52 protein-coding genes and 1 riboswitch (1 of these 53 running past the window's edge) are annotated in these 57,404 nt (G+C 60.6%); of the genes, 12 read left to right on the top strand and 40 right to left on the bottom strand.

What is annotated here, in order from left to right; all coding sequences use genetic code 11:
• From JQ587_RS25840 to JQ587_RS25805, 8 genes are all read right to left on the bottom strand, one after another.
• Positions 1-278, bottom strand: the start of a protein-coding gene (locus tag JQ587_RS25840) for a dihydroorotase (RefSeq protein ID WP_212427172.1). The gene continues 1,069 nt to the left of window position 1, outside the view; only the first 278 of its 1,347 coding nucleotides appear in the window; the start codon lies at positions 276-278; the stop codon falls past the left edge of the window.
• Positions 275-1,165: a dipicolinate synthase subunit DpsA gene (locus tag JQ587_RS25835; protein WP_212427171.1), complete on the bottom strand. Its 891-nt coding sequence runs from the start codon at positions 1,163-1,165 to the stop codon at positions 275-277. The genes JQ587_RS25840 and JQ587_RS25835 overlap by 4 nt, the downstream gene beginning before the upstream one ends.
• Entirely contained in the window at positions 1,162-2,250 is a 1,089-nt protein-coding gene (locus tag JQ587_RS25830; RefSeq protein ID WP_212427170.1) for an NAD/NADP octopine/nopaline dehydrogenase family protein, read from the bottom strand. The genes JQ587_RS25835 and JQ587_RS25830 overlap by 4 nt, the downstream gene beginning before the upstream one ends.
• A gap of 142 nt (positions 2,251-2,392) precedes the next feature.
• A complete protein-coding gene (locus tag JQ587_RS25825; RefSeq protein ID WP_212427169.1) occupies positions 2,393-3,676 on the bottom strand; it encodes a D-amino acid dehydrogenase in 1,284 nt (427 codons plus the stop codon).
• A gap of 147 nt (positions 3,677-3,823) precedes the next feature.
• A riboswitch (glycine riboswitch) is annotated at positions 3,824-3,926 on the bottom strand.
• A gap of 51 nt (positions 3,927-3,977) precedes the next feature.
• A complete protein-coding gene (locus tag JQ587_RS25820; protein ID WP_212427168.1) occupies positions 3,978-5,417 on the bottom strand; it encodes an amidohydrolase family protein in 1,440 nt (479 codons plus the stop codon).
• Between the two features lie 127 nt (positions 5,418-5,544).
• On the bottom strand, positions 5,545-6,723 hold the full coding sequence (locus tag JQ587_RS25815; protein ID WP_212427167.1) for a M24 family metallopeptidase: 1,179 nt from the start codon (positions 6,721-6,723) through the stop codon (positions 5,545-5,547).
• A 38-nt stretch (positions 6,724-6,761) separates the two neighbouring features.
• Complete coding sequence (locus JQ587_RS25810) at positions 6,762-7,922, bottom strand: mandelate racemase/muconate lactonizing enzyme family protein (RefSeq protein WP_212427166.1); 1,161 nt, start codon at positions 7,920-7,922, stop codon at positions 6,762-6,764.
• A 71-nt stretch (positions 7,923-7,993) separates the two neighbouring features.
• Positions 7,994-8,374 (bottom strand): hypothetical protein, encoded by a 381-nt coding sequence (locus JQ587_RS25805; RefSeq protein WP_212427165.1) that lies wholly within the window; start codon positions 8,372-8,374, stop codon positions 7,994-7,996.
• 219 nt (positions 8,375-8,593) lie between these two features.
• On the opposite strand from JQ587_RS25805, the gene JQ587_RS25800 reads away from it, so the two are divergent.
• Complete coding sequence (locus JQ587_RS25800) at positions 8,594-9,613, top strand: aromatic ring-hydroxylating oxygenase subunit alpha (protein WP_212427164.1); 1,020 nt, start codon at positions 8,594-8,596, stop codon at positions 9,611-9,613.
• A 186-nt stretch (positions 9,614-9,799) separates the two neighbouring features.
• On the opposite strand, the gene JQ587_RS25795 is transcribed toward JQ587_RS25800, so the two are convergent.
• Positions 9,800-10,744, bottom strand: a complete 945-nt coding sequence (locus tag JQ587_RS25795; RefSeq protein WP_212427163.1) for a PDR/VanB family oxidoreductase — start codon at positions 10,742-10,744, stop codon at positions 9,800-9,802.
• Positions 10,745-10,926: 182 nt separating this feature from the next.
• Positions 10,927-11,904, bottom strand: a complete 978-nt coding sequence (locus JQ587_RS25790) for an ABC transporter substrate-binding protein (protein WP_212427162.1) — start codon at positions 11,902-11,904, stop codon at positions 10,927-10,929.
• A gap of 242 nt (positions 11,905-12,146) precedes the next feature.
• Between JQ587_RS25790 and JQ587_RS25785 the strand changes: the two genes are divergently transcribed.
• Complete coding sequence (locus tag JQ587_RS25785) at positions 12,147-13,037, top strand: LysR family transcriptional regulator (protein WP_212427161.1); 891 nt, start codon at positions 12,147-12,149, stop codon at positions 13,035-13,037.
• A gap of 221 nt (positions 13,038-13,258) precedes the next feature.
• Here JQ587_RS25785 and JQ587_RS25780 read toward each other — a convergent pair whose 3' ends face one another.
• The 5 genes from JQ587_RS25780 to JQ587_RS25760 all read right to left on the bottom strand — a co-directional run bounded on the left by JQ587_RS25780 (position 13,259) and on the right by JQ587_RS25760 (position 20,345).
• On the bottom strand, positions 13,259-14,125 hold the full coding sequence (locus JQ587_RS25780; protein ID WP_212427160.1) for an alpha/beta fold hydrolase: 867 nt from the start codon (positions 14,123-14,125) through the stop codon (positions 13,259-13,261).
• A gap of 829 nt (positions 14,126-14,954) precedes the next feature.
• The gene (locus tag JQ587_RS25775) at positions 14,955-16,448 is read right to left on the bottom strand and encodes a porin (protein ID WP_212427159.1); all 1,494 of its coding nucleotides are present in this window, start codon (positions 16,446-16,448) and stop codon (positions 14,955-14,957) included.
• Between the two features lie 293 nt (positions 16,449-16,741).
• Positions 16,742-17,773 (bottom strand): LysR family transcriptional regulator, encoded by a 1,032-nt coding sequence (locus JQ587_RS25770; RefSeq protein WP_212427158.1) that lies wholly within the window; start codon positions 17,771-17,773, stop codon positions 16,742-16,744.
• Positions 17,774-17,897: 124 nt separating this feature from the next.
• Positions 17,898-19,286, bottom strand: coding sequence for an MFS transporter (locus JQ587_RS25765; RefSeq protein ID WP_212427265.1), 1,389 nt, complete (start codon positions 19,284-19,286; stop codon positions 17,898-17,900).
• Positions 19,287-19,403: 117 nt separating this feature from the next.
• Positions 19,404-20,345 (bottom strand): dihydrodipicolinate synthase family protein, encoded by a 942-nt coding sequence (locus tag JQ587_RS25760; protein ID WP_212427157.1) that lies wholly within the window; start codon positions 20,343-20,345, stop codon positions 19,404-19,406.
• A gap of 173 nt (positions 20,346-20,518) precedes the next feature.
• Here JQ587_RS25760 and JQ587_RS25755 point away from each other — a divergent pair, with 173 nt between their 5' ends.
• Complete coding sequence (locus tag JQ587_RS25755) at positions 20,519-21,565, top strand: LacI family DNA-binding transcriptional regulator (RefSeq protein ID WP_212427156.1); 1,047 nt, start codon at positions 20,519-20,521, stop codon at positions 21,563-21,565.
• Between the two features lie 183 nt (positions 21,566-21,748).
• Here the strand turns inward: JQ587_RS25755 and JQ587_RS25750 are convergent, their stop codons facing one another.
• From JQ587_RS25750 to JQ587_RS25730, 5 genes are read right to left on the bottom strand one after another with little or no spacing between them, the layout of a single operon-like run.
• The gene (locus JQ587_RS25750; RefSeq protein ID WP_212427155.1) at positions 21,749-22,408 is read right to left on the bottom strand and encodes a cupin domain-containing protein; all 660 of its coding nucleotides are present in this window, start codon (positions 22,406-22,408) and stop codon (positions 21,749-21,751) included.
• Positions 22,395-23,435 (bottom strand): zinc-binding dehydrogenase, encoded by a 1,041-nt coding sequence (locus tag JQ587_RS25745; RefSeq protein WP_212427154.1) that lies wholly within the window; start codon positions 23,433-23,435, stop codon positions 22,395-22,397. The genes JQ587_RS25750 and JQ587_RS25745 overlap by 14 nt, the downstream gene beginning before the upstream one ends.
• A 26-nt stretch (positions 23,436-23,461) precedes the next feature.
• On the bottom strand, positions 23,462-23,629 hold the full coding sequence (locus JQ587_RS25740; RefSeq protein ID WP_212427153.1) for a hypothetical protein: 168 nt from the start codon (positions 23,627-23,629) through the stop codon (positions 23,462-23,464).
• Between the two features lie 33 nt (positions 23,630-23,662).
• Positions 23,663-24,889, bottom strand: coding sequence for an MFS transporter (locus tag JQ587_RS25735; RefSeq protein ID WP_212427152.1), 1,227 nt, complete (start codon positions 24,887-24,889; stop codon positions 23,663-23,665).
• The gene (locus tag JQ587_RS25730; RefSeq protein ID WP_212427151.1) at positions 24,890-26,209 is read right to left on the bottom strand and encodes a tetratricopeptide repeat protein; all 1,320 of its coding nucleotides are present in this window, start codon (positions 26,207-26,209) and stop codon (positions 24,890-24,892) included. It abuts the gene before it with no gap.
• Between the two features lie 129 nt (positions 26,210-26,338).
• On the opposite strand from JQ587_RS25730, the gene JQ587_RS25725 reads away from it, so the two are divergent.
• The gene (locus tag JQ587_RS25725) at positions 26,339-27,127 is read left to right on the top strand and encodes an AraC family transcriptional regulator (RefSeq protein ID WP_212427150.1); all 789 of its coding nucleotides are present in this window, start codon (positions 26,339-26,341) and stop codon (positions 27,125-27,127) included.
• Between the two features lie 211 nt (positions 27,128-27,338).
• Here the strand turns inward: JQ587_RS25725 and JQ587_RS25720 are convergent, their stop codons facing one another.
• Positions 27,339-28,616 carry an FAD-dependent oxidoreductase gene (locus tag JQ587_RS25720; RefSeq protein WP_212427149.1) on the bottom strand — a complete coding sequence of 426 codons (1,278 nt, stop codon included), beginning with the start codon at positions 28,614-28,616 and terminating at the stop codon, positions 27,339-27,341.
• A 49-nt stretch (positions 28,617-28,665) separates the two neighbouring features.
• Complete coding sequence (locus JQ587_RS25715; protein ID WP_212427148.1) at positions 28,666-30,015, bottom strand: MFS transporter; 1,350 nt, start codon at positions 30,013-30,015, stop codon at positions 28,666-28,668.
• Between the two features lie 287 nt (positions 30,016-30,302).
• Between JQ587_RS25715 and JQ587_RS25710 the strand changes: the two genes are divergently transcribed.
• Positions 30,303-31,193, top strand: a complete 891-nt coding sequence (locus JQ587_RS25710; RefSeq protein WP_212427147.1) for a LysR family transcriptional regulator — start codon at positions 30,303-30,305, stop codon at positions 31,191-31,193.
• Between the two features lie 99 nt (positions 31,194-31,292).
• Here JQ587_RS25710 and JQ587_RS25705 read toward each other — a convergent pair whose 3' ends face one another.
• Positions 31,293-32,225 carry a GntR family transcriptional regulator gene (locus JQ587_RS25705; RefSeq protein WP_249149410.1) on the bottom strand — a complete coding sequence of 311 codons (933 nt, stop codon included), beginning with the start codon at positions 32,223-32,225 and terminating at the stop codon, positions 31,293-31,295.
• Positions 32,226-32,471: 246 nt separating this feature from the next.
• On the opposite strand from JQ587_RS25705, the gene JQ587_RS25700 reads away from it, so the two are divergent.
• From JQ587_RS25700 to JQ587_RS25680, 5 genes are read left to right on the top strand one after another with little or no spacing between them, the layout of a single operon-like run.
• The gene (locus JQ587_RS25700; RefSeq protein ID WP_212427146.1) at positions 32,472-33,470 is read left to right on the top strand and encodes an amidohydrolase family protein; all 999 of its coding nucleotides are present in this window, start codon (positions 32,472-32,474) and stop codon (positions 33,468-33,470) included.
• Positions 33,471-33,517: 47 nt separating this feature from the next.
• The gene (locus tag JQ587_RS25695) at positions 33,518-34,873 is read left to right on the top strand and encodes a 2-hydroxycarboxylate transporter family protein (protein ID WP_249154520.1); all 1,356 of its coding nucleotides are present in this window, start codon (positions 33,518-33,520) and stop codon (positions 34,871-34,873) included.
• Positions 34,874-34,897: 24 nt separating this feature from the next.
• Positions 34,898-35,983 carry an isocitrate/isopropylmalate dehydrogenase family protein gene (locus JQ587_RS25690; protein ID WP_212427145.1) on the top strand — a complete coding sequence of 362 codons (1,086 nt, stop codon included), beginning with the start codon at positions 34,898-34,900 and terminating at the stop codon, positions 35,981-35,983.
• A gap of 25 nt (positions 35,984-36,008) precedes the next feature.
• On the top strand, positions 36,009-37,385 hold the full coding sequence (locus tag JQ587_RS25685) for an NAD-dependent succinate-semialdehyde dehydrogenase (protein ID WP_212427144.1): 1,377 nt from the start codon (positions 36,009-36,011) through the stop codon (positions 37,383-37,385).
• 26 nt (positions 37,386-37,411) lie between these two features.
• Positions 37,412-37,837: a cupin domain-containing protein gene (locus JQ587_RS25680; RefSeq protein WP_212427143.1), complete on the top strand. Its 426-nt coding sequence runs from the start codon at positions 37,412-37,414 to the stop codon at positions 37,835-37,837.
• 323 nt (positions 37,838-38,160) lie between these two features.
• On the opposite strand, the gene JQ587_RS25675 is transcribed toward JQ587_RS25680, so the two are convergent.
• From JQ587_RS25675 to JQ587_RS25650, 6 genes are all read right to left on the bottom strand, one after another.
• Positions 38,161-38,787, bottom strand: coding sequence for a GAF domain-containing protein (locus JQ587_RS25675; protein WP_212427142.1), 627 nt, complete (start codon positions 38,785-38,787; stop codon positions 38,161-38,163).
• A gap of 91 nt (positions 38,788-38,878) precedes the next feature.
• On the bottom strand, positions 38,879-39,742 hold the full coding sequence (locus tag JQ587_RS25670; RefSeq protein ID WP_212427141.1) for an ABC transporter permease: 864 nt from the start codon (positions 39,740-39,742) through the stop codon (positions 38,879-38,881).
• Positions 39,743-39,744: 2 nt separating this feature from the next.
• Complete coding sequence (locus tag JQ587_RS25665) at positions 39,745-40,785, bottom strand: extracellular solute-binding protein (protein ID WP_212427140.1); 1,041 nt, start codon at positions 40,783-40,785, stop codon at positions 39,745-39,747.
• Positions 40,786-40,790: 5 nt separating this feature from the next.
• Entirely contained in the window at positions 40,791-41,861 is a 1,071-nt protein-coding gene (locus JQ587_RS25660; RefSeq protein ID WP_212427139.1) for an ABC transporter ATP-binding protein, read from the bottom strand.
• Entirely contained in the window at positions 41,861-42,676 is an 816-nt protein-coding gene (locus JQ587_RS25655) for an ABC transporter permease (protein ID WP_212427262.1), read from the bottom strand. Before JQ587_RS25655 ends, JQ587_RS25660 begins: the two co-directional genes overlap by 1 nt.
• A 41-nt stretch (positions 42,677-42,717) precedes the next feature.
• Entirely contained in the window at positions 42,718-43,908 is a 1,191-nt protein-coding gene (locus tag JQ587_RS25650; RefSeq protein WP_212427138.1) for a M24 family metallopeptidase, read from the bottom strand.
• 444 nt (positions 43,909-44,352) lie between these two features.
• Between JQ587_RS25650 and JQ587_RS25645 the strand changes: the two genes are divergently transcribed.
• On the top strand, positions 44,353-45,561 hold the full coding sequence (locus JQ587_RS25645) for a M24 family metallopeptidase (RefSeq protein ID WP_249154528.1): 1,209 nt from the start codon (positions 44,353-44,355) through the stop codon (positions 45,559-45,561).
• Here JQ587_RS25645 and JQ587_RS25640 read toward each other — a convergent pair.
• Both JQ587_RS25640 and JQ587_RS25635 read right to left on the bottom strand, forming a co-directional pair.
• The gene (locus tag JQ587_RS25640) at positions 45,554-46,432 is read right to left on the bottom strand and encodes a helix-turn-helix domain-containing protein (protein WP_212427136.1); all 879 of its coding nucleotides are present in this window, start codon (positions 46,430-46,432) and stop codon (positions 45,554-45,556) included. The genes JQ587_RS25645 and JQ587_RS25640 overlap by 8 nt on opposite strands.
• A gap of 634 nt (positions 46,433-47,066) precedes the next feature.
• Positions 47,067-47,729, bottom strand: a complete 663-nt coding sequence (locus tag JQ587_RS25635) for a TetR/AcrR family transcriptional regulator (RefSeq protein ID WP_212427135.1) — start codon at positions 47,727-47,729, stop codon at positions 47,067-47,069.
• A 107-nt stretch (positions 47,730-47,836) separates the two neighbouring features.
• On the opposite strand from JQ587_RS25635, the gene JQ587_RS25630 reads away from it, so the two are divergent.
• The gene (locus JQ587_RS25630; protein WP_212427134.1) at positions 47,837-48,586 is read left to right on the top strand and encodes an SDR family oxidoreductase; all 750 of its coding nucleotides are present in this window, start codon (positions 47,837-47,839) and stop codon (positions 48,584-48,586) included.
• A gap of 254 nt (positions 48,587-48,840) precedes the next feature.
• Here JQ587_RS25630 and JQ587_RS25625 read toward each other — a convergent pair whose 3' ends face one another.
• From JQ587_RS25625 to JQ587_RS25585, 9 genes are all read right to left on the bottom strand, one after another.
• A complete protein-coding gene (locus JQ587_RS25625; protein WP_212427133.1) occupies positions 48,841-49,617 on the bottom strand; it encodes an enoyl-CoA hydratase-related protein in 777 nt (258 codons plus the stop codon).
• Positions 49,618-49,751: 134 nt separating this feature from the next.
• Positions 49,752-50,423 (bottom strand): nitroreductase, encoded by a 672-nt coding sequence (locus JQ587_RS25620; RefSeq protein WP_212427132.1) that lies wholly within the window; start codon positions 50,421-50,423, stop codon positions 49,752-49,754.
• Positions 50,424-50,458: 35 nt separating this feature from the next.
• Positions 50,459-51,436 (bottom strand): NADPH:quinone oxidoreductase family protein, encoded by a 978-nt coding sequence (locus tag JQ587_RS25615; RefSeq protein ID WP_212427131.1) that lies wholly within the window; start codon positions 51,434-51,436, stop codon positions 50,459-50,461.
• 71 nt (positions 51,437-51,507) lie between these two features.
• Complete coding sequence (locus JQ587_RS25610; protein ID WP_249154518.1) at positions 51,508-52,653, bottom strand: acyl-CoA dehydrogenase family protein; 1,146 nt, start codon at positions 52,651-52,653, stop codon at positions 51,508-51,510.
• 212 nt (positions 52,654-52,865) lie between these two features.
• Positions 52,866-54,077: an ABC transporter substrate-binding protein gene (locus JQ587_RS25605; RefSeq protein ID WP_212427130.1), complete on the bottom strand. Its 1,212-nt coding sequence runs from the start codon at positions 54,075-54,077 to the stop codon at positions 52,866-52,868.
• Between the two features lie 22 nt (positions 54,078-54,099).
• On the bottom strand, positions 54,100-55,119 hold the full coding sequence (locus JQ587_RS25600) for a branched-chain amino acid ABC transporter permease (protein ID WP_212427129.1): 1,020 nt from the start codon (positions 55,117-55,119) through the stop codon (positions 54,100-54,102).
• 2 nt (positions 55,120-55,121) lie between these two features.
• A complete protein-coding gene (locus tag JQ587_RS25595; protein WP_212298423.1) occupies positions 55,122-56,000 on the bottom strand; it encodes a branched-chain amino acid ABC transporter permease in 879 nt (292 codons plus the stop codon).
• 13 nt (positions 56,001-56,013) lie between these two features.
• The gene (locus tag JQ587_RS25590) at positions 56,014-56,727 is read right to left on the bottom strand and encodes an ABC transporter ATP-binding protein (RefSeq protein WP_212298422.1); all 714 of its coding nucleotides are present in this window, start codon (positions 56,725-56,727) and stop codon (positions 56,014-56,016) included.
• Positions 56,724-57,404: ABC transporter ATP-binding protein (locus tag JQ587_RS25585; protein WP_212427128.1), on the bottom strand; the 681-nt coding region annotated here is incomplete at its 5' end. The genes JQ587_RS25585 and JQ587_RS25590, both read right to left, overlap by 4 nt.

Genomic DNA, 57,404 nt, shown 5'->3' with positions numbered 1-57,404 from the left:
ATATAGAGCAGCGCCGTGGTCACGCCGCCGGATGCCGCGGCTGCCGTCTCGGTCCGCATATCCTCGGCGAACGGAAACTTCACGCCGAGGTGACAGTGCGGATCGATCAAGCCCGGCATCAACACCCGTCCCTCGGCATCGATCGTGCGCTTTGCGTCCGGGAGAGCGTCGTCCGATCCTGTCAGCGCGATTTTCCCATCGACTACCGCAACGCCGCCACGGAACTCTCCGTCGTGGCGCACGACCCGCGCATTCTTGATGACCAGGTCCGCTTTCATGATTTTCGCTCCAGTATGTTCTCTATGCGCCGACTGATGCCGGTCCACTGACTCCGACCGACGGTGATCGGGGCACGCGCACCCATGCCGCGCGCCCAGACCGCCTTCAGCCCAAGCTCGGCAGCCGCATCCCGATCGATGGTTCCCGGAGGTGCTGCGACATCGACCAGCAGCGCGTGCTTCGGCAACAGAACCAGCTGGTCGCGCTCGAGCAGTCGCTTCGGAACGCTGCCGATGAGGATGTCGGTGCCGGGCAGGATTGCCGGCAACTGCTCGAGCGTCAGCACATCGGCGCCCGCTGCGTAGGCGGCCGCGCGCTGGACCGGGTTGCGCGCCGCGACATGAACACGGGCCCCGAGGCCGACCAGCGTCTTCGTCAACAGCGAGCCGATCGTGCCTTGGCCGACCAGGCAGACATTGGATTTGTGGATGGTGATCTGCGTATTCTCGATGATCACCTTCAATACGCCCTCGACGATCGCCGGGCCGCGCAGCAGCATCAGGTCGACATCCCACTCGTATTCATGCAACGTAATGCCGAGGGCTTCGCAGTGAGTCTTGAGGTTGCGGTCGGCCCAACCGAGTATGATGTTGGCGGATGGTCTCATGCCGGCCAGCATCTCGCGCGTCGGAATGATCCTTTCGGGGCACTTCGGCGCAAACAGCGCGCCTTCCGCGCTGATGCCTGGAATCGGAAAGAGCGCGATGTCAGCCCCCTTCAGCGCGTCGGCTGCGTCGGTAGCATGATAGACGCCCTCGATGCCCTCATCGGGCCATGGAAAGCCGTACGCACGAACGACGGCACCAGCCCTCACGGCACAACGGGCAATCTCCTGTTCGCGTGCGTCGCCGGCGACTATGGCGATTACTGTGTTGTGCCAGGTCATGATGCCCTCACCTTCTCGATGAGCTGATCCCTGGACATGCCGGAGATGCCCATCGCTTCTGCGGTCCGCCCACCGATCCGATAGTCTGTTCCGACAACGGTCTGCGCGAGCCGATAGAGCGAAGCCGCCACCGGCACATCTACGTCTGCGATCCGCGCAAATTCGAGGAATGGGAGGAGGCCATGCCCGAAGTCCTCCTTATAGTAGCGGGACGCGAGCGAGTCTGGCCCCCTGATACGGCGATTGGCCTCGCCGCCGGCAATCGCTGCGCGGTAATCGGTAACGTCGACCACATCGGCTTCCACCGTACCGAGCAGCTTCATCTCCTCGATCAAGTTCGGCAATTGATGCCCGAAGGCACGGGCGACCGCCAGCCGCTCATCATCCAGTTGCCGCATCACCCGGGCGACGCCGGGCGTCATTGCGTCGACGTAGAAGGTGAAGTCACCACCGGTCGCTTCCACCCAGGCGGCGGCCAGCACTGCGCCCGGTGGGTGCAGGACCATGTTGACGTTGGAGAGATCGGAGGCGATGACGTCAGCAACGGGTGTAACGCCCGCATAGAGCTTTGCAGCCACCTCCAAAGCCTGTGCGCCGCCCTTGAGAGCCGCAGCCTTCAGCTGCTTCGCTCGACCGCTGATGCTGACACCATCGGGACGGTACTTGCGCGCGACATAGGTGAGCGTTGAGAACTCTGCTACCGGAGGCACCGCGCGGCCTGTGCGCGAATAGGTTTCGGCGAACTCCAACGCTCCGCCGGTGTGGCCGGGATTGAGCACGACCGGCCTGCTCGACGGCCAGCCAGCCTTGGCGAGTGCATTAGCTATGGCCGCGTGCGAGAACGTCGGCAGCGCAACCACCGCCACATCCGCTCCCGCTATGGCCGATTTCAGATCAGTCGTAATCAGGACAGGCTTGGCGATTCCCTCGCCGAGCTTTCCGTCAAACGCCACGCCTCCGAGCTTGAGATGCGGCTCGAGCGTTTCGGCGGAACGCCCCCAGAAGTGGACGGAGTGGCCCGCCAGGACCAACTCCGCAACCGATGCTGCGCCGCCCGCGCCCGCCCCGAGTACTGCAACCTTCATTCTGTCCTCCGCAGATCCAAGGGCAAACGCATCTGAATAATTTGATCACAGATTATGATCACAAATGCTGTTGTCAAGCCGAACGAGCACTTCCTTGCGAAAGAGGGCTATGCGATGGCGCATAGGCTCATGCCTGCATCGCTTATGCCATTCGATCGGCTTCCAAATGGAAGCGTTCCGCACGGTTTGCAGTCAATTCGCCGGCGACGCACTCGGCAACCATCTCCGCAGTTGCGGCCGAAAGTGTCCAACCCAGATGGCCGTGGCCGGTGTTGTAGAAAACCCCAGGCATCCTGCCCTTTCCGACCCGCGGCATCATATTGGGCATCATCGGACGCAATCCCGCCCAAGGCACCACCCTGTTGGTATCAACGGACGGGAACAGCGCCCGTGTCCAGTCGACCAGCGGCTTGATGCGGTCCTGGCGTATGTCGCGATTCATGCCGTTGAGCTCCGCCGTGCCCGCGACGCGGAAGCGATCGGCGCCCAGTCGGCTGGTGACGATCTTGGCGCCGTCATCGAGCAGGCTGACCCAGGGAGCCGCCTTCCTGCTCTGCTCGTCGTCAAGATGCACGGTGATAGAATAGCCCTTCACCGGATAGATGTTCAGGCGATCGCCGAGCATCGCCGCAAAGTTGCGGCTCGCCGAACCTGCGCATATGACGACCCCATCGGCCTCGATGATCTGATCGACCCGCCCTTGGTCGCCGGAAGGCGCGTCATGCGAGTATTCGATGCAATGGACACCGTCCCGGTCGATCCGCCTCACTGTGGCGTCAAAGATGAAGCGGGCGCCTCGCCGCTCGCATACCTTGGCCAAACCGTAGGTGAACTTATGGATGTCGCCGGTGGAATCCGACGGGGTGTAGAAGCCGCCAAAGAAATTGCCATGCAGGGCTGGCTCGATCGACTTCACCTCCGCGGCGGTGACTGGGCGACGATCCAGCCCTCCGTCCACCAGAATTGCATTGACCTTCAGTGCCTGCTGGAAGCTCGCCTTGTCTCGATAGATGTGCAGGATACCGCGACGCTCGTGATCGAAGTCGATGCCCTCGCGCTCGGCAATCGCGAACAGATGCTCGCGCGCAGCAATGGCGAGCCGCACGGTCTCAATTGTATTGTTGCGATAGCTTCCGATGTTGAGGACGAATTCGCCAAGCCAGGCATATTTGTGCCAGGTGGGCGCAGGATTCATCAGGAGCGGCGCATCGCGCCTCAGCATCCACTTCACTCCCTTGAAAACCGTCGACCAGCTATTCCAGACCTCGGCATTGCTTGCCGAAAGCTGGCCGCCGTTGGCGAACGAGGTCTCCATTCCGGCATACCGCTGCCGGTCGATCACCGTGACGGAATAGCCGCGATTGAGAAGGGAATAGGCAGTGGTGACGCCGGTGATACCAGCGCCGATGATGGCGATATGGGGCATTTGCTCTCTCCGCGATAGAAAATGGGAGCGGGCCGAAGCCCGCGGCTCATCCCCAATCTGTCGCTGTACCTGAGAGATTGGCCGCGACGGCTTGGCCGTTGCGGCGGTCCCCTTCGGTGGGCACTCGCAGTGCCGCTCTCCAGATCGTTCAGCTGCACGGTCACCTCTGCCTGAGAGTTTCCTGGGGGTTGCTCCTTCGGCGCCGGTCAATACCGCCACGGCGGCGACCGGTCTCTTCCATGCAGCCTCTTGAACGTGTGTTGTCCTTCTGCCTTGCGCCCCCGCCACGGAAGGCGATCTATCAATTCCCTTCGTCGTAGAGTGTGGTGGATGTTTCGACCTGTTCGTCATGCAGACCGGCGCGCTCGACCGCCGCCGCCGCGAGTTCGCGAGCCTTGCGCCGAATCTGCGCCTCATCGACGCCCTGCACCTTTCCGTCGGCGTACGACACCTTGCCGTCGACCCACGTCTGGGAGATCGAAGCGGTCGATGCCGAGAACACCAGCGCTTGCAGCGGATCGTAGAACGGCGTCCACTCCACGTGATCGAGATCAAACAGGATGAGATCAGCCTTCTTGCCGATCTCCAGCGAACCGATCTCGTCGTCCCACATCAACGCCTTCGCACCTTCGATGGTCGCGGCGCGCAAGGCCTGCCGCGCCGTAAAGATGTCGGGTTGCAAGCGTGCATCCTTGAACATGCCTGCGACGATCAGCATCTGCCGCATCAGATTCATGTTGCCGGCGGCCGACACACCGTCGGTGCCGAGTCCAACCTTCACGCCCGCCTTCACCATCTCCGGATATTTGCCGATGGCAGTTGCACCCTTGCCAAGCTTGAACGACGAGCACGGGCAGAAGGCGACGCTGGCACCACGATCGGCAAGTAGGCGAACCTCTTCGTCCGACACCGCCGCACCATGGGCGATCACCAGGTTTTTCCGGATGCCCCCCGCCTTGTCGATACGGGTGATCGGCCAGGAGCCGTATTTCTTCTCGCAGACCCTCGCCTCTTCGATCGACGTTGCGAGGTGGTAGGTCGTGCCGACACCTAGCCGCTCGGCAAGCTTCACGGCGCCCACATGGAGCTCGAGGCTGCACGGCTCCTTGCCCTCGATATTAACCCAGCAACGAGCACGGCCATCGAGGGCCCCGTTGTAGCGGATGACGCAGTCTTCCAGGACCTTGAGCGCCGCTTCGGCGTTCGGGAAGAAATGATGATCAACCATTTCCTTGGTCCAGCCACGGGGGAGCTCGGGCGGGGGATTGTCGGCGGCGTGGCGCCCGGTGATGCCACGAATGCCTACCTTTTCCATCGCGCGAACGACGATTCCGGGGTCGTATTGTGACCCCATGTCGAGGAAGCAGGTGGTGCCACAGCGCAGCATCTCCGTAATGCCGAGCAGCGCGCCCCAGTATTCGTCCTCTTCGGTGATGTGAGCGTAAAACGGCTTCGCCCAGTGGAAGACCCAGGCGCGTGTGTTGAGATTATCCGGGAATACCGCGCGCGACAGCGTCTCCGAAAGATGAACGTGGCTGTCGACGAAGCCGGGACAGGCGCCGAGCATCCTGCCATCGACCACCTTGTCGAAGCTGGCGTTCTTGTGCCGCGCCGCCACCTCTCGAGAAGGGCCTATATCGGCGATGCGGTCGTTCTCCACCACGAGGCTGGCATTGCGCAGGACCGTATCGTTCTTGTCGACCGTGAAAGCGAAGTTCAAGTCCTTGATCAGTGTGCGCATGCCTCTTCACCCAATACTTGCTTTCGCGGACTGTATGCCTGGCTCCCCGCCGTGACGACGGGAAATTTTCGGCAGCGCGATCGGACGAAACCATTCGTCCGATCGTTTGCGGACCGAAGAATCGCCGCTAGGCGACCGCGGCCCGCTTCACCGCTCCGCCTTTCTTGGCGGTTCCGGTGGGAATCAGCCGATCGGTGTTGGCGTAATCCGACAGCAACTCCGAGCCTTTGGCGGTCACCAGCAACATGTCCTTGTTCTGCATGCCGAAGCCATGGCCGGTGTCGTAGCAGAGCGGCTCGAAACCGAGCACCATGTTTTCCTCCAGCGGCGCGTCACTTCCCGGCTTACCCAGCACCGGTGTCACTCCGAGGTAAGGATCCTCGTGAAGGTGCAGGCCGATGCCGTGCCCCACGAAGGAAATCGGCGGCAGATTGAGCTTGCTCAGCTTGGCGATGAACGCATCGTAGATCTCGCGACAGCTCGCGCCAGGCTTCACTTTCTCCATGATCTCGTACTTGCACTCGACCAGATGCGCCCAGATCTTTTCGGCCACGGGTGGCGCCTCGCCGACGAACGCCGTACGACAGACGCCGGCCTGGTAACCGTCGATGACGGAGAAGATTTCCACGCGACAGATGTCGCCGCGCTTCAGGATGCGCTCCGACGGGCCGACATTGGGCAACACGCTGCGTTCGCCGGTCGCCACGATCATGAGCTTGAAGTGATCGGCCCCCAGGGAATACACATTGCGGGTGAGATGGCCCGCGATGTCCATCTCGGAATCGCCTTCATCGACCACCGCGAGCGTATCCGTTATGGCCTGATCGGCAATCCGGGAGAGCCTGCGCAGAAGCGCAATTTCCCCCGGTGTCTTGATTTGACGAAGCCGCGCCAGGATCGGCTCAGCGTGCTCGAATTTCGCCGCCGGCATGGCCTTCATCAGCCGGGCAAAGTCACCGGCGGGCAGGTAGTCCATCTCGAGGCCGATGCGAGCCTGACCGAGACCGAGACCGGCCAGCTGATCGGCAAGCACAATCATCGGATCGTCGCTGAACTCGGCCCAGATGCGGGTCGGCACGTCCGGCTGGCGGCGCTTGATGGTCGACGCCTCCATATCGACGCCGAACAGGGCCTTGCGGCCGTCGGCGGTGACGATGGTCATGGCATGGCGGTGACGGATGAGAGGTTGCGAGGGGACCACGAACCCGGCGGTATAGGAGAAGTTCTCCGGCGAGGAGCAGATGATGGCATCGAGCCCATACCGGGACATTGACTCGACCTGCTTCGCGACGATTTCTGCCCGCATGATTTCTCCTCTTCTCTCCAGGCTTCTTTGTTCCGCGCTCAATCACGCACGCGGTATTTCTCGATTTTCTTGAGATCGACATCGATGCCCATCCCGGGGCCGGATGGAACCATGATCGCGCCGTCGACCACCTTCATCGGCTCGACGAGCAGATCATCCTTGTAGTAGATGCCACCAACCTGACCGTGCTGGAATTCCGCCGGCGTCGAAACCGGAATGACGCAGGACAATGTGACGGCCGGCGATGCCGCGGCGAGCTGGACGTTGGCGAGATTGCCGATGCCCGTTTCGATCGAGCCGTTGACGTTGCAGATGATGCCTGCGGCGCGGCACACCGCGCCAACTTCCATCGCCTTGTACAGACCGCCGGCTTTCGTCGTGTAGATGGACACGATCTGGATTCCGCCGGACCGGACGATCTGGATCGAGTCATGAGCATTCCACGCCGACTCGTCGGCCATCACCGGCGCGTCGATGCGACGACCGACCTCGGCAATGCGCTCGATTCCCATGACCGGCTGCTCGACATATTTCAGCCGGTTCTTCTCCATCCGCCGAACGACCTGCACCGCCTCTCCCGGCGTCTTGTAGCCTTCGTTTGCATCGACGCAGATTTCGACGGCGTCGCCAGCGACCTCTCGCACGGCGTTGACCATGGCGACATCCCGGTCGGGCTCGACCCCGATCTTCACTTTGATGGTGCGCACCCCCTCCTTCACGAGCTTTGCGACCTCGAGACGGGCCTCTTCGATCGAGATCAACCCGATGGAATGCGTCACCGGCACACGATCGCGCGCCTGTCCGCCGAGCAGGGTGGAGACGGGAACACCGAGCCAGCGACCAGCCAGATCGTAGGCGGCGAATTCGACGGCGGCCTTGGAATAGGGATACCCCCTGATGATGGCATCCATCCGCGCATGCAGCTCGGCAATATTGCCGAGCTCGACGCCGACAACGGCTGGCGCGAGATAGGTGTCGATCACGGTGCGGGTGATGAGCGCGGATTCGCCAAAGTAGCGCCCGAATTCGCCGCCCCAGTCCTTAAGTGCCGGCGCTTCGCCCCAACCGACCCTGCCGTCGCTGTCCACCATCTTGACGATGACGTATCGGCCGATCACCTCGGTCAGCCCCGCCCATTTGTGCTCGCGCCGCGTCGGCAGTTGAACAATCAATGTTTCGATGGATTTGATCGTGGGCAAACCGGCCTGCCTTTATCTGTTGTCGCTGCGAATTAGGCTCGATACACTGGCATTGCGATCTCTTAGTGTGATCACACTTTATGATCATGTAAATGGAAGATCAAGTGCCGCAGCACCGAATTCTCGCCCGACATGGTGCTGCGCTGCGAAGTCGCGGCCAGAGGGGGAACGAATTGACCATCGTCGAAACAACCAACTATTTCGCCAAAGACGGCCAAGCGCCGGTGGTGCTCCAACAACGACGAAGAGCGACAGCGATCAGGCGCGCGCTCGGCCTCGAGCCCGGAGACATTTTCGTTCTGCGCGAGGGCAACGGGCCCGATGTCCGATGGGAATGCAGATTTCCGTCTCGCGAAGCCTATGAGGCCGATCTTGCCGTCCGGGGCGGCTCCGAGGCATTTGCGGAAGCGCGCCGGACGATGCATACGCTGCTCGAACGGTTCGAGCGACACGTCTACGAGATGGACGATGGTCGCTGAACTGAAGCGCCGGCGACAACTGCATGCCGTTATCATGGGAGTGGCCGTTCTCAAACGAACGCGCGGCCTTGGCTCGCCCGGCGAACTATCGGAGATCCAGATAGTTCGCATTGAGAATGCTGATTTTTAAAACCTTTCCAACAATGGGACTTTTGCCCACCGCGTTCAACAGGCGGAGCAAAAGAGGAGCCCATGCCGTTCATTCAAAACACCTGGTACGCAGCCGCATGGTCGACTGAAGTGACCCGCAATCTGCTGGCCCGAAAGATTGCCAACGAGAACATCGTCTTCTATCGCACCGAAGCCGGCAACGTCGTCGGCCTTACCGACCGCTGCCCGCACCGCTTTGTTCCGCTGCATCTCGGACGGATCAAAGGCGATAGCGTTGAATGCGGCTACCACGGCCTTTGCTTCGACCAGACCGGCGCGTGCACGCTCAACCCGCATGGCGACGGACAGATCCCCCGGGCGGCCAAAGTCAAGAGCTACAAGATCGCCGAGAAGCATGGCGTCGTGTGGCTCTGGCTTGGAGAAGCGAGCAAGGCCGACGAATCCACAATTGCGGACTTCAGTGTCCTGACGAACCCGAAGTTTCGCACGGTTTGCAGCTATCTTCACGTCCAGGCGAACTACCAGCTCATTTCCGACAACCTGCTCGATCTGAGCCACGGACAATACGTCCACCCGATGTTCAAGAACGCGGAAGGGCCGCCCCGGTTCGAAGCCGAAAAGGATGCGCAATCCAACGAAGTCTGGGCGAAATTCTCGCGCCCCAATCAACTGCCCAACAAGTATTTTCAGATGCTCGGATATCCCGGGGATCAACGCGGAGACCATCGCAACTTCATGCGCTGGAACCCACCGTCTCTCCTTCTACTCGACGTGGGCATGACGGGCGTCAACAGACCGGTCGAGGAAGGAATTTCGATTCCGACCTCGCACCTGCTGACGCCGGAAACCGAAACGTCGTCGCACTACTTCTGGGCGATGTCCCGTGACTTTCGCCAGAACGAAGACGACCTCAGCCACGAATTGCTGCGGGTCGGCGTCGCCGTTTTCGATGATGAGGACAAGCCGGTCATCGAGGCTCAGCAGCGCGCGGTGAATACGAGCGAGCTCATGTCGTTGAAGCCGGTCCTTCTGCACACCGATGGACCTGCCGTCAGGGCGCGGCGGATCGTGGAAGCCCAACTCCAGGCTGAACAGAGTTAATCGTTCCGCTGCCGCTTCGCGACAGGAAGAACTCCGGTCGCGGATGCGGTCGTCCGATTTCCTCCCAGACTTGGCCGCCACGTCTTGCTGGCGGCCACTTTTTGGGCCGCGGGTCGGCTGTCGCCAGCGCGCCCACTCTGGAGGCTCGCTGCTGGATCGGGGATTCCAACGCGAGAGTGGACTGCGCTAGATTTCGAGGACTATCTCGTCGGACAGCGAGCGTGAGCAGCAGATGGCAATCCGATCATTCGTGAGCTTCTCGGCGGCCGTTTGGAAGCTATCCCTGTGCTCAGGCTGACCTTTAAGCACTCTTGTCAGACACGTTCCGCATATTCCCTGCTCGCACGACAGATCGACGCTTATTCCATTTTCTTCGAGAACCGTCGCGATGGATTTGTCACCGGGCACCGTCAGCCTCCGGCCGCTTCGTGAAGCAACGACAGTGAACGAGTGTCCGCCTTTGACATCGCCACCTGAAAAACTTTCGGTATGCAGCCTTTCGTCCGGACAACCTGCTCTTCTCGCACCGGACACGGCAAAGTCCATAAAGCCCTTGGGACCGCAGACGTAGACTCTTGCCTGCGAAGAACCGAACTGGATATCTCTCTCGGGCAGAAAGCACTGGTCTGCCGGCCCGTTGTCGACATGTAATCGAAACTTGCTCGCAAATGGCGTCGCCGCGATTTCGTCGAGGAATGGCGCGCGATCCAAGGTACGGACGCACAAGTGAAGATCGAATTCTGCGCCAAGTGTCTGCAATCTGTACGCCATCGACAGCAGCGGAGTAATCCCGATCCCTCCCGCGAGAAGGATCGCACGTCCGCCATCTTCAATGAGCTCGAAATTATTGCGGGGTTGCCCGATCTTCAGGCTCATTCCCTCACGAAACGTCTCGTGAACCGCCCTGGATCCTCCTCTCGAGTTCGCATCCTTCAGGATTGCAAGTCTGTAGTAGCTTGATTCAGATGGATCATTGCAAAGCGAATACTGACGCACGATCCCGTCCGATACGTGAACGTCAACGTGCGCACCAGCAGAAAAGGCCGGCAATACGCTGGAGGTTGCCGACTCGAGCTCGACGCTCACAATGTCGGTCGCGATGTGATGTACTTCTCGAATCCTCACATCCATCGTATTTCTCGAATCGACCATCGCCATAACAGCCAGATTTTGTGAAAGATCAGCTCGGCGGCCAACTGGTCGCTTGCTGACGGTGAAGGTTATTCAATTCGACTCGATGGCGGAAATTGGTTTATTGGAGCCGAACTATCGACCTGATCGATAGCTCGTGTGTTCAGGGGACGGAGGGCAGCCTACTTCTTCAGCAAATCATTGGTGTAGAAATCGGCAAGCGGCTTGGCCGACTCGAGATGCTCCGTCGCCGACAACAGACTTAGCGCATCCGATATCGTCTTGTCCTTGATCCAGCCAACGGGCTTGCCTTGCCCCGACGCCATCGTTTCCGAAGTTGCAACGATCTGAGCCTTTATCAATTCGTCGGAAGGAGCCGCACTCCAGGCCTTCTTCAGGGCGGCGGCCGCCATCGCGGGCTCCGACCTCGTCAACTCGATTGCCTCCGCAGTCGCAGCGAGAAAGCGCCTGAGCAGATCCGCCTTCTCAGTAATTCCCTTATTGCTGGCAACGACGGCCAGTCCAGGAACACCGAGGCCAAATTTCGGCAGGTCCAACACGGCAAACTTCTTGCCGGTCCGCTCTTCGACCAGAGGAAGGTCGACGTTTGTATAGACGGAGATGAGATCCACGCGCTTTTGGATGAACTGCGCGAACCTGAGCTGTGGATCGAGTTGAACCTTGTTGATCTTGTCGCAGCTAATCTTGTTCAAGGCGCAAAAAACATCGAGGTAGGTTGTGGCTGGATCCCCGACCGACACGGCGACCGACCTCCCCTCCAATTGCGCCGGTGTCGTCACCTGCTTGTCGGGCCAGGAGATGAAGGCCATTGGGGCTCGCTCCTGGTATATCGCGGCGAGCTTGACCGGCATGCCTTTCTCGATCGCCGAAATGGCGAAGATCGCCGGCACGATCACGACATCTTCGTTGTCGCGGACAAGTCCACCGAGCGCGGCTTGCGCACCCGCGCCTTCTCCGAGGACCACGTCGATTCCGTTTTTCTGGTAAAGGCCCTTCTCCTTACCGAGATAAAAGAACCCGTATTCTCCCTTCAGCTTCCAGCTAAACCTGACGTTCACCGTGTCCAACGCGCGCGCCGCCGTCGTGAAGGACGACACGGCGATTGAAGCTGCGACAAGAAGCTTGAACAGTCTCGGCATGGGTGCCTTCCTCTTTGCGGACCAGCGCCCCGGATCGCTGAACATCCCGTTGCAATCACAAACTTGATCTAATATTGTGATCACATTTAGTTCGTGTCAAGCGGTTGCTTGCCGCCGCAAGCGGAAAAGCTCAATAGCCATCAGCGTGTCGGATACATTCATGCCCGGGATGGGAGGCCAGACCTCCTTATAGTGCCATGGAAACCCCAAAGAGGACCCCCATGCGATTCCGGCACCTGGATATGAACCTGCTCGTCGCACTGGACACAATCTTGACCCACCAGAACATATCGCGGGCCGCCGAGCGATTGTTTCTGAGCCAGTCCGCCACCAGCGGAATCCTATCCAGACTGCGCGAACATTTCGAGGACGAGTTGCTCGTGCGTCGCGGTCGCCAAATGGCTCTCACTCCTCTCGCCGAAGAACTGACCGGCCCGCTCAGGGCCATTCTGACCGAAACGGAAAAGCTCCTGGCGATGCGAAGCTCCTTCGATCCCGCGACGTCCGAGCGGCAGTTTACGATCGCGTGCTCCGACTACGTATGGGCAACGCTTATTGTCGATATCCTGGCTGAACTGCGTACGACGGCGCCTTCGGTGGACATCTTCTACCAGGGTCCAAGCACCCGTTTCTTTCGGACAGAAATCGATTTCCTGATCGTTCCCGATCGCTTCATGTTGGAGGACTGTCCATTCACTGCTCTCCCCGCAACAAGTTACGTGTGCATCGTGTGGCAGGGCAACGAGACTGTCGGGGACAGCCTGACGCTCGATCAGTTCCTCGAGATGCGCCATGCACAAGCCTATAGCGAACGGACGACGTTCATCGAGACCTGGTTCTTCAAACAATTCGGTCGCGCTCCCCGAGCCGGGATAACCGCGCCAAGCTTCACGCTCATTCCGGAGGCCATCATCGGGACACGCTTCCTGGCGCTGATACCCGCAGACCTGGCAGAGCGCGCAGCGACCACCTTACCTATTAGGAAAGTGGAATCTCCCATATCGCTTCCGCTCATGACGGACGTCCTTCAGTGGCGCATCTCCCACGAGAGAGACCCCGGGCTGCAATGGTTACGATCTCTCATTCAAGATGTCGCGCAGCGACGACACCAGCGCCTCATTGCACGCTCGTAGAGGGACGCGCTCGGATACTGCCCCGGTATGTGCGGTGTTTCGAGCCGCATGCAAGAAGAACGCGGTTGGCTTGTCGAGGAGTGTAGAGATCGACAATTGTGATCACCATTGAGCACAACAATAGCCTCGGCGGCTGAGCTTAGTTCGAACAATTTGAACCGGGACGCCGCCCAGTCGCAATTTGCTCCTGAGCGCATTGCGAGGCACCGGGAACATCTAAACTATTTGATATTCTTTGCAGGCAATTTGCTTACAAAACTGAGAATCGCCGAAGCGATTTTTTCCGGTTGCTCTGGTAGCATCGCGTGGCCTGCGCCATCGATATCGACCAATACGACGCGATCACCCATTGCTTCTTTCATCATATGACCATTTTCGGGCGGCGCTACAGCATCCTGCAGTCCCTGGAGCACCAAGAGCGGGATAGTTGAGCCAGCATTCCACCAACCTTCGACTGGAGTTGCTTTCAACGCGGACATTTGTGCTCTTGATACCTCAGGGTACCAACCATCGCGCCATGCGTTCTGGTCATTGCCGGGAGCGAAGAACGCGAACTTCACATCTTGCATCCGCTTCTCAACGGGTTGGTCAAGCCGAAAGCTTCCCGCCAGAGCTTCCTGAGCACCTGGCTTAAGCGGCGCCTTGCCACCTGCGGCGATCATAATCACGGCTCGGACCAGATCCGGGCGATCAGATGCAAGGGTCCGTGCAACACGCTGCCCAAAAGCATGGCCAATTACAATGACCGGCTTAGCGGGAAGCGACTCGATGACCGCTGCGGCATCCGCGGCCAGATCATGCAATGTGATGTCATTCATCGCCCCGGTGCTCTTCCCAACCCCACGCGGCTCCGGACGAACAGCCGTAAAACCCGCATCGACCAATCGGCGTGACAGGTCGTCGAAATCGGTAGCGCCGCGCCCGAGCGATGCGATCATCAATACTGCTGGCCCGCTGCCGTCGATCTGAAATTCGACCTGCCCGCCGGTTTTGGTTGAGATAACGCGGTCGTCAGCGTGCGCGGACGTGATCGCACTCATCGTCAGGGCTGCGAAACCAATCGCGATCAACGGCGCAACATTCTTCATGCAGCTATCTTCCAGAGCACAGTGTGACGAACCGCAGCAATGCACGAGACTCTCGAATGGGAGCGCAATTGTAGAACGATGTCGAGGATTTTCTTCCGATCGCCGAAGCTATCGATCGTCAATGTCCTCACGCGCGAGGTTCGCCAGGGACGTTTCGCCCACCGCGCGACCCATCCAACCTTGCCCGCGTCGCTGACAGCCCTCGCGGCGGCAACCGCCTGGTTGGCGCGCCCTTGCCGCCAAACAGTTACTAGTAGCCGCGAGGCGTGAAAGCTCGTTATTCAACTAGCTATGACTCAGCCACATCCATTTTGCCGCGATCATCTCAATTCGCGTCCCATAGTAGCGCAGCTCCCTAAACGCAGTTCGTCGCTCCGAGCCTGGAGGAAGGCGAACGACCGAATCCGCTAATGCTCGAAATTGCTCAAACAAATTCACTAGCTCCTGCTCCCGATGCCAGCGGCAATCGGCGTCGATCATCGGGCAATTCCAAGCAGTGTGCCCCTTCTTTCCACCACTTGTCGACCTCAATGCCCACGCCCCTTCATCCGAAAAGCGAAACTTGGACTAGCCGCGCAACGCGCATTAGCGCTAAACTTGACATCTAGCCGATTACCGAACCGGCAATGCATGTGGTCAAGTCATCTCTTCAAGACGGCGCAATCATGCGCCGCTTGCCAGTGGACGAACACGACGTACGTTCGAGCAAAGCAATTCTCCGCTGTTATGAACGTTCATCGAGTTAGTTGGGCTGTTAGGATGCCATAGACCATATTAGCTCTGAACTTTCGCTCAGCGTTCGGTCCTTCGAAAAGGAGCAAGGCTCGCGTTAGAATCGGTAGCGAGCCCCCACCGTCGCATTGAAATTCGAAGTGTGAGTGTAGCCGTTGGAGAACCCACCGTTCACCCAAGTGTGAGACAGGCCGGCATACCAGTCCAGCCGCTGCGTCATCTGATAATCAATCGTTCCAGAGAGCCAATTGAGTTTGCCTGCACATTGAGCCAGCGTCGCGGTTCCGGCTCCAGGATTGGTGCAGGCTGCTCCGGCGCGCACATAGCTATTCTGGTCCACGGTGTACCACGCTCCCGCAACCACCCACTTCGGGGTGATCTGCCAACGAGCGCCAAGCCAATAGACATCCAGCTCCCTCGCCGTCGTAAAGGACGTGAAGGTGGTGGGAGTGAAGTTTAACCGGTAGCCACCGATCGTTCGGTAACCGGCCGGAAGCACGCTCGAAGGATTCGTCATCGAGATGTTTTCATAGCCGCCCATGGCGGTAACACCCGGAAGGCCGAGCGTCTTGAAATTGTAGAGCGCCATGATCGACCACGCGGTGTTGTCCGAAACCGTGGCGTTCAGGACGTCAAGATACTGACAATCAGCAAGGCTCACGCCCAGCGACTGGCAGCTCCCGGCCGCTTTGGCTGTCGAATTTGTCAGGGATGACGCAACGATGCCATCGTTAAAATGCCCCCATGTCGCGCTGAGCTTGGCTCCATCGAACAGGCCCCAACCATCGACTCCCGCACGAAGAGCCCACGCTGTACCGCCTTGATCAGCGCCCGCAAACCGATACTGAGCTGCGAAATTGAACTGGCCGATCGTTTCCTTGTACTTAAGCGAGTTGTTCCAGTGCTTGTCCTCTGTCGCACCGAAGCCTCCCGCGTATGTGCCCGACGTGCCAAAGAGCGAATTGGCAAATGACAATTTCTGTGGGTCAAAGACCGCGAAGTCATCAAACATCAAGCTGTTCTGACGTCCGAAACGAAGCTCTCCAAGAGTCGTATGCTTGAAACCGGCCCATGCTTCTCCATTGAAGATCTGCCCACAACGACTGCTGTCTGAGTTCGCGGTCGTGCCGGGAACGTTGCCGGTGCCGTTAGCACGAACGAGCGATTTGCAGGAATCCTGAATGGCCATGAACGCTGGATTGAAGCCGCTTTGCAGGTCCGAGACGAAAGACCATCCCTGAAGGCTCGGGGTCGAGAACAGTTCGTCAAGCTTCTGCTCCGTCCGAATGCCGAGTAGCGACTGGCTCATGGCATTGTTGGTGAACGCGAACCGCGGCCCATCGCTGTTCTTGGCGACGAGGTACTGTCCGTTCATGTATGGGCTCGGCGGGACGCCGTGGTCCTGGTACGATCCCGTCAGATCGAAAATTCCATAAACCGTAATACCGGCATACGACAACTTTCCAGGTTCACCGTCGAATATCGTTGAAGCGATCGAAGCCGGCGCCGTACGGGCTTCCTTGGTGGCCATATCGCCCGCATTGGCCGGACCGGCCGAGCAGGCGCCAGCCGAAAGCAGGACGGCTCCCATCAACGCGCGCCGAATCGTTGTATTTCGAGTCAACGTTAACCCCCCACGTGTAGAGATCCGTACAGATCTTTTCGCCCCGAATTCTATTCCTTGACTTTGTGCCCAGCAGTCCAATGGGTTTCAATCTCGCGGAAAGGCATAACAGTTATAGCCGGATCCCCTTGGCTCACTGTGGCAACGCACGCGCACGACCTAACGGCGTTACACTTCGGGATGAGCAGTGCGCGCGAGCCCCCAGACGAGAAACGCCGCGCACACCGCGCAAGTAGAGAGCCCATCAGCGCTTCCTGACTTCAGAGCACATGTGCTCTCTCACCACGTTGGGCAGCCATAATAGGGCATCGATCTGGCCCGCCTTGATCAGGCACACCTCTGTACTCGTCAGCAGAGCTGAGCGAATGGTCGGAAACCGCCGGGAAACGCTGACGAATGGCCGACAAGACCGCTTTCGTCGCAATAGTCTGGGGCCTTTGCATGGATGTTGCGACAAACAGCCTTGGCACGGGAAGTGGGCCCGTTAGCCGTCGGATATCCAGCGAGCCGTCTTGGGCCTGTGTGCGCACGACATTGAACGGCAGGATGGTGAAGACGATCTTCTCGCGCACCAACTCCAGCAGGCTTCCGGTGCCAATCACTTCCAGGCTGATCGTTAGGTCGATGCCTGATTCACGCGCCGTAGTATCCAGCGCGTTTCTGAGGCGATGGGGCCTCGGCGCGAGAGCCAGAGGCAAGTCCTTGACATGCTCCAGCGAGATATCGTCACCAAAATGAGATAGGCTGCCTGGTGCTCCTACCAGGACGAAATGGTCATCCATCAAATGGTCGATATTGAGCGTACTTGTGTTGGGTGAGTTATAGAGAACTGCAATGTCGACAACCCCGTTGGTCAACATCTCGATGGCCGTTGCGGAATATGCTTCGATAAGATTTAGGACGATATCCCGGTACTCTTGCCTGCAACGCTTGATCAAGTCGATCGTCAGCACGCTACCCGACAGAGGCGGCAGCGCAACGATCACATTTCCAGACCGCGCTCCGCTGAGTGCTCGCAATTCGTCCTGCGCATGTGAAAGGCTGCGTAGGATCGACGTCGCATGCATCAGCAGTTGATCGCCGGCTCTGGTTAGCGAAATTCCCCGGCCGTTCCGGTTGAAGAGCTGAACGCCGTGAAATTGTTCCAGACACCTTATTTCCCTGCTGAGGATCGATTGACTGATGGAAAGAGCGTACGCCGCCTTTGAAAAGCTTCCCGCTTCCGCGACCCGCACGAAAAAATAGTAGGGCTTCAGATCGAGCGCGGCTCGTTGTTTAGGAGGCAAAATCATGTGATAGACTTCACCATTTTCGGGTTGGAGTCGAACTGGAGGGAGGCATCTTAGAAGGAGGTCGGCGCTCCAGTTCTTCACTGGATAGGCCTTTCCAGAAAAGCGACGATCGTCGTTCGATTGGCTAGGGAGACAACTCCTCCAATGCTTTTCCCTTGGTCTCAATTCCACCCAGCGCGGTAATCGCGGCACCTGCCAGCAGAACGCAGGCAAAGACACCAAAGACGTACTGGATTCCAAAACTCGCGATGATCCATCCCACTACAATCGGACCGGCAGAAGAGCCGAGACGAAGCCAGGCGCTCCCGAACCCCGTTCCGATTGCGCGCAGCCGGGTTGGATAGAGCTCGGACGAATAGAGATAGAGTGAGAATGTGATCGTCTGGACGATGGCGTAGGCGAGACCCGCAAGGACCAGGACCTGGGTCGCACCGCCGGCTCCGAGCAGGGCGAGCGAGGCCAACGGTATGGGCGCGAGCAAGAAGGCTACGACATACCAACGTTTGCGCCCCACCCGGTCGATCAATAAGGCGCATGCAACGGCAGCGACCACGCCTGCCACCGACGTCAGCAGGCCATAGCGCAGGCTGGTCTCGAGCGGCAGATTGAAGGTCTGACGGTACAGCGTCGGCAGCCAAGTGATGATGCCGTTTGCAACGAGGTATGACGAGAACCACATGCCCCAGATCGTCAACGTCCGCGCGCGGTAGATTCCCTGAAAGAGTTCACGCCAGTCGGTTACCGATTTGGTGGGCGCGCCGACTGAAGGCTGCGGGTCGACAAGAATGTGGCCGCTCGCGACCGCACTGCGCTCCAAGGCTGAGACGATGCGGTCGGCCTCGACATAGCGTCCGCGCCCAGCGAGCCAGCGCGGGGACTCCTTCATGAAGAAGCGCAGAGGGATGAGGATCGCGGCCGGGATCAGTCCGACAACAAACATCGCCTGCCAGCCGAAGCGTGGCACCAGCACGCTACCGATCAGGCCAGCTCCGACGAGGCCAAACAGGAACATGACTTCATACAACAGGAAGAAGCGGCCACGCCCCTTGGAGCTGATGAACTCGTTGATATAGGCACTTGCAACCGGCACCTCGCCGCCGGTTCCGATGCCCTGCACAAAGCGAAAGAGCATCATGGACAGGGCACCCCAGGCGAACAGGCACGCCACGTCCATGCTGACAAAGAGCAGGATCGTGCACAGCAAGATCTTGAGGCGTCCGAAGCGCTCGGCAAGGGAGCCAAAAAGAACAGCTCCAAAGACCTGCCCCAAATATCCCACCGAAAGGATCAGGCCGGTCTGTTGCGGATTAAGGCTCCATTGCTGAACCAGAACCGGCATTGCGTAAGCAATGGCAATGACGGTGTAACCATCGAAGAATGTTGCGGCCCCGATCACGTTACGGGTCCAGAAGACCGGTCGGGTCACCGGAAGCCGCTCAATTCTGGCACCAATTTCTTGTCTACCGTCCAACTGCGTGGTGGCCGAAGTCGGCACGCCGGCCTGCGCCGTCATGAGCATGATCTCCTCCGTTTTTCGGCTTTTTGCCGCTATATCTTTGCTTGGCCACGTCGTTGGCCGATCGGCGGCGGTTACCCGCCGCCGATGTTCGTCTTCGTCGCCGCGGGGAGATCAGGCAGCTTTGGCGGCACCTGGAATGAGGCCGGCCTGCGCCAACGCATCGCGGATTTCCTTTTCCGCACCGCTAGCGAGCGGCATCAGAGGCGAGCGCACCGTCGCATGATCGAGCTTGCCGCGCGCCACAAGGCCAAGCTTCAGAGCGCAAGTGCCTTCCATGTGCGAACCGCGATGATAGACCGCCTTCGTCACGGGGAGCAGCCGGTCGTGATAGGCGCGCGCAGCGTTGTAGTCGCGCGCCTTAGCGGCGGCGAGGTACTCCACGAGCGGCTCCGGTGCGAGACCGCCATAACCGACCAGCAGGCCGTCGACGTCAAACATGGTCGGCAACAGCCACTCGTCGTGACACGTCAGGATCTGCAACTCGGGAAATTCCTTCCGCAGCACCGGAATCTCAGTGTCCCAGCGCTTCATGTCGCGAACGCCATTCTTGGTGGCAACGACGCCGGGCTGTGCGGCAATCTCGACCTGGGTCTGAAGATCGTAGGAAGCCTTGGTCGCGTTCGGATACTGGAACAGGATGCATTGCAGTCCTGACGCCTCGTGGATTGCCTTGTAACGATCCTGCGGTGCGCCCTTCTGGAACCCGAAGCGAAGCCAACCGTGGTTCGGATAGACCAGTGCGCCTATCGCGCCTGCGTCGGCAGCCCGTTTGGCTTCCAGCGCGGCGACCTTCGTGCCTTCGCCGGTGATACCGGCAATGATCGGAACTTGCTTTCCGACCGCATCGACGTAAGTCCTGATCAGGTCGAGCTGCTCTTCCGAGGTCAGGAAGGTGCCTTCACCGGCATGACCGAGGATGACGAGGCTCTTCACTCCCTTCACGGAGACAAGCCAGCGCGCCAGATCTGCATTGGCCTTGTGGTCAACTGCACCATCGCGAGTAAAGGCGGTAACGGGGGCAGGGTTCAGCCCCCTGAGATCCATCACAGGCATATTCAACTCCCTTGAGTTTAGGCGGTTTTGCGAACGCTCCCTCGCTCGACTTTCATGTGGGAACGATGTCAGGATCGATCTCGGGAACGTTCCCAAGCTATAATTGAGGTGCCCTTGTGTCAATCGTTAAATTTGGACTACCTGCGGGGACGCAGAATCTAAAGGCGAATCAGATGGATCGCGGTGATGAAGCCCCCGAACGGCCGGAGCGGGTGACCCTGCTCGACGTGGCCGAGGCTGCGGGCGTGTCGAAATCGACGGTGTCCCGCATCCTGGACGAGCGCCTGCCGCGATCCGAGAGCGAGACCGCGAAGCGCGTCCGCCAGATTGCCGCCAAGCTCGGCTATCTCCGAGACGTCTCGGCAAGCAGCCTGCGGCGTGGCAACACGATGACGATCGGAATGATCGTTCCCCGCCTGACCGACACCGTCATGGCAATGCTGTATGAGTCCTTTACGCACGCATGCACCCGGTCCGGACGATTCGCCATCGTAGCGACAACAGGCGACGAACCGCGTGCCGACCGTGACGCAGCGCAGACATTGTTGCAGCGTGGCGTCGACGGACTCGTGATGTCCACGGCCCGCATCGGCGATGATTTTCCCGAACAACTCGCAGCGCGGGGCGTGCCCTGCGTTCTGGCCTTGCGCACTGACGGACGCACTCTCTCCTCGGTCGCCGACGATCGTCTCGGCGGATACCTTGCAACACGACACTTGCTGGATCTTGGTCATCGACGTATCGGCCTTATCGCCGGCCCCTCCTACGCTTCAAGTAGCATCGGCCGAACCAAAGGCTATCAACAGGCGATGATAGAAGCCGGCATCGACCCGGATTCCGGCTGGATCGTCGAGTCGACATTCGGCATCGATTCAGGTGCTGACGCAACAGAAACTCTGATGCGCTGCTCGCCTGCACCAACCGCAATCTTTGCCGTCAACGACAATACGGCGATTGGCGCCCTCTCAGCCCTACAAAGGCTCGGGCTATCGGTACCGGGCGATGTATCCATCGTTGGATATAATGACATCCCAATCGTGAGCCGGCTGCCAACGCCACTGACAACGGTCCGCGTTCCCTTTGACCAGATTGCAAACGCTGCATTGGACCTTGTTGCCCATGGTCCTTCGAACGAGCAGGATCGCATTCGTGTTGCGACACCGACGCTTATTCCTCGACAATCTACGGGCAGGCCCAGATCCGCGGCTGGCTCGCCGTAACGAGGTAGTCGGTCTCCGCGTGTGGCACCTCACTCCTCCGGGCTACTAGAAGTTCGCTGCGAGACCGGAACGAGCGTTTGTGGCGACAGCAAGCATGGGGACCTTCACACATCGTGCCCATCCATCACTCTCGACAGAAAAGTAAAGCGCCGTGGTCGCATGGCTCGCTTCTACCAGAGCGGTTCAAGGCATCCGTAGTACGTCCGGATGAATCAGCGGTGCGTCCTTCACCCAGAGCCTAGCCCCGCGCGGACCGGCGACCGCACGCAACGCATCACCCGCTGGCAAGCGGATCCAGCCTTGCGTCGTTAGAGTCCGATCGCCGATCGTCAGATCGCCATCGAGAACGAGCGCCTCTAACCCCCGTTGGTTCTCGATTATCGTCGCGGCGCCTGTTGCGAGAGTTTCGAATCGGACATTCTCGGATCCGTCGTTAAAGAGTTCGATCGCGCCAGGCGCAGATCGAGCCTGTACGGGCCGGCGGACGATCTGCTGATGGTCCCCTTCTCGGAATTGCCACAGCCGCACAAAGATCGTGCAGCCCTCCGCCGAAGCGGGCACGTGAGAAGTGCCCGGCGGGTTGCGGAAATAGCTGCCGGTAGGATAGTCGCCATGCTCGTCCTGAAACACGCCTTCTAGGACGACGATCTCCTCGCCGCCACCGTGTGTATGCCGGGGAAATGCACTCCGCGGTGCGTAACGCACGATCGATGTGGCGCGAGCGACCTCGTCGCCGATGCGGAACAGCATACGCCGATCCACGCCGGCGGCAGGGCTCGCCATCCATGGGAGCTCCGAGGCTTGGATGATCACGGGGATCGTCAGATCGTCATTGATGCGCATGGTTTGCCTCCGTCATGGTGAGTACCATCCTGAAATTCGCCTGGCCGGACCTCATCCGCGCGACCGCCTCGCCAGCCTTCTCCAGCGGCATGATTTCGATGCGGGGTCGCACTGCGGCCAGCACGCTGAAGTCCAGCGTCTTCTCGTTCTCGAAGGGCGTGCCGGTGATCGATCCAAGGATGCTGCGCTCGCCGACGACGATGTGTCCTGGGGACACGGGCAGAGGATCCTTTCCGGCTCCCAGTAGGACCAACCTGCCCTGCGGCGCGAGAGCGCCCGTCAACGCGGCAACAGCCTGGACGTCGCCGATGGTCGTTATAATGGCCTTGACACCGCCGAGCCCTTGCAAACGTGCGACGGGGTCTTCCTTCTTCGAGTCGATGTAGACGTGCGCTCCGAGGGTGATAGCGTCGGTCGAGATATCGGCCCCGCGCCCCACGGCGACGACGCGGAAGCCCATCCGTCTCGCGTACTGGAGTGCGAGATGCCCCAGCCCGCCGATGCCCTGCACGACGACCGTGTCTCCGGCTTCCGCGCCGCACTTCTTCAGCGCATTGAATGTCGCGATGCCTGCGCAGAGCAGCGGCGCCGCCTCCTCCGACTTCAGCTCATCGGGAATCGAGACCAGCCCGGTAGCCCGGGCGATCATCATCTCGGCGTAGCCGCCGTCGCACGTCGACCCGACGAACGGCTGGTTCATGCAGAGCTGAAACTCTCCGCGGCGGCACTGGGCGCATTGGTTGCAGTGTCCGCCGAGCCTTCCGATACCGACCCTCTGACCGATCTTCCAGATCGAGGGCACGCCGGCGCCGAGCGTCGCGATGCGGCCAACGACTTCGTGACCAGGCACGCGAGCGGGGAACATCTTCGGATCGGCCCGGTCGATGTCGCCCGCGTCGGCGCCGCAGATCCCGCAGGCCTCGACCGCGATCAGAACGTCTCCCGCGCCGGGTGACGGCGTCTCGCGTTCGGCGATTTCGAGTTCGCCGAGTTTCGAAACCTGCGCGACGCGATGGGAACGCCTCATTTCACTACCTCCGATGGAGTTCCACTTCAGCCGTTCGCTGCCGACGACAGCGGATTGCTCTGCGCAAGCTTACGCCCGCGCGCGATCACGAATGCCGCGGCGCGCTCCGCCGCGTCGACGGCGCCGGGGTTGCCGCGCGGATCCGTCGATCCGATGCGCCCTCGTCCGGGGTCTCTGGCGTGCGGATGGTCCACCGTCGGAAATCCAATTCAATTGACGTCCCGGCTTCAGGCCGCAACGCTTTCTCTGGATGGCTTCGGCGACGCCACGAAAAGCGCGGCCACGGCAAACAGCAGAGGCGGAAACGAGAGCCAGAGCACCGTGTCCCAACCGTAAGCCGAGAGCAGTCCACCTGACAGGAAGGAGCCGAACGTCATCGTGCCAAACACCACGAAGTCGTTGAGCGATTGGACTCGCGCCTTTTCTTCCGGCCTATGACACTCGAGAACCATCGCAGAGGCACCGACGAAGCCGAAGTTCCAACCGACGCCCAGAAGGACCAACGTCGCCCAGAAGTGCGCGACCTGGATGCCGAGGAGTCCGACCGCGGACGAAGCAGCTGTAAGCAGCAGACCCGTCGCAACCACCTTCGAGGCGCCGAACCGGGTGATCAGACGGCCGGTCCAGAAGCTCGGCCCGTACATCGCGATGACGTGCCACTGGAGGCCGAGGTTCGCGGATTGCTGCGGCAGGTTGCAGAACTTCATCGCAAGCGGCGCAGCCGTCATGAGGAAGTTCATCAGAAGGTACGAAACCACGCCGCAAACGACCGCACCGATAAGCCGCGGCTGCCGCGCAATAATGGCCAAGGGACGCCCCTTGCCAGCATCTGTCGCCGTCGGCGCCGGCAGACGCACGCCGGCGAGGACCAGGAGCGAAATGGCCGCGACGGCAGCTTGTCCGAGATACGTCGCAGCGAACAGGTACGGCTGCCAAAGATCCATCGTGTAGGTGACGAGCTGCGGCCCAATCACGCCAGCGAAGACGCCGCCCGCCATCACGGCCGACAGTGCCCGCGGTCGCCGTTCGGGCGCAGCGCAGTCGGCGGCGGCAAAGCGAAAGGAGAGCACCACCGCGGCATAGACGCCCCCGAAGAACGTCGCGAGACAGAACAGCCAGAACGAGGCCTGCAGCACGGCCAGCGTTCCGATCAGACCACCCGCGACGCCGCAGCCGGTGCCGATCATGAAGGCGGCACGACGCCCGTGATGCTGGGCGATCGCGCCAGCCGGCAACGTGCACGCGGCCATCCCGACGACGAAAATCGAGATCGGAAGCGTAGCGAGCGCCTTTGTCGGCGCCAGCATGTCTCCGATCACAGCGCCGGTGGCGTAGATGACGGTCGAGTTCGCGCCGGCCAGCGCCTGCGCGATCGACAACCTCACTACGTTGGCGCGCTCGAACCGGGTGGTCGGCACTGCGTCTTGCAGATCTTCCACCACAACTTGGGTCATTTAGGCCTCGATTTGATGACGCCAGCGCGTGTCGCGCTGCGATGGACGGCGATGAAGACGGCGATCCAGCAGATCGCGCGCTTTGGCGGACTGCCCACTGCGCATCATCGCGAGCAGCAGCATGTCCTCGAGAATCTCCCGCTGGGCGCCGCTACCGCCGACTCGAGCGAAGTCCCTCGTCAACGGTTCGAGAATTCGTACGCACTCGGCGTAGTCGGCATTCGCGAAAGCGACGGCCGCTGAGCCAACCGCCGGGACGACGGGTCCGGCCGGCAACGCCCCGTCCGCGATACGCCGCGAGTTCGCATCGATGCGGTCGATCGCGGCGACGTGCCGTCCGGTTGTTGCCGAAAGAAGTCCCATGTGGACCTCGACGAACGCGAGTCCGGGGTTCGCGTACTTCGCGCCGGCATAGCGTTCGGCCTCGTCCCACAGACCGACCGGCACTTCGTGTCCGTACGCCTGCAACCGCCACAGCAGCGAGACCGCATCGCTTACGATGTTGATCGGAAGTCCCAGCGAGACCGAAGGGCGAACATGCTTGGAATAGAGCGCGAGCGCGTGCTGCGGATCGTCGCGCTCAAGCGCGGACAGAGCGGCATGCCACGCCAGGTGCCCATGCAGCATGCCCGCCCGGTCGTAGTCAGGAAGCCAGCCTTCAATCAGGCTCTCGGCTTCCTGCGCCGCGCCCTGCTCGAACATGGCGTGCGCGACGGCATGGGCGGCGTTGGCGTTGGCGCGCCGGCGCTCGAGACCGCGCTGCGCCAGATCTCGGCCCTTGGTGACCGCGCCGTTCTCGGCGTGCGACCAACCGCGGTAGGTCAGAAGCCACCAGTCGTCCGATTCGTAGCGATCCGCCACCTTCTCGCACAGATCGACCCGTGCCTGGTCGTGATCGGCCATTCCCGAGAAGGCAAATAAACCGAACGCGCCCAGCGGGAGCGAGAGGATCAGGACATCGCGGGGCCATTGATCGAGATGGGCGAGCGCGCTCTCCAAAGCCTTGACCGACTGCCCGGTCACCGCAAGCGAGAGGGTCGACACGTGGCTGATCTCACGGGGCACTCCGTTTCGGGCGACGAACTCCTGCGCCCTCGCGACGCTGGCGCGCGCCTCGGCCGGCTGGCCCTTGATCGCTTGCAGCCGCGCGAGAGCGGCATGCGCTAGAGCGAACTCCGGATCTTGGTCGATAGCCTGCCTCAGCACCTCCTCTGCGCCGGGCCAGGCCGACAAGAGAAGGTCGACGCCCGTGCGATAGCCTGCCGCCGCTTGCGGCGAGTTCGTCGAAATCGGAAGGCCGCGACTGTCGACCTCGGCCATGCTCGGCTCCTACAGCGGACGGGCCCGCCGACCTGGCTGCCCCTTGATTTCGACCGCTACCAGAGCGATATCAGGCTGTCTTTCGACGTTTTGCCAATTTATGTCGAATATCCGCCAATCGGAGACGGCATGTCCTGGACTGCAATATCGCCCCCGCCAGACGCCCTTCCCCCGCAACCGATCACGATGCGGGCCCAATCGATTCCTCCGAGGCACGAATTTCCGGAGCACGCGCACAACTGGCATCAGGTTGTCTACGCCGTCGACGGTGTGCTCATGGCGATTGCGGAGAACCGGTCCTTCGTCATCTCGCCGGAACAGGCGGTGTGGTTGCCGAGCGGCATCCGCCACCGGGTCGGTTCACTTCTGGGCGCCGAATTCCGCAGCCTATGGATCTCCGTCGACTCCGGACGAAGTTTGCCGACGGCTCCGACGGTGCTGGCCGTCTCACCCCTGTTGAAGCAGTTGATCGTCGAGGCCGCCGCCATCGAAGCCAGAGAGGATGACGACGGATACACGGACCGCGTCACGACACTCATTCTCGACCAGCTCGCCAGAGCTCCAGCGCTCACTGCCGGATTGCCGTGGCCGCGCAGCGGGCGCTTGCTGCGCCTTTGCGAAGCTCTCTACGTAAATCCCGCCGACGAACGCGGTTTGGACGATTGGGCGAAGGTGCTTGGTACTTCGTCCCGAACGCTCACGCGGCAGTTCGAAGCTGAGATGGGTTTGAATCTGCGATCATGGAGGCGGCGAGTACGGCTTCTGCGTTCGATCGAGCTGTTGCGCAGCGGAACCAGAGTAACCGAGACGGCCCTGCAACTCGGCTATGCCTCCACGTCAGCGTTCATCTTCGCCTTCCGGACTGAGATGGGATCCAGCCCGCATGCATATATGAGAAAGGCCCCCAACTCGCATTGATCGCGATGCTATCTCAACCTGGAGGACGGAGGGTCAGGCGCCTTCTTACTTCTGGGGTGCTGATTATCTATTAACCAGTAGATCTGCTGACGAGCGATCGCACCGAAGCGCCTTCGAACCCACATGCGGGGCGCGGCGCACGGGGAAAGTGGGAAGTTCGAATCAAAAAAGTTCGAGCTTCGCCACGAGCCGTCCCGCTCATGGGAGCAATCTAGCCGAGATAGGCATTCGCCTCGCGAAGCTTCGCTTGCATCCGCTCGACTGGCAATTCTCTTGCCCCAATATTTCCTTCGGCGATCATCGCAGCTGCGAGGCCGGCAGCATGGCCGATCGCCATCGTATTCGGCATCACGCGAGTGGACGCGTGCGCCTCATGAGTCGAGGAGATCCCGCGTCCAGCGATCAGCACGTTGTCGAAGCCGGACGGCACGATTGAGCGATAGGGGATCTGATAGCTGTGGTCCTTTCCGAGCGTCTCGAATCCTAGACCCGTGCCGGTGGCCGGGTGGATGTCGATCGGATAGGCACCGCATGCAATCACGTCGGAAAACGTCCGGCCCCGACGCAGGTCGTCGACGGTGAGGATGTAATTGCCGCTGACGCGGCGCGTTTCTCGGATGCCGAGCTGGGCGGCGAGCGCCACCAATCGTCCGCCAGCGCAGCCGGGAACATTTTCCCGGATGAAGTTTGCGGCCGCGAAGGCCTGCCGTCGCCCCTCGACTTCGGCCCGACTGAGATCGAACGGATCGGTTGCATCGACGCTGACGCGGCTAACGTTGAACCAGCCGTCCTGCGTGCCGGTGACGCGACTCTGGTGCAGCGCCGCTCGCGCCAGCGCGCCTTCATGGACGCCGCGCTGGGCCAGCGCGTGTATCTCCGGTGTGGGGATGGCGTTGAACGCCTCGTAGTCGATCGGGCCAAAGCGAAACATCATCGTCGCAGGCTGTAGCGTTTCACCTTCCTCGAGTGACAGAAACGTCGCGCTGGCGCGCGCAAGGACGTCGAGATCGCCCGAGGCATCGATCACTACTTTAGGCCGCAGCGCAATTGGTCCCTTCTTGGTCAGCACGGTTACCTCGTTGATCGTTCGCTCAGTGCGCGCGACCGACATCACGACTGTGTTGAACAGCAGATGTGCTGGCGCCCTGGTGACAAGCTCGTCCAACACGATCTTGAGGGTTTCCGGATCGTAGGAAACCTGATCCATGCGATGGCCGGTCGACATCACGAAGTGCGAGTGGCCGTCCGACGCGCCGCGAGCACGGAGGTTATCGACAATCTCCTCGGCGATGCCGCGGATCACTCTCCTGCCGGCCTCGGTTTCCCAGCCCACGAACTGACCGACGGCGGCGGCCGTCGCTGAGCCACCGAGAAATCCCCATCGTTCGACGAGCAACGTCTCGGCACCGTTGCGTCCAGCGGCGATGGCTGCGACGGTCCCGGCCATCCCGCCACCGCAGACAAGCACGTCGATGTTGATGGGATTCATCGCAAGACCTTCAGTGCAGGATTAACGCCAATACGATCGTTCGCAGTTCCTAGAGATGGCCGCCAGCCCGGCGCACCAATTTCGAGATGATCACGGCGCTAATTGCGGCGATCGCGGTCGGGACCGTGGCAACCATGAACAAATCGCGGCTCGACCAGTGCAGGGCGATCAGCACCCCACCGACGTAGGGACCGGCGATGGCACCAAGGCGGCCGATACCCAAGGCCCAGCCTACCCCGGTCGCTCGAATGCTGGGGGGATAGACCAACGAGCTGACCGCGTTGGCCCCGGTCTGCGTGCCGATAACGAAGAAGCCGGCAATGAAGGCGACGACCATCAAATAGGCAACCGAACTGCCCGCCATAGCAATCAGAAGCAGTGCAACCGTTCCGCCCATGTAACCGATGCTCATGACGACAAAGGTGTCGAAACGCCGGGCCAGTGCGGCCAGCGTGAGGGTTCCGACTATGCTGCCGACCTGAATCAGGGAGGCGGCGACCAAGGCGGAACTCACGTCGACACCAGCTGTCGTCGCGAGCGTTGGAAACCAGGAAATCATGAAATAGAGCGAGAGAATGTTGGTGACGAACATCAGCCAAAGCCACAGCGTTCGCGGAGTTCGGCCCCCTGCAAACAACTGGGCGACGGGAAAGCCGATGGCCTTGTCTTCGACCTCAAGCACCCCCGTGGGGTCGATCTCGACGGTAGAATCGATCCGGCGAGCGTAGGCGGCGATCAAGTCGTTGCGGGTACCGCGATAGGCCAGATAGGTGATGGACTCCGGGAGCCATAGCCAGACGGCAATCAGCAACAGCAACGGCAACACTGCGCCAAGGACAAAGACGGCGTGCCAGGTCAAGATCTGCAGCAGGTACGCGCTAATCAATCCGCCTCCGGCAGCTCCGATCGCGTAACCGCAATAGATCAGCATCACGATGGTAGCTCGGCTTCTCTGTGGACTGAATTCGGCACCGAGCGCCACGGCGATCGGTGTTGCGCCGCCAAGGCCGAGACCACCGACCAGACGGACGATCATCAATTGTTCTAGGTCAGCAGCCAAGGTGGTCAGCAGCGAGCAAACGCCGAACAATGCAATGCACCCGATCAGCGCGATCTTGCGGCCAATGCGCTCCGCCAACGGAGCGATCAGCAAGGCGCCCAGCACTGTTCCCACAAGTCCTGCCGAAAATACCGGCCCCAGCATTGCTCGTTCGATGTGAAAGGCTTCCGTAAGGACCGGCGCGACATATGCGATCGATTGCACATCAAAGCCGTCGATCATGATAACGAGGCCACAGAGGACGAACACACCGATCTGGAAACGGCTCAATCGACGGGTATCAATGACATTTGAAACGTCGACCCCGCCAAGCGAGATTGCAGGTGTTTGGATATCCATTTTTCGTTTCGACCCTCGGGGAACCCTGTCATTCTGCAGGGAGCATCAATGTCTGCGTTGTGCGCGGTAACGCGACCAAGTTGCGATGCAAGCAAACGAGCCGCAACGCATAACCGCATCGAATGATTGAGACATCATCGCCTCGACGTTTCCTGTTTCTGCTCGGGGATATCTGCCCCCCTTTTTCAATAACCTTAGGAGACCTTTCGCTTTGCGCACAAATACCATTGAATAAACACGCCATAACATGGTGTTATGTCCTTCTGATCCCCTTCGCGTGGCCGGCCATGAATCTACGTCAGATCGAGGTGTTTCGTGCCGTGATGATCGCAGGTTCGGTCAGTGAAGCCGCGCGCCTGTTGCATATTTCGCAACCGGGCGTCAGCCGGATGCTGGGGCATATCCAATCACAACTCGGCGTGACGCTTTTCGAGCACATCAAGGGAAGATTGAATGCTAGGCCCGAGGCACACACCCTTTTTGCCGAGGTAGAGCAGGTCTATCGAGGCGTTACCCGGATCGAGGACTGCGCCCGGAAACTGAAAACCGGAGGCGGACTCTCGCTCAAGGTTTTAGCGACTCCCAGCATGGCACTTGAACTGGTGCCGCAAGCCGTCGCGGACACCAGCGCGCATTTTCCGGCCGCCAGATTCTATACGCAAACGCAGTTGGTCCGAGAGATCCTCCATCAGCTGTTGGCAGGAGAGGCTGATATCGCCATATCGAGCCTGCCTATCGAACACACGCTGATCCATTGCACCCCTGTCGGCCAATGGTCCCTGACTTGCGTGTTCGCCGCTTCTCACCCGTTCGCCGCACGACGCCGGATAAGTCCACGCGATATCCTGAAGGAGCGACTGATCGCCTTCGGCCCCGATACCCCCCAAGGTCGGTTCATCGCCGAGTATTGCGCCAAACTGAAAATCAAGCCGGATACTCGCATCGAGGTACGGTCGGGTCAGACGGCTTGTTCGTTGGCCGCTTGCGGAGCTGGCGTTGCAGTGGTGGACAGTCTAACGGCGCGAGCTTGGCGCAGTCCTGGCCTCGCCTTTCTGCCGATCAACGAAGGCCCAACTTTCAAAGCGTTTGCCGTGCGGAATGCGAGTATTGCCACTTCGTTGTTAGCTCAGACCTTCGTTGAGCGCGTGCGAGCAGGCTTCCAGCGACTGAAACTTTGAGAGTTAAGCTAACTCCCAGCGATTCGATGAGTCGCTCCGTTTCCGTGCCGCCGGACCTTGCACGAAACTATATCTGCGGTGCTCGATCGGCTCGTGCTCTCAATCGTCTCCCGATGACACGCCTTGAACGGCGGTGCCTGCCGTGTTCATGACCTTCTCGACGCTTACCGAAGAGAGGTGCTGCTTCATGAACTTGGAAGCATCGAGACGCCTGTCTGCCAGCAGGAGATCTACAAGTTCGACGTGTTCCCGACAGCGAATGATCGCGTATCGCCGATCGAGCGACTGCCTGTATTCCATCAACCGCCGCAGCCGGTCGACACGCTTGAGCCCATCGATAAAGAAGGAGTTCCGGCTGCACTCGATGATCGCCTCATGCAGCTTGCTGTTCATGTCGAACAGCGCGGGGCTCGAGACTGACCAAATCTCGCCGTCGACCAGGCGCTGCTGCTGTTGCCGGCAGGCCTCCAGCGGAGCACGGTCGAGCACGAAGCCTGGCTCCAGGATCGCCGCAGGCTCGATGGTGAGGCGGAAGCGATAGCTGTCCTTGTAAGCTTCGATCGAGGTGAGCATGGGCAGGAATGCCCAACCGTGTCCGGGCAGTCGCTCGATCCAGCCTTCGCTCAGGATGCGCCGCAGCAGCCGCGCCAGTTCGCCGCGCGTCAGGTCATAGCGCCGCTGCAGTTCATTCTCGGTGACACGCTCAGGAAGCAGATTGTCGAGACGATCCTGCGCAATCCGTAAGTACATGGCCTCGTCGTTGTTCGGGATCGACTCTTGCTCAGGCCACGAGGCTTCGGGAGTGTCGATGGTAATGAAGCCGCCGCTTCCCGCGACGCCGAGCATACCCTGGGTGTGGAGCAGTTGCAGGGCCGACCGGATCGGCGAGCGCGAGACGCGAAACCGCTCGGCCAATTTGCGCTCAACGAGCCGCGTCCCCGCCTGCGGATTCTCCGCGCGCAAATGCTCTGCAATCTGTTTGGCAAGCTCGCTGATCAGCGGCGTTGGCTGCATTTCAGTTCGACTCATCATTCCATCCGGTCGCCCTTCATAGCGAAAGCCACGACATCGATACAACGTCCGGCGGTGCCGTAGGTGTCGCCTCGCGCCGAGGCTCCGCGACCGCAAACGGCGGGCTGAAGCGCGCGCCATACAGGCCGTTCCGCCCGACACAACAAACCGGAACTGCTAATTTTGGCATTTTACTATTGCAAAATACCAAAAATCAACGTACGAGCTGGCCATCCCTCGCCAACAGAGGGGCCAAGGGAAGCGCTCATGATCATGCAAAACGCTCGGTTTCCGAGCCGGAGGGACGTGCTCAGCGAGGCCGCCGCGGCACTCGCGATGTCGAGCGTGATCGCCGGTGCGATCTCGCAGACGGAGGCGGCCACCGCGGCCCCAAAGGTGCAATTCCCGCCGGCGGGCACCACCGACTGCCACGTCCATGTTTTTGAACCCGATCGTTTCCCCTTTGCGGAGCCAAGGACCTACACGCCGGGAGCAGCGTCCGTGACGGACCTGCAGAGCTTTCGGCGTGGCCTTGGGGTCGATCGTCTGGTCCTGGTGCAACCCAGCGTCTATGGCGACGACGATCGATGCCTGCTGAACGGCTTGCGCGAGCTCGGCCCAGGAATATCCCGGGGCATCGCAGTGATCGATCCTGACCGCATTCGTGACGCTGACCTGACGAAGCTCACCCAAGGCGGTGTCGTCGGCGTCAGGGTGAACCTCAACGTCAAGGGCGAGGAACGCGCCGCGGCGGCGGTCGCAGCGGTCGCAAAGACCATGGCGCGCGTCGCACGCCCGGGGTTGGCCGTGCAGATCTATGTCGATCTGCCGCTCGTCGAGCCGCTCGCCGAGACCATTACCGCCTCGCCCGTGCCGGTCATCCTCGATCACTTCGCCGGCGCAAAGGCGGCGCTCGGTCCCGAGCAGCCGGGCTTCGCCACGCTGCTCCGCCTGCTCGATACCGGGAAAGTCTGGGTCAAGCTGTCCGCCGCCTATCGCGCCTCACAGCGCGCGCCCGACTATGACGACGTGGCGGTGCTTGCCCGCACGCTCATCGCCGCCAATCCAGAGCGCCTGATCTGGGCGTCGGACTGGCCTCACACCGGCGGCGGCGCGGAGCGCCGCGAGCGCAAGCCGGGCGAGATCGAACCGTTCCGGCAGGTCGACGATGCGCACCTCTTGTCCCTGCTCTCGTCGTGGACGGACGATGCGAGCATCGCTCGCAAGATCCTCGTCGACAATCCAGCGCGCCTCTACGGCTTCTGAACCCCACCGGCAAACAGCGACAAGACGATCATTTGGGAGCGAACGGGATGGCTGAGCAGACAATGACGGTATCGCCGGGTGAGACGGATCGGAGCCAAACCTCGAGCACTCTCGGCCGCCTGTGGCGCGCGTTCATGGACACCGACGTCGGCATCATACCGGCGCCCGCCTATGTCGTTCTGATCGCATTGCTCGTGACGTTCAGCGCGACTGGCCATGTCGGCGGCGAGATCGCCATGGTGGTCGGCATCATGGCTGCCTTCGCCTTCACACTGGGCGAGATCGGCAACCGCCTGCCCGTCATTCGCCACATCGGCGGCGGCGCGGTCCTCGTCACCTTCGTCCCCTCCTACCTCGCCTACAAGGGCTGGATTCCCGCACCGGCAGTCAAGGTCGTCGGCGACTTCTTCAAATCAAGCAATGTGCTCAGCCTGTTCATCGCGGTCGTCATCGTCGGCAGCATCCTGAGCATGGACCGCACGATCCTGATCAAGGGCTTTGCCAAGATCTTCGTGCCGCTCGCCGCCGGCAGCGTTGTCGCAGCCCTCGTTGGTACCGCAGCGGGAAGCGCGCTGGGATTGGGAGCCTTCGACAGCTTCTTCTTCATCGTCGTGCCCATCATGGGCGGCGGCGTCGGCGAAGGCGCGATCCCGCTGTCAATCGGCTATGCCGGCATCACCGGCGTGTCACAGGGCGAAGTCCTCGCGCGCGTGCTTCCGGCGATCCTGGTCGGCAATCTGACCGCGATCATCCTGGCGGGATCGCTATCCTACCTCGGCAAGCGGCGCCCCTCCCTCACCGGTGAAGGACGGCTGCAGCCGGTCGGCGATGCCGACCTCACTGAACAGGCTAATACCTTGAAGACCGACGGCAACATGCAGAACTTCGCAGCTGCCGGCATGGTTGCCGTGACGCTGTATCTGTGCGGCGTCCTTGCCTTCCATCTGCTGCATTTCCCGGCGCCGGTCGTGATGCTGTTCATGGCGGTCGTCCTGAAGCTGTGTCACGGCGTCACGCCGCGCATCCAGTCCGGTTCCTACGCGGCCTACAAATTCTGCCTGACCGCCGTCGCCTATCCCATGCTGTTCGCCTTCGGCGTGGTGCTGACGCCCTGGGACAAGCTGGTTGCGGGCTTCGCGCCCGCCAACCTCATCACCATCGTAGCAACCGTCTCGGCGATGGTGCTCACCGGGTTTCTCACCGCGCGCTGGGTGAACCTTTATCCGATCGAGAGCGCGATCGTCGCGGGAACGCACAGCGGCATGGGTGGCGCCGGCGACATCGCCATCCTGTCCGCCAGCAACCGCATGCGGCTGATGCCATTTGCCCAGATCGCAACCCGCATTGGGGGCGGCATCACCGTCACCATCGCGCTTCTCGCCATGGCCTATCTCAACCGCTGACCACTTCCAACAGAGCAGACACCCATGAAAATCATCGTGCTTCCCGGCGACGGCATCGGCCCCGAGATCACCGACGCAACCCTGCGTGTGCTCAAAGCCGCAGACCAGTCGCTTTCTCTTGGCCTTGAGTACGAGACCCATCAGATCGGCCTCGTCAGTCTCAAGGAACAGGGAACGACCCTACCCGACCAGGTCATGACACGGATTCCCGAAGCCGACGGCGTCATTCTCGGCCCCGTCTCGCACTACGAATATCCGTCGCGCGACAAGGGCGGCATCAACCCATCCGGGGAGTTGCGCGTCAAATTCCAGCTATACGCCAATGTGCGGCCCTGCCGCTCGCGGAAAGATCTCAGTATCCTGCGCAAGCCGATGGACCTCGTCATCGTCCGAGAAAACACCGAAGGCTTCTATTCGGACCGGAACATGTTCGCCGGATCCGGCGAGTTCATGCCCGACCCGGACATGGCGTTCTCGATCCGCAAGATCACCGCCAAGGCGTCATCGAGCGTCGCCCGAACCGCGTTCGAGCTGGCGCGCGGCCGGCGCAAGAAGGTGACGGCCGTGCACAAGGCCAATGTGGTCAAGATGTCCGACGGACTGTTCCTGCGTGAGGTGCGCCGCGTCGCCGCTGACTTCCCCGATGTCGAGCTGGAAGAGCTCATCGTCGATGCCACCGCCGCGCTGTTGATCCGCACGCCGGATCGCTTCGACGTCATGGTCACCACCAACATGTTCGGCGACATCTTGTCCGACGAAGCTTCCGAACTGTCCGGCAGCCTCGGTCTCGGCGGCTCGATCAATGCCGGTGAGAGGATCTGCGTCGCTCAGGCGCAGCACGGCTCCGCCCCCGACATCGCGGACAAGGACCTCGCCAATCCGACGTCGCTGATCCTGTCGGCCGCGATGCTGCTGCAGTGGCGCGGCCAGCGCGACGAGAATCCCCGGCTCGTGTCGGCTGCGCAACTGATCGAGCGTGCGGTCGAAGAGGTTCTCGACGATCCGACAACGCGCACTCGCGACGTCGGCGGCCAGCTTGGGACGCGCGCATTCACTGATGCCGTGGTCGCGGCGCTCACCGGTCTGCTGGCGAACAACGCCGCGGCCTGATCCATTGCAGAGCCTTGAGAACGCCATGACGATCATTTCAATCAATCCCCATGACGGCGCGGAACTCGCACGTTTCCCCTCGCACTCGGCGCAACAGGTCGATGAGGCGCTCACGGCCGCCGCGGCCGCGCAGTTCCGGTGGCGCCGGGTCCCGATCCGCGAACGGATCGAGCTTCTGCGCGGCTTCGCACGCGTCTTGCGCGCCGACAAGCCGCGTTTCGCGAATCTGATCACGCGTGAGATGGGTAAGCCCATCGTGGAATCTGAGGCCGAGATCGAGAAGTGCGCCGTCACTTGCGACTACTACGCAGAGCACGCCGCGCGTATCCTCGCTGACGAGCAGACAGCCTCGAACGCCAGCGAGAGCGCCGTGGTGTTCGATCCCCTTGGCGTCGTGCTTGCGATCATGCCGTGGAACTATCCGTTCTGGCAGTTCTTTCGCTTCGCAGCCCCGGCACTCGCCGCCGGCAATGGCGCCATTCTCAAGCACGCCAACAATGTGCCGCAATGCGCGCTGGCGATCGAGGAGATCGTTCGGCAGGCCGGCGCGCCCGAGGGACTGGTGCGGACGCTGCTGGTCGATTCGTCCACAGTCGCAGGTCTCATCGCCGATGACCGGATCGCGGCCGTCACCCTCACCGGCTCGACGCAAGTCGGCGCCATCGTGGCGAGCCAGGCGGGCCAGGCCTTGAAGAAGCAGGTCCTCGAACTCGGCGGCTCGGACCCATTCATCGTGCTCGCCGATGCCGACGTCGAGGCGGCCGCGGCGGTTGCGGTGAAGGCGCGCTTCATCAATGTCGGGCAGAGCTGCGTCAATGCCAAGCGCTTCATTGTCGAGCATGCGGTGGCGGACCGGTTCGTCGCGGCTTTCGTCGAGGGTGTGCGCAAGCTGAAGATCGGCGACCCGATGGAGCGCGACACCCAGATCGGGCCGATGGCGCGCGCCAATCTGCGAAGCGACCTGCACAGCCAGGTGGAGCGAACGCTTGCCGCAGGAGGAGATCTCAAGCTCGGCGGGCAATTTGTCGAAGGACCCGGTTTTACCTATCAACCGACCGTCATCGATCACGTCACCGTCGAGATGGCGGCCTTCTGCGAGGAGACTTTCGGCCCGGTCGCCGCCATCGTTCGCGCGAAAGACGCAGACGGTGCGGTCGCGCTCGCGAATCGTACGGAGTTCGGGCTCGGCGCAGCATTGTGGACCGGCGATCTTGCTCGCGCCCGCAGGCTCGCGCGCGAGATCGATGCCGGCGCGGTCTTCATCAACGGCATGGTCGCGTCCGACGCCAGGTTGCCCTTTGGGGGCATCAAGAAATCCGGCTATGGCCGTGAGCTCGGCGTCTACGGCATCAAGGAATTCACCAACATCAAGACCCTCTGGATCGGGCCCGCCAAAGCCTGAAACTCTCTCACAGCAAAGGAAAGATCATGACGACGTCCACTGCAAAGCCTGCCATCCTGCGGCCGTCCGACATCCCGGCCCGCCAGCGCGGCGGCGGCGCCAAGACGATTCCGCTCGTCACACGCCGCACCGGCTCGACCAGCTTTATCAACGGCATCACGATCTTCGAGCCGGGTGCCGCTATCCCGCTGCACAAGCACAATTGCGAAGAGAGCGTCTTGCTGCTCGAAGGCACGGCAGTGGCGGAGGTCGATGGCATCGAGTATCCGATCCAGGCGGGCGACGTCACCTTCATCCCAGCCGAGGTCCCCCACCGCTTCCGCAATGTGTCGCAGAGCCAGGGCATGAAGATTCTCTGGACCTACGCTTCCGTCGACGCTACCCGCACCTTGATTGAGACGGGCGACACCCGCTCGATCGACGACGAGCACAAGGCTGCGCTGGCGACCTGAGAGGGCCAAGCCTCGCGATTTCAGGCGGACATGTTGTAGGGCGAAAGATGAAATCAGTCACCGTGACTTGCAATTGACCGGTGAAGCCCGAGAAACGAGATGCCGAATATGGAGGACAGCCTCTCTGCATTCCGCGCCTTTGAGGTGACTGCGCTTCTCGTCTGCTGTTCCTGAGGTACCGCAAATCCGGGCGCGACAAACCTAACCGCGCCCGGATCGTCCAGTCCAAAGCGACGCGATCGAGGCGGCAGCCGGCAGTTGTCACCCACTGGGCGCGCCTTCCTCACTGAAATTGGCGCGCGTCTAGACGAGCAGCGAGCTCGTCACTTCCAACCACGAGCGATATCGAGTAGGGCCGGAGCCGACAGCGCTGCGAAGGCGCCGATCGCCGCGACATTTTGTTCATTATACCATCCAGCTTGATGAAGCAGGTTGAGTGTTCCGATCGTCTTTCCGTTCCAGCGCACGGGATAGTTAACGGCACTTTCGCAACCGAGCGATCGGATAAGTTCATGATCGAAGAATGCGCGCTTGGTGTCCTCGTAGTCGTAACAGATGCGCGGCTTTCCGGTTAGTACGATCTCCTTATAGAAGACGCTGGACCGATCAATAGGCTTGCTCCCCCCAACGGGATAGGCCCCCGGCTGATTGGAATAATAGCGTTGATTCTGGCCGACATCCTCGTTGAGCACCAGGACGGTGAACAGCTTATGTCCGATCGTTTGTGCCAACGCCATGTCGAGCCGAGCTAAGAGGATACCAGGCTGCCCTTGCTCCGCCCCTGCTCGTGCGACGTCGTCTATCGCGGCCAGATGGGCTTTCGGATCAGATGCGAAATCTGACCCTGTCGCGGCCTGAAGCGGGTCGCATATCGGCATCGCAACAACCGCCCCCAATCCACTTACCAGTAAGCTACGGCGCGCGAAGAACGACGATTCGATGGACGACATTGTTGCTCCTTTTCCGTCGAAAGTTGGCCCAGACGTTTCCGCCTGAGAGGCGCCAACAGCCTTAGTGAGAACTTGAAACCCTTCAGATCAATCATGCTGGCGCGAGCCGCTCCGACGGACCACGAGGCACCTTCCCGTACCGCCGAGCGAAACCGAGGCTTCCGAGCACGGTAAAGGCCATGGTGAAGAGCAGAAGTATGAACGCCAATGCCGCGCCCATGGGCCAGTTGTTGCTCCTTATGAACTGATCATACACAGCTGGCGCCATCATCTTGAACCGAGGACCTCCCAGGAGAACCGCGGTCGCGTAAGTGTTCATGCACAAGACGAATACGAGCGTGCATCCCGCGGCAACGCCCGGCAGCGCAAGCGGAAGAACGACTCTCCGAAAGACCACTATCGGGGAAGCCCCGAGATTGGCGGCCGCTTCCTCGAGTTGAAGGGGAATGCTCTCGATTACCGACGAAACGGTGATGATCATGTACGGCAATACCACCGCTATGATACCGAATACGACCGCTTTCGGCGTATACATGAGCTGCAGCGGGTGTGCGATCAAACCGAGCCGTGCAAGCCCCCAGTTGATGAGACCGTCGCGATCAAGCAACGCCATCCAACCTGCAGATCGGACCACGTTTCCGACCAACAGAGGAAACAGGGTGGCAATCAACACCACACTCTTCCAGCGGTTCTCGACCCGGCCAAGCCAGTAGGCCGCCGGAAACGCGATAACGAGCGTGATCGCTGTGCACAACAAGGCAACGCCGAGCGTCGTCAACACGATCTGCTGATAGTACGGATCTGTTGCAGCGCGGACGTAGTTGTCAGCGCTCAGCGCTTCCACCATCAACTGGGTCGGGCCGAGCTCGTTCAACGAGATCCGGAACATCAAGCACAGCGGGCCGACGAGCAGGCCGAGAATAAGAATACATGCAGGAACCAGCAAGATTGCCATGATCAGGCCTTGAACTGCTTGTTCCAGAAATCAAGCGTGCGTTGTGACCGCCCCGTCGAATACGCGTAGTCGAGCAGCAAGAGCCTCGTACGTTCCTCCTCGTTCAGGAGCACCTCCCGCGCCAACTCTTCCGGAAGGGTTGCATCGCGCACCGTCGGCGCGTAGCCCATCTTCTCGGCAAAGCCCGTTTGCGCCCTCGGGTCCAGCATTGCATCGAGATATGCAAATGCCTCCACCTTGTTCTTGGCGTTGCGGGGGACACCTGCCTCAAACACCACGGTAGGAGTTCCCTCTTCCGGCACAACGTGGGCGAGCGGGATTCCAGCCTTCTTCCACATGAAGCCGCGCGCGAGCCACATGACGGTGATCCAGACTTCCTCCGACTTGAGCGCGGCCGCCAGCGCCTCGTTGGACGGGTATATCTTCACGTCCAACGACCGCAGCTCCAGGAGCTTCTTTTCCGCGGGATCGAAATTGCTGACGCTGCCGCCGCCTGCGAGCGCAGCAGCAAGCGTGTTGGCGCCGTAGAGAATATCGGAAAGTCCGATCCGACCACGCCACCTCGCATCCCAGAGATCGGCATATGACCGTGGGGGGACGGGAATCTTGGTTGGGTTATAGAGGATGACTTGCGCGGAGTAGATGTGTGGAATCGAGCACTTCTTGCGCAACTGCCGGAACACCGAACCAAGCCGAGATACTTGGTCGGCTCCAACCTGCTCCAGCACATCCGATTGCGACAGCAGATACGCGTCCGTATCGGACAGGCAGGCTACATCCATCGACCCCCGACGGCTTCCGCGCTCCGCTAATAATTTAGTCTTCCTTGGATCGACATTGGCGACGTCTTGAACAACCTCGATTCCTTTGGCGGTGGCCAACGGCTTGTCTACCAGGTCGCCCAGGAGTTGGCCGTAATCGCCTCCCCACGTCCCGACCACGATCGGTCCCGCCGACGCGGCGACCGATCGAGAGTTGCCGACGAGCAGGGCAGCTCCGCTGCCACAGCTCAACGATAGGAACGTACGCCGAGAATAGCTCATCTTGTCTAGTCCTTCGCCGTTTCGGGAATCAGCCTTGGAGCTTCCGTGTCCCACGTGAGCGAGACTGGATCATTGGTCCGCACGGAGAGCATAGGATCATCCCGGACTGGCGTCGGACGAGTAACGACCACCCGCTCCGACTCACCCAGTAACACTTGGTACTCCGTATGCGCGCCGAGATACGTCACTGCCTCAAGCTGCCCTTTGATCTCTGCGTGGTGGCCAGGCTCGATTGCGATGCGCTCAGGCCGAATAGCCAGCGTGCTCGCCGAGGACGATTCATCCGCTCGTCTTCTCGACGACAGCAGAAGCCCGCCGCGCGTTCTGACGCGCTCGTCGTCTTCGCGCGTGGCCGGCAACAGATTGCAGCGTCCGACGAACTCAGCGACGAAGGCGTCTCGTGGCTCCTCGTAGAGTTCGCGCGCGGAGCCGACCTGCCGAACCCGTCCTCCCTCCATCACGACCAGCCGATCGGCCATGGTCAACGCCTCTTCCCGGTCATGCGTGACGATTAAGGTCGTCAGACCGAGGCGCTGCTGAAGCGACCGAATCTCGGTACGGACTTCCGCTCGGAGCTTGGCATCGAGATTGGACAGCGGCTCGTCCAGCAAGAACAACTTCGGACTAATCGCGAGCGCGCGAGCGAGCGCGACACGCTGCTGCTGTCCTCCAGACATCTGTTTCGGGAAACGATCAGCCAGATGCGATAGCCTCACGAGACCAAGCGCCTCGGCGATGAGTGGCCCCCGTTGCGCGCGGCTAACGCCACGCATCTCCAGCCCGAATCCAACATTCTCAGCTACCGTCATGTGCGGGAAGAGAGCGTATGATTGGAACACGAGACCTGTCTCGCGGACATGCGGCGGGACGCGCGTGATGTCGTTTCCACCTAGCAACATCCGACCACTTGTCGGGGCAACGAAGCCGGCAATCATGCGCAAGGTGGTGGTCTTCCCGCAACCGGATGGCCCCAGCAGCGCCACCATCTCCCCCTGTGCGACCTCAAGAGTGAGCTCGTCCACCGCGATGGACGTTCCAAATTGCTTCTTGAGTCGTTCGACCGTCAACTTTGCCATCAAACGATCCTCGAGAGCTTCACAAACCGATCAGTTACAAGCATGAGCGCACCGACCAGGACAATTTGCGCCGTCGCCACCGCGGCGAGCGTCGGATCCATACGGAATTCCAAGTAGTTCAGCATGGCTACCGGCAATGTGATGCGTCCAGGTCCGACCAAGAGAAGCGTAAGATCCAAATTCTCAAAACTCTGGATGAACGAGAACATGGCGGCCGCGACGATGCCAGGCCGCATCATCGGCAGCGTTATCCTCCTAAAGACAGTGAATGGCCCTGCTCCGAGATTTGCCGCAGCTTCCTCGATCGCCTCGTCGAGACCTTGAAGGCTTGCGACAACAAGTCTGACCGTCCAAGGAATAGTGAGCATGGTGTGCGCCGCCACCAGACCGACCATTGTTCCCTTGATGTCGGTATCGAGCACATTCTCCGCGGCAACGTACATCATGTAGATTCCGGCACCGGTGACGACACCCGGAAGCGCCAAGGGTGCGAGCAAGAGCACGTTGATGCCTGCTTTTGCCGGAAACCTCGAACGCACGAGAGGTATTGCAGCCGCTACGCCGAGAGGAACCCCAATTGCAGTGGTCGCCATAGCGACTTGGACACTGGTAAGAAGACCGCGTGAAAACTCGGGCCTAGCCCAGGCATTGGCGTACCAATGCAGCGTCAAGCCGTTTGCGGGAAAACTCACGATCTCTTGCGCAAAGAAACTTATAAGCACGATCATCGCAACCGGAGCGAACACCAGCAAATATGCACCGGCAACGCACTCAGCGAAGATGAAGCGCCCAAGCCTGGGGAAGCCTCGACTCATGGAACGAGACGATACCAGCCCTCGAAGTGCCTCCTCCGACATCAATGGACGATCTGACTTTTGATGTCTTTGGGAGCCTTGGTCAGAATTTCAGGCTTCCGCCCCACGACCACGGTGTCATCCATGCGGAAACCGCCGAGGCCGTAGACATAGATGCCAGGCTCTGCTGAATACACTTCATTCTCCAGAAGAGGTCGATGGTTGAACGCCATGTCGTGCGGGTACTCATGACCGAGCAACCCCATTCCGTGGCCCGTTCGGTGTCGAATGAAGCCGCCACATCCGGCATCTTCTATGATCTTTTGCGCGGCCGAATCGATCGACGACACCGGAGCATCCGTGACGGCGGCTGCTGCTGCGGCTTCATTGGCCGCGCGAGCGATCTCATAATATTTGCGCTGATCCGCCGAAGGCTCGCCGGCAAACCAGGTGCGCTCGTTTTCAATGACAATACCGTTCAGACGAGGAATGACGATATTGACCAGAACGTCGCCCTTGCCGATCTTCGCCCCGCACGAAGCGCCGTCGCCATGCGGAGACGCCGATGCGGGACCGCTTAGAGTCCAGCACCTCAAGACCTCCAGATTTGCACCGGGAAAGCGCCGCCCACCCTCTTCGACCATGCAGACCGCCATCTGGTAGTCCAATTCCTGAACGAGGCGACCCGGCCTTATGTTTTCTCGATATCGCTCCTGGATGTAGTCAGATAGCGATGCCGCATGCCGCATGATCTCCAGCTCCTCGGCATGTTTGACCCAGCGCATGGACCGCATCTCCTCCAGACACGGAACCAGCTTGAGTTCAGGCAACATTCCGGCGGCCCTAGCCAAGCTGGATTGGGTCGCATCAATGCCTATGCGAGACGCTTTCAATCCGCATCGGCCCAACAGATCATGGATCATCTCGGGAAGTTGAGGCAGCGAGAACCCACGCTCTGTCAGCTTCGGGTGCTCGAAGTAGAACTCGACGTCATCGATCCAAAATTGTGCACGCTCGCGGGCCATACGGACGTGGTGCGTCGACAGCTCATTCATGATCGCGCGCGGCTCTCCATCGAATGGCACGCAAACCAAAATCGGCCGCTCCCAAGTCTGCACGTCGACGTTGAAGTTCGTCGCGAACTGGAAGAAGTCGGCGGTGACGAATAGAAGGGCATCGAGGCGATTTCTGGCCATGACGTCTCGCATGAGTTTTCGTCGATAGTCCCAGACCGAACGGCTCAAAAACTTCATGATGCTGCCAACGCTCCACGTAGTACGATAGGTTGTCCCGGGTCATTGCCTTGATCAGCGCGCATCGAGCGTGGCGATCCTGATCCGCCCTCGCGCAAACCTGCTCTCACATGACATTGGCATGATGGATGGGAACGAATGAGTGCATCCGGCGGACCCTTGCTGAAATCGGTCGATTCCTGCTTTTCTTAACCGAAGGTTCGCAGAGCGAGCTTCTAGTGCGCTCTTGTCCACGGTGGAGCGCAGAGATGGACTGGCCGTTTTGTGCTCAATGCTGCCGGATACTGCCAATTTCTGATGGCGTCACTTTACGGTCATCGTCAATTCTTGTTCGATGAATCCCACGAGATCGGGAGCCGCAATGACATTTGCGCGACCAAGGACAGGACCGGATCGATACCGATGGTCAAGTCTGCAATATCTTTCTTTGGGTGAACCTAGGTGATGATTTCAAAATCGGAATACGCTCATCGGCTGGAGCGGCTGCAGGACAAGATCCATGACGTTGATGTGTTCATCATCACGTCGCGCGAAAGCATCTACTATCTCACCGGTGCAGGCTTCGAACCGTTGGAGCGACCATTCTTTCTGCTCGTACCAAGGAAAGGCGCTCCAACCCTGCTGACACCGATGCTCGACCACGACCATCTCGGGAAGGCGCACAATATCGAGCCGGCGAGCCTGATAGCCTATTGGGACTATCCGGCGTCGCGCGGCAGGGGGTGGCGCGAGGCCTTGCTGGATCTGATTGGTCCTTCTGCAGTGATTGGCGTGGAGCCTAGCCTTCGCATGGAGATTCGGACGGAACTTCCGGGAGAGGTCCGAATTCTACCTCTCGTCGAGGAACTGAGGACGGTCAAGTCACCGGCCGAGATCGATATGATCCGTCGCGCAGCGCGACATGCCGACGCAGCCGTGCAGCAGCTTACGGCCGCAGCCTACTTTGGTTCCACAGTTGCCGAAGGCATCGCTCGCACGCGGCACGTCACGGCAGCAATGATCCGAGAAGTCCCGGATTTCGAACTGGCCGATTCCAATGTTCTCATGGCCACTTGGGCGGCCCCCCGGAGTGCGCAACCCCATTCCATCCCTGCGCTGTCTGACAGAACCCTCAATGGCCCGCACGTGGCACTCGCGCTGACGCGCTGTAATGGTTACGCCGCGGAATGCGAGCGAACTTTTTTCACCTCAAAACCAGGAGGTTGGGCGCTCGGCGCTTTCAAAGCGATGATGGCTGCGCGCGAGCTCGCAACGTCTCTCGTGCGCCCGGGCCTTCCGTGCGCAGAACTCGACAAGCGCGTGACCGATTTCCTGCGCGACGAAGGTTACTTCGGCGACGAAGCTCGCCTGCACCGAGTTGGCCACGGCTTCGGCCTCGGCAATCACGAGGCACCATGGATTTCCGAGGGAAGCGAGGAGATCCTGCAAGAGAACATGGTGATTAGCATCGAGCCTGGCATCTACGACAAACACGAGGGCGGCGTTCGTCACTCAGACACGATACTCGTCACCCGAGACGGCGCGGAAATGCTCACCAGGTTTCCCGACGGCTTGGATGAGCTGACCTTGAGGGGAGCGAGGCTCGGCTCTCGCATCCGTGGAGCATTGGTCACACGCGCCCTCAAAGTCTCGCAAGGAGCTGCCGTCAATTGAGACGACGATAGTCTCTTGGGGACTGGCCAACGACCGATTTGAAGACTCTGCTGAAATGCGACGCATCCTTGAATCCGCAATCCAGTGCCACTTCCAATATGTCTGCGCGGCGATCCAGCAGTTGCTCCTTGGCCCATTCGATTCTCTTAACGAGCGCGTATCGAACAGGGGATTGGCCGGTGGACAAACGGAATTGACGCGAGAAGTGAAACGGACTCATTCCGGCTTCCTTCGCCATCTCCTGCAACGACACTCCGCTGGAGATCGTTGAAGCGATGAGATCCGTAACCCGTCTGAGCTGGGCCGGTCGCAAGCCGGACGTCGAATGCGGCGGGGTTTTCCGCGTGTATTGCTGTAGTAAATAGGCCAACAGAGCGTGCGTAACACCGCAGGCAAATTCAACGCCGAAGCGCCCGTCCTGCTGCATGGCCCACAGTAGCTGATTCCCGATCTGTAGAATTGTATCGTCGCGCGTATAAAGTGGATCGGCGAAGCGGATCCTCTCGTCGCTAGCGGTCATTTCCGCGACAGCGCTCCTTGGGATCATACAGTGGAGCAAATCGAAGCCGCTGTCGGTAAACCATTCTCGCTCACAATCCGGATCGACGATTCGCACCGAATTTGCGGGGATCGGGCCAGTCCAGATCTGCCGTCGGTCAATGAATGACCGGGCCTTCATGGGCTTCAGAACGAGTGACAGGAGATAATGGTTCGCTCGCGGAGCCTTCTGACTAAATGAATCGCCTGTCCCCATCCGCCGCCAACGGGCGAGCGTTATGCCGCTCTTCGGTAAAGGCGCCAGAAACGCGGCCGGAGGCATTCCCCACCTAGCGGTGATTTTGGTCTTAGCCTCCTCAGCAACTGATGTCATTTCCGAAGCTCCTACTTGTCCTGCGCGACCTCCGTGAGGTGCGTTACAAATGGGACGCACCTCACAGGTACGACCCCGTTGGACACCATCAAGCAAAGAACATGCCCCGGGATGTCTACTACGCAGGCTTCTCGGCACAAATAGGATATCCGCCAATTTCCGGCCATGGAAAGATGAATGCGCTTCTCACAAGCGCCCCCGGTTTGCGAGCCGATGCGAGCCCACGCGTCTGCCGCATCAAGGGGACGCAACCTCGTACCTTTTTACCGCCAACAGCCCACCCTTGATCAGAGCGTAAAGCGGACCGGCTGTCGGAAACAGGGTCTCAGGCGACGGATTGTCGATCCACGTTTTGCAACGCGCCACCATACTCGATTGTGTTCGACCACATGTGACGGCTGCCACCAAAACAAGGTCGGAACCGCCTGGCATTCCCCGTCGTCGTCGATCTCGTTGGAAAAGGCTGCACTTGGGTGAAACATGCAGCCCGTCGTTCTCGAACCTGTGATGCGCGGATTCGCAGTGGTGCTCTAGGACATCAGCATCAGACGGTCACTTGGAGCCAGTTGCTCGAGCCGCCGCCAGGACCGTTCAGGTCCTGTTGCCAAGTAAAGCGCGGTCCACTCGGTGAAATCTAGGTCCTTCCCTTATGAGCCGGGGCCCTCTTGGTGTACCGATCCGCGGTCGGCTTGGCGCCAAACCGCAAACCGTCAATGAACAGACCCACCATCCGCTTCGGATCCGTGGGTTCGCCGCAGCTAGGCGGAACACACAGCATGGCGACGGCGTGAAGAAGTTCGTTTTGCTTCACCCCGGCCCTAATCTCGCCGGCGGTCGCCGCAGTATCCAGCAGCCGCTGAATTCCTGGACCTAGTTGTTGCTGAAAATAGGAGGGCAGCCCCTCCAGTGCCGGATCTCCAGAGTTCAGGGCCGCTGCGAGCCCCCGGTGGGCGGCGATAAAATCGACATAGTGGGACACCCATCGTGTAAGCGCGTCTCCAGCTGGATGGTTGGCCGCCAACACCGACAGAGTATCCACGCATTCACCGACCTCCTTACGAAACACCGCCACGACAAGGTCGGAACGCGTCGGAAAATGGCGGTAGAGCGTACCAACACCTACCCCTGCCCGCTCGGCAATCTCACGCATGGGCACATCTACTCCTGACCGAGCGAACCGCTCAGCAGCTGTCTGAAGAAGCAAATCGATGTTGCGCTGCGCGTCGGCCCGCAGGTGGCGCTTGGTACGCGCGCTGGCCGCTGCCCGCCGCTTCGACTTTTTGTCGTCGTGAGCCAATTTTACCTCTTGATAAACGGAACATCGTTCCGCATATGACAACCGGACGCACGTTCCGCATATAGCAAAAGACAAGTGGGTTTCCCACCCGCCAATAGGAGATAAAGATGCATGGAAAGCCCGTGGCTCTTGTTACCGGAGCCAACAAAGGAATCGGCCTGCAAATCGCAAAGGATCTTGCGCAAAACGGATACACCGTACTCATTGGTTCGCGCCGCGTCGAAGCGGGCGAAGCGATTGCCAACAGCGTCGGGCTCGATGCCAAAGTGGTCCAGCTCGACGTTACTGACCAAGCCTCAATCGCGGCTTCAGCCATCCATGTCCGCAAGGTGTATGGCCGGCTGGACGTTCTCGTGAACAACGCAGGCGTATCGCATGCCGGCCCGCAAAGCCGGACAGCGGAGCAAATCATGCAAGCAACCTATTTGTCCGCTGTAAGCATGGACGAATTGCGCGCCGTCTACGAGACCAATGTATTCGGCGTCGTCGCTGTCACGAAAGCGATGTTACCGCTCCTACGTGAGGCACCCGCGGGGAGAATCATCAACGTTTCAAGCATGACTGGTTCGTTGACGCTGAACGACAACCCTTCACACCCGCTGCGCCAGTATGCCGGAACTTATTCGTCATCGAAGACTGCCCTAAATGCAATCACGCAGGCGTTCGCTGTCGAGCTCGAGGGCACCAACATCAAGGTCAACGCGGTCTGTCCCGGCTTTACGGCCACCGACAACAATAAGTTCATCGGTCCCGGTACGGTCGAGGAAGCCGCGCGCGAGCCCGTCCGAGTCGCTCTGCTGGGTCCGAACAGCCCTACGGGCGGCTTTTCAAATGCCCAAGGCCCGCTCCCCTGGTGAAGTAGACAGACGTTATTGGGCAGCCCGTCTGGAGCACGTCGGTAGCTCGCCGCTGATCTTGCTCTGGACGGCGGTCCTGCTGGAGGCGTCGAGACTTGCTTTGTCGAAGCACCGTCTTCTCGACATGGCGTACGCCGGATGGCCCGCCCCAGGCGGATTGGGGCAGCGGCCAAAGTTGGGGAGAAAGCAGGTTACCGACCTGCCAGCGATAAAGGAGGCGTACTCCGGAGCTACGGACTTGCTCCTCCTGGCCACTACCGCCCCTTCCATTCCGGTTTTCGCTTTTCTGCGAAGGCCTGCGGACCTTCGACTGCATCCACGGAGGCGAGCATCGCCTTCATTGCCGGGTAGTTCCATTCTTCCGACAGCCCCTCCGAAACGGATCGGGAAAGCCCGCGAAGAACCGCTTCCTTGGTGGCACGCACCGACATGGGGCTGCATGCAAGGATCTCATCGGCCCACCGCTTGGCGGCGGCCATAAGGTCACCGCGCGCCACTTCGTTGACCAGACCGAGCAAGAGCGCCTCTTCGGCGCTGACCCGTCGCCCCGTCAGCATCATGCCCATTGCTCGCTTGAGCCCGATCTCGCGAGGCAACCGCTGAATTCCTCCAGCGAGGGCTGCCAGGCCAACCCGCGGCTCCGGCAGAGCGAAGACGGCGTTCTCGGAGGCGACCACGATGTCGCACGCCAGCGCGATCTCAAACCCGCCTCCCATCGCCACCCCGTTGACGGCTGCGATGATCGGCTTCGCCAGATCAAAGCGCTTCGTTATGCCGCCGAAGCCCTTGGATGGAGTTGTGAGACCACCGCCAGCGGCTTGCTGCTTTAGATCGTGCCCTGCGCAGAAGGCTTTCTGTCCGGCTCCCGTGATGATCGCGACCCATTGTTCGTCATCCGCGGCAAACTTGTCGAAGACCGCTTCAAGTTCGGAATGGCAAGCCGAGTTCAAAGCGTTGTGCGCCTCGGGCCTGTTGATCGTGACGATCGTGCAGTGCTCCTCACGTGACACCTTGACATTTTCGTACGTCATTTCCGATCACCCTTTCGAATTCGGTACGCGGGATAACATCCTTGAAGCGGATCGCCGATGCGGGTCCGCGCAATCGTTGCAATCGCGAGCGATAAAATCTCACGATTTGTGTGGAGTTCTCGGAGCCCTCTGCCTCAAAGTCCTTGGAAGGTTGCGAATTCCGACAGGTCGGCGCGATCTGCACGCAGGCTGTTGATCGGATGTTCCGGATCCATGTAACCCAGAGCCATGCCGCAAAAGAGCATGAGATGGGGAGGCAACCCGATGAACTCGCCTACGGTTTTGTGCCAGAGCGCCCACGCTTCCTGCGGGCAGGTGCTCAGTCCCTTCTCCGCCGCGAGTAACATGATGGACTGCATGTACATACCGAGATCGGCCCATTGCCCAGGCTCCATCTGCCGGTCGATCGCAAAGAACAGGCCCACCGGGGCACCGAAGAACGTGAAGTTCGTTGCAAGCTGCTTGAGGCGCGCCGCTTTGTCCTCTCGCGGAATACCGATCGTGCGATACAGATCTTCGCCGTTCTTGAACCGCCGAGTTCTGTACGGCTCTTTCAATTCTGGCGGATAGATATTGTATTCCGACTGCTCGCCCATCGGATTGCTCTTAACCCGCTCGGCCATCAGCGCTTTGAACCGTGCGAGTTCTTGGCCGCTGAGCGCCCAGACGTGCCACGGCTGCAGATTTCCGCCGGAAGGTGAGCGGCTGGCGGCGAGCAGTATCTCTTTCACGATCTCTGCAGGGACTGGAGCGTCCAAGAACGCTCGGACAGAGGTCCGCGAATTGAGAGCGTCCGACACTTTCATGAGAGTTTCTCCAAATACCTAAATGCGGAAGATCGTCAGCCGATCCGCACGACCATCTTTCCGAGCGCCGCACGCGTCGTCATCGCTTTGAACGCTTGGTGGAAATCCCCGAATGCAAAGACCTTTCCCACCACAGGAACGAGCGTCTTTTCGCTCAACCAAGTGAATAGCTGCGCAATGACTCGATCTCGCACCTCCGGTTCGCGACGACCGATCTGCGCGAGATCGACACCAAGCAGCGCGCCCCCTTTCAGCAGAGGCAGATTGAATCGCAGCGCTGGAATCGTTCCGGAAGCAAAACCGATGACCAAATGCCTCCCATTCCACGCGATCGAACGGAACGCTTGCAGGCTCAACTCTCCTCCGACGGGATCGTAAATCACGTCGGCGCCGCGACCGTCGGTGAGTGCCTTAAGCTCGTCACGCCACCCGTCGCGCGTGTAATCGAGGCCTTCATCCGCGCCAAATTTGATGGCAAATTGTCGCTTCTCCTCGGTCGAGGCTGCCGCGATGACCCGGGCGCCCAGCAATTTTCCGACCTGAACTGCAGCGATTCCCACGCCACCCGCCGCCCCGAGGACCAGGAGCGTTTCGCCGCGCTGCAGCTTTCCCCGGGCGCTGAGTGCGTAGAGCGCCGTGAGATAGTTGGCGAAGAACGAGGCACCGACCTCGGGTTCAATGCCTTTTGGCGCCACGAAGAGGTCTGCAGCCGCCGTGCAGATATATTCGGCTAGACCGCCATTTCTGACCATTCCAATGACGGGCGTACCGGGCGGGAAGCCCTCAACGTCTGCGGCCGCCTCGTCGACGATGCCCGCAAACTCCGAACCCGGCGTAAACGGCAACGGGTCCTTGGTCTGGTACAGGCCCTGCACCTTCAAGCCGTCAACGAAGCCTATGGCAGCGGCCTGAATCCGAACGCGGACCATTCCCGCTGACAATTCCGGCTTGGCCACCTCCTTGATCGTGATGTTGTCGATATGGTCGTAGTTCTCAACCAAGACTGCTTTCATGACATCCTCTCGAGCGAGCCGACCTGGGGCGGCCAACAAGTTCACGCGATAGAGTTCGGGCACTCGGCAACCTAGAGCGCCCTGGAAATCACTTCCTTCATCATTTCGCTGGTCCCACCGTAAATGCGTTGCACGCGTGCGTCGGCGTACATGCGAGCAATGAGGTACTCGTTCATGTATCCGTACCCGCCATGCAGTTGCAGACACTCATCGACAACCTTACCTTGCTGTTCCGACGCCCAGAGTTTTGCCATCGAAGCCGTGGCAGCATCCAGCGTGCCAGAAACCAGTGCTTCGACGCACTCGTCGACAAAGCATCGTGTGACCTTCGTGACTGTCGCCAGTTCAGCGAGCTTGTATTTTGTGTTCTGGAACTCAGCGATCGATTTTCCGAACGCCTTGCGTTCGCGGACGAAGGCGAGCGTGGCCTCTAGCGCCCCCTCCATCGCTGCCACCGCCATCACACCGATAATGGTGCGCTCATAAGGCAGGTCAGACATCAGTTGATAGAAACCGCGACCTTCCACGCCTCCGAGGAGATTTGACGCCGGCACCATAACCTCGTCGAAGAACAGTTCGGACGTATCCTGCGCCTTCAGCCCGAGCTTATCGAGTACGCGGCCGACCCTGAAGCCGGGAGCTTTTGCCGTCTCGACCAGAATGATCGACATCCCACTCGCCCGCTCAGCCGGATTAGTCTTCGCGACAACAAGCACCAATCCTGCAAGGAGGCCGTTGGAGATGAACGTCTTGGATCCATTGATCACATAGCTGTCGCCGCGCCTCTCGGCGCGTGTTCGAATGGATTGAAGATCCGAGCCCGCCCCCGGCTCGGTCATCGCGATGGCGCCGACCAGTTCTCCACTGGCCAAGCGCGGCAAGTATTCGCGCTTTTGCGCCTCCGTCCCGTGGTTCAGCAGGTAGTGGGCCACAATTGTGTGCACAGACGGGTTCATTCCCGTCAGGCCGCGCCGTGACATGGCGTCGTACAAGATGGCCTCATGTCGAAAATCGCCCCCACCGCCGCCATACTCTGTCGGAATGTCCGAACACAAAAGCCCGAGCGCTCCGGCCTTCAGCCAGAGTTCGTGCCCGACATTGCCTCGCTCACGCGCTTCTTCGTCCAGCGGCACCATCTCCTTCTCGATGAAGCGGGACACTGTGTCTCGATACATTTCGAGGTCAGAATCGAGCCAAGAGGGTCGAAAGTCGATCATGCGCCTTACTCATCATTGTGAACGAACGCAAAGATTGCGTTCAATGTCCCAGCATTGGCAAAATTTGGGCGATCGCGCAGGCTCGAATATCGAGCCGGATGCCCAGCTCCTGCCGGGCGACTGCTTACGGCCGTCCCGCGCACACCTGTCGACAAAGCCTCAAAATCAAAGGCGCTGTGCGAAAGGCGTGCGCGGGATACTCCGTCAAGTAATCAATCGTCCGTGTCGCCGTTGATCACGTCACCGAACAGCTCCCACTTCTCGCCGCTCAGGCGCATCAGACGCAGTTGACTGATCGGGGCAAAGTCGGTCGGCGAGGTGTTCATGTAGATCCCCGGCAAGAGCGCTTCGGTCCGCCAGTCCTTCAGGTTCGCAGCCTGCTTCATAACGTTCTCGCGAGTGAGATCGTCGCCGCACTGCTTCAGCGTCTGAGCCAGCGTCTCGGCAAGCGCGTAGCCGGTGATCAACAATATGTCCCGCTTGTTGCCTTCGGGATAGTACTTGGCGAGGAAGCTCTGAAACTCCTTCATGCCAGGATCATTGTCCCATTGCGGATCCGACGGATCCTTCAGGTAAGTGGCGGAAACAACACCTTGCGCGTTCTCGAAGCCGGCGGGCTTGATCACGCTGCCGATCGAAGAGGAAACGTTGCTGAGGATGTGCAGCGGCTTCCAGTCGATTTCGGCGATCTTCTTGATGGCCTGGGCCGCAAATTTGGGGGAGCTGATATTGACCAGCGTATCGGCACCTGACGCCTTGAGCTTGACGATATGAGTGTCGATCGTCGGCTCGGTCGTCTCGTAGCTCTCCTCGGCGATAATCCGCGCGCCGAGTTTGTCCTTGAGACCCTTCAGATAATCCTTCCCGAGATCGTCATTCTGGAAGAACACGGCCACCTTGGCGTTCGGCTTTTCCTTGAGAATATACTTTGCATAGGCCCGCGCCTCGCTCTGGTAGGACGGCTGCCAACCCGTAGTCCAGGGAAAGTTCTTGGGGTCGTTGAACTTCGTTGCGCCCGCCGCGACGAACAGCTGCGGAACTTTCTTCGACGTCAGATATTTCTGGATTGCAGTATTGTTGGCCGTGCCCAGCGGATCGAACATGAGCAGGACCTCATCACTCTCCACCAGTTTGCGGGTCTGTTCGACGGCTTTCGGCGGCGAGTACGCGTCGTCATAGCTGATGAAGTTGACCTTGCGGCCGTTGATGCCGCCCTTGTCGTTGATCATCTTGAAGTATGCCGCCTCGACCTGGCCGATCACGCCATAGGCGGATCCTGGACCGCTATACGGCATGAGATTTCCGACCTTGATTTCGGTGTCGGTGGCCCCTGTATCGTATTTCTTCTGCGCAAGCGCGCCGCCCGAGGCGAGCGAGATGACTGCGGCCGCTAAGGCAGCCGCCCGTATAGTCCTTCCAAACATCTGAGGTCTCCTTGGTTAAGTTTCACTTCTGTTTGATTTTGGCGATCCAAGCTTCGCTTTGGACCACGACCTGCCTTGCGCCGTGGGGCACGAGGTAGATGACGAGGAACAACAGCACGCCGAACACGGCGCCGGAGAGGCCCTTGGAGATCCCTTCTGCGATGTTCGGCACGAAGATGATGAAGGCGGCGCCGACGATCGAGCCGGGCAGCCAGCCGACGCCGCCGACGACCATGCCGAGGAACAGCTGGATCGCGAGCGTGATGGTGAAGCTGTCGGGCGCGACGAACTGCACCGCAATGGCGCTGAGGCCGCCGGCGACGCCGGTGATGGCGGCGGAGACGCCGAAGGCGAGGGTCTTGTAGAGCGCGACGTTGATGCCCATGGCGGAGGCCGCGATCTCGTTGTCGCGGATCGCCATGAAGGCGCGGCCCGAGCGGGAGCGCAGCAAGTTCACCGAGAGGATGTAGATCGCGAGCACGACGACGAGCGTGAAATAATACAGCCACATGTCCTGCGACATCTTCAGGCCGAACGGCGCATCGGGCTTGGTGACGACGAGGCCCTGCACGCCGCCGGTCCAGTGCTCGAGGAAGTTCAGCTTGAGAAGCTGCGGCATCGCGGTGGCGAGCGCGAAGGTCGCGAGCGCGAGGTAGACGCCGGAGAGCCGCAGCGCCGGCTGGCCGAACAGGAAGCCGGCGCCGAAGCACAGCACGGCTGAGACCGGAAGGCAGAGGAAGTAGGGGACGTTGAACTGCTCCATCATGACAGCGGTGACGTAGGCGCCGATGGCGTAGAACGCGCTCTGGCCGAGCGAGAACTGCCCCGAGCCGCCGGTCAGGATGTTCAGCGCCAGCACCGCGAGGCCCAGATAAAGCAACTGGGTCAGCTGGAAGATCACGAAATTCTTCGCGAACAGGGGAACGGCGATGAGAAGCAACAGCACCACCACCGAGGTGCCGGTGCCCAGCGTCATGGCCCGCTTCGGAACGGCTTCGACCGCCTCGTGGCCTTCGGCGACGACTTCTTCTGCTGCGCTCATGATCAAACTCGCTTGACGATGTGCCGGCCGAACAGACCAGCGGGTTTGACGACCAGGACGGAGATGATCAGCGCGAGCGCGATCGGGAGTTTCAGCTCATTGCCGACGCCGGGAATGTAGGTGCCGGCGAGGTTCTCGAAGATGCCGACCAGGAAACCGCCGACCACGGCGCCGAACGGGCTGGTCAGGCCGCCGAGCACGGCCGCGGCGAAGCCGTAGATCAGCACGCCGCCCATCATGTTGGGCTCGAGGAACACCACCGGCGCGATCAGCATGCCGGCGATCGCGCCGATCGCGGTCGCCATGCCCCAGCCGAGCGCAATCATCCAGCTGGTGTTGATGCCGACCAGGCGGGCCGATTCAGGCACCGAGGCGGCGGCGCGCATGGCGAGGCCGATGCGGGTGTACTGGAAGAAGAAATAGAGCCCGAGCAGCAGCAGCACGGTGACGCCGATCATGCCGGCCTGGTGGGTCGAGATCAGCTGGCTGCCGAGGAACGGCGCGGAGCCGAACGGGGTCGGATATTGCTTGATGGTGAAGTCCCAGATCAGGCCGGCCGAGGAGTTGATGATCGCAAACAGCGCGATGAAGCCGGCGACGTTGGTCAGAACAGGTGCCTTCGCGAGCGGCTTGAACAGGATGCGCTCGATCGCGATGCCGGCGACGAAGGAGAACGCCAGCGTGATGATGAAGGCGCCCCAATAGGGCACGCCCCATTGCATCAGCTGCCAGGAGATGAAGGTCGAGAACATCGCCATCTCGCCCTGCGCGAAGTTGAGATGGTCGATCGCCTGATAGATCATGACCACGGCGAGCGCCATGCAGGCGTAGATCGCGCCGGTGGCAATCCCGGCCAGCACCTGGTTGGTAAACAGCTCCATCGTGCCGGCTCCCTCAGTAACCCAGGTAGGATTTGCGGATTTCTTCGTTGTTCGCGATGTCCTTGGCATTGCCCGACATCACGATGCGGCCGGTCTCGATCACATAGGCCTGGTCGGCGAGCTCGAGCGCGAGCTGGGCGTTCTGCTCGACCACCAGGATCGACACCTTGTCCTCGCGGTTGATCTTGCCGAGGATGCCGAACAGGTCGCGCACCACCAGCGGCGCGAGGCCGAAGGAGGGCTCGTCCAGCAGCATCAGCCGTGGCCGCAGCATCAAGGCGCGGGCGACCGCGAGCATCTGCTGCTCGCCGCCGGAGAGCGTGCCGGCCTGCTGGGTGTGCCGCTGCTTCAGCACCGGGAAATGTGCATACATGCGCTCGATGTCGGAGACGATGCCGGCATTGTCCTTGCGGGTGATGGCCCCTAACTGCAGGTTCTCCTCCACCGTCATGGTGGTGAAGGTGCCGCGGCCCTGCGGCACATGGGCGATGCCGAACCGCACGATGCTCTCGGTCGATTTGTTGTTCAGCGGCTTGCCGTCGAACTCGATGCCGCCGGTGGAGCGCACCATGTTGCAGATCGCGCGCAGCGTCGTGGTCTTGCCGGCGCCGTTGGCCCCGAGCAGCGTCGTCAGCGAGCCCTCGTTGAGCGAGAAGGACAGGCCATGGAGCGCCTGGACCTGGCCGTAATAGGCGCGCAGGTCCTTGACGTTGAGCAGCGTCGTCATTGGTCCTTGCTCCCGAGATAGGCCTTGATGACGTCGGGGTCCGCCTGCACCTGGGCAGGCGTGCCTTCGGCGAGCTTCTTGCCGAAATTGAGCGCGACGACGTGGTCGGCGATCGACATCACGAGGCCCATGTGATGCTCGACCAGCAGCACGGTCATGTGGCGCTCGTCGCGGATTTTGCGGATGAGGTCGCCGAGCACGTAGACCTCTTCGTGGTTGAGGCCGCCGGCGGGTTCGTCGAGCAGCAGGATCTTCGGGTCAGCCGCCAGTGCCCGCGCCAATTCGACGCGCTTCTGCGTGCCGAAGGGCAGGCCGGACACGACGGTGTGGGCGACGTCCTCGAGGTCGAGATAGGCGAGGATCTCGTGCACCTTTTTGTTCACGCTGCTTTCGCTGCGGCGAATCCAGGCAAGGCGCAGCGAGTCGCTGATGATGTCGCTGGAGGTGCGGGCGTGGGTTCCGACGCGGACATTGTCCATCACCGAGAGGTTCGGAAACAGCGCTACGTTCTGGAAGGTGCGGCCGATGCCGATCTCGGCGATGCGGTGCGGCGGCCGCGTCAAAATGCTCGCGCCATCCATCAGGATGTCGCCGGACGACGGCTGATAGAGGCGGGAGAGGCAGTTGAACAGCGTGGTCTTGCCGGCGCCGTTGGGGCCGATCAATCCGAGGATCTG

Origin of the sequence: Bradyrhizobium manausense (assembly GCF_018130615.1) — a bacterium.
Lineage (GTDB): Bacteria > Pseudomonadota > Alphaproteobacteria > Rhizobiales > Xanthobacteraceae > Bradyrhizobium > Bradyrhizobium manausense_A.
The sequence above is the reverse complement of the archived record's forward strand: the minus strand, read 5'-3'. Positions and strand labels throughout refer to the sequence as shown.

What these genes read in the sequence shown, in the direction of transcription:
- JQ587_RS25835 (WP_212427171.1), bottom strand. Translation starts at nt 1,165, where the DNA reads ATGACCTGGCACAACACAGTAATCGCCATAGTCGCCGGCGACGCACGC.
- JQ587_RS25830 (WP_212427170.1), bottom strand. Translation starts at nt 2,250, where the DNA reads ATGAAGGTTGCAGTACTCGGGGCGGGCGCGGGCGGCGCAGCATCGGTT.
- JQ587_RS25825 (WP_212427169.1), bottom strand. Translation starts at nt 3,676, where the DNA reads ATGCCCCATATCGCCATCATCGGCGCTGGTATCACCGGCGTCACCACT.
- JQ587_RS25820 (WP_212427168.1), bottom strand. Translation starts at nt 5,417, where the DNA reads ATGCGCACACTGATCAAGGACTTGAACTTCGCTTTCACGGTCGACAAG.
- JQ587_RS25815 (WP_212427167.1), bottom strand. Translation starts at nt 6,723, where the DNA reads ATGCGGGCAGAAATCGTCGCGAAGCAGGTCGAGTCAATGTCCCGGTAT.
- JQ587_RS25800 (WP_212427164.1), top strand. Translation starts at nt 8,594, where the DNA reads ATGCCGTTCATTCAAAACACCTGGTACGCAGCCGCATGGTCGACTGAA.
- JQ587_RS25795 (WP_212427163.1), bottom strand. Translation starts at nt 10,744, where the DNA reads ATGGATGTGAGGATTCGAGAAGTACATCACATCGCGACCGACATTGTG.
- JQ587_RS25790 (WP_212427162.1), bottom strand. Translation starts at nt 11,904, where the DNA reads ATGCCGAGACTGTTCAAGCTTCTTGTCGCAGCTTCAATCGCCGTGTCG.
- JQ587_RS25785 (WP_212427161.1), top strand. Translation starts at nt 12,147, where the DNA reads ATGAACCTGCTCGTCGCACTGGACACAATCTTGACCCACCAGAACATA.
- JQ587_RS25780 (WP_212427160.1), bottom strand. Translation starts at nt 14,125, where the DNA reads ATGAAGAATGTTGCGCCGTTGATCGCGATTGGTTTCGCAGCCCTGACG.
- JQ587_RS25775 (WP_212427159.1), bottom strand. Translation starts at nt 16,448, where the DNA reads ATGGGAGCCGTCCTGCTTTCGGCTGGCGCCTGCTCGGCCGGTCCGGCC.
- JQ587_RS25770 (WP_212427158.1), bottom strand. Translation starts at nt 17,773, where the DNA reads ATGATTTTGCCTCCTAAACAACGAGCCGCGCTCGATCTGAAGCCCTAC.
- JQ587_RS25765 (WP_212427265.1), bottom strand. Translation starts at nt 19,286, where the DNA reads ATGACGGCGCAGGCCGGCGTGCCGACTTCGGCCACCACGCAGTTGGAC.
- JQ587_RS25760 (WP_212427157.1), bottom strand. Translation starts at nt 20,345, where the DNA reads ATGCCTGTGATGGATCTCAGGGGGCTGAACCCTGCCCCCGTTACCGCC.
- JQ587_RS25755 (WP_212427156.1), top strand. Translation starts at nt 20,519, where the DNA reads ATGGATCGCGGTGATGAAGCCCCCGAACGGCCGGAGCGGGTGACCCTG.
- JQ587_RS25750 (WP_212427155.1), bottom strand. Translation starts at nt 22,408, where the DNA reads ATGCGCATCAATGACGATCTGACGATCCCCGTGATCATCCAAGCCTCG.
- JQ587_RS25745 (WP_212427154.1), bottom strand. Translation starts at nt 23,435, where the DNA reads ATGAGGCGTTCCCATCGCGTCGCGCAGGTTTCGAAACTCGGCGAACTC.
- JQ587_RS25735 (WP_212427152.1), bottom strand. Translation starts at nt 24,889, where the DNA reads ATGACCCAAGTTGTGGTGGAAGATCTGCAAGACGCAGTGCCGACCACC.
- JQ587_RS25730 (WP_212427151.1), bottom strand. Translation starts at nt 26,209, where the DNA reads ATGGCCGAGGTCGACAGTCGCGGCCTTCCGATTTCGACGAACTCGCCG.
- JQ587_RS25725 (WP_212427150.1), top strand. Translation starts at nt 26,339, where the DNA reads ATGTCCTGGACTGCAATATCGCCCCCGCCAGACGCCCTTCCCCCGCAA.
- JQ587_RS25720 (WP_212427149.1), bottom strand. Translation starts at nt 28,616, where the DNA reads ATGAATCCCATCAACATCGACGTGCTTGTCTGCGGTGGCGGGATGGCC.
- JQ587_RS25715 (WP_212427148.1), bottom strand. Translation starts at nt 30,015, where the DNA reads ATGGATATCCAAACACCTGCAATCTCGCTTGGCGGGGTCGACGTTTCA.
- JQ587_RS25710 (WP_212427147.1), top strand. Translation starts at nt 30,303, where the DNA reads ATGAATCTACGTCAGATCGAGGTGTTTCGTGCCGTGATGATCGCAGGT.
- JQ587_RS25705 (WP_249149410.1), bottom strand. Translation starts at nt 32,225, where the DNA reads ATGATGAGTCGAACTGAAATGCAGCCAACGCCGCTGATCAGCGAGCTT.
- JQ587_RS25700 (WP_212427146.1), top strand. Translation starts at nt 32,472, where the DNA reads ATGATCATGCAAAACGCTCGGTTTCCGAGCCGGAGGGACGTGCTCAGC.
- JQ587_RS25695 (WP_249154520.1), top strand. Translation starts at nt 33,518, where the DNA reads ATGGCTGAGCAGACAATGACGGTATCGCCGGGTGAGACGGATCGGAGC.
- JQ587_RS25690 (WP_212427145.1), top strand. Translation starts at nt 34,898, where the DNA reads ATGAAAATCATCGTGCTTCCCGGCGACGGCATCGGCCCCGAGATCACC.
- JQ587_RS25685 (WP_212427144.1), top strand. Translation starts at nt 36,009, where the DNA reads ATGACGATCATTTCAATCAATCCCCATGACGGCGCGGAACTCGCACGT.
- JQ587_RS25680 (WP_212427143.1), top strand. Translation starts at nt 37,412, where the DNA reads ATGACGACGTCCACTGCAAAGCCTGCCATCCTGCGGCCGTCCGACATC.
- JQ587_RS25675 (WP_212427142.1), bottom strand. Translation starts at nt 38,787, where the DNA reads ATGTCGTCCATCGAATCGTCGTTCTTCGCGCGCCGTAGCTTACTGGTA.
- JQ587_RS25670 (WP_212427141.1), bottom strand. Translation starts at nt 39,742, where the DNA reads ATGGCAATCTTGCTGGTTCCTGCATGTATTCTTATTCTCGGCCTGCTC.
- JQ587_RS25665 (WP_212427140.1), bottom strand. Translation starts at nt 40,785, where the DNA reads ATGAGCTATTCTCGGCGTACGTTCCTATCGTTGAGCTGTGGCAGCGGA.
- JQ587_RS25660 (WP_212427139.1), bottom strand. Translation starts at nt 41,861, where the DNA reads ATGGCAAAGTTGACGGTCGAACGACTCAAGAAGCAATTTGGAACGTCC.
- JQ587_RS25655 (WP_212427262.1), bottom strand. Translation starts at nt 42,676, where the DNA reads ATGAGTCGAGGCTTCCCCAGGCTTGGGCGCTTCATCTTCGCTGAGTGC.
- JQ587_RS25650 (WP_212427138.1), bottom strand. Translation starts at nt 43,908, where the DNA reads ATGAAGTTTTTGAGCCGTTCGGTCTGGGACTATCGACGAAAACTCATG.
- JQ587_RS25645 (WP_249154528.1), top strand. Translation starts at nt 44,353, where the DNA reads ATGATTTCAAAATCGGAATACGCTCATCGGCTGGAGCGGCTGCAGGAC.
- JQ587_RS25640 (WP_212427136.1), bottom strand. Translation starts at nt 46,432, where the DNA reads ATGACATCAGTTGCTGAGGAGGCTAAGACCAAAATCACCGCTAGGTGG.
- JQ587_RS25630 (WP_212427134.1), top strand. Translation starts at nt 47,837, where the DNA reads ATGCATGGAAAGCCCGTGGCTCTTGTTACCGGAGCCAACAAAGGAATC.
- JQ587_RS25625 (WP_212427133.1), bottom strand. Translation starts at nt 49,617, where the DNA reads ATGACGTACGAAAATGTCAAGGTGTCACGTGAGGAGCACTGCACGATC.
- JQ587_RS25620 (WP_212427132.1), bottom strand. Translation starts at nt 50,423, where the DNA reads ATGAAAGTGTCGGACGCTCTCAATTCGCGGACCTCTGTCCGAGCGTTC.
- JQ587_RS25615 (WP_212427131.1), bottom strand. Translation starts at nt 51,436, where the DNA reads ATGAAAGCAGTCTTGGTTGAGAACTACGACCATATCGACAACATCACG.
- JQ587_RS25610 (WP_249154518.1), bottom strand. Translation starts at nt 52,653, where the DNA reads ATGATCGACTTTCGACCCTCTTGGCTCGATTCTGACCTCGAAATGTAT.
- JQ587_RS25605 (WP_212427130.1), bottom strand. Translation starts at nt 54,077, where the DNA reads ATGTTTGGAAGGACTATACGGGCGGCTGCCTTAGCGGCCGCAGTCATC.
- JQ587_RS25600 (WP_212427129.1), bottom strand. Translation starts at nt 55,119, where the DNA reads ATGAGCGCAGCAGAAGAAGTCGTCGCCGAAGGCCACGAGGCGGTCGAA.
- JQ587_RS25595 (WP_212298423.1), bottom strand. Translation starts at nt 56,000, where the DNA reads ATGGAGCTGTTTACCAACCAGGTGCTGGCCGGGATTGCCACCGGCGCG.
- JQ587_RS25590 (WP_212298422.1), bottom strand. Translation starts at nt 56,727, where the DNA reads ATGACGACGCTGCTCAACGTCAAGGACCTGCGCGCCTATTACGGCCAG.